Origin of the sequence: Pustulibacterium marinum (assembly GCF_900116665.1) — a bacterium.
GTDB lineage: Bacteria > Bacteroidota > Bacteroidia > Flavobacteriales > Flavobacteriaceae > Pustulibacterium > Pustulibacterium marinum.
The window spans coordinates 1-45,049 of the sequence record NZ_FPBK01000021.1 but is presented as its reverse complement, the minus strand read 5'-3'; the positions used below and the strand labels follow the sequence as shown (position 1 = coordinate 45,049).

41 protein-coding genes are annotated in these 45,049 nt (G+C 36.2%); 13 read left to right on the top strand and 28 right to left on the bottom strand.

Annotated elements, in window-relative coordinates:
• Nucleotides 1-106 precede the first annotated feature (106 nt).
• The 3 genes from BM383_RS17795 to BM383_RS17785 form a co-directional block, all read right to left on the bottom strand.
• Entirely contained in the window at nucleotides 107-1,012 is a 906-nt protein-coding gene (locus BM383_RS17795) for a PorP/SprF family type IX secretion system membrane protein (protein ID WP_093026507.1), read from the bottom strand.
• A gap of 18 nt (nucleotides 1,013-1,030) precedes the next feature.
• Nucleotides 1,031-4,567: a choice-of-anchor L domain-containing protein gene (locus BM383_RS17790; protein WP_093026506.1), complete on the bottom strand. Its 3,537-nt coding sequence runs from the start codon at nucleotides 4,565-4,567 to the stop codon at nucleotides 1,031-1,033.
• Between the two features lie 174 nt (nucleotides 4,568-4,741).
• Nucleotides 4,742-6,535: a tetratricopeptide repeat protein gene (locus BM383_RS17785; protein ID WP_093026505.1), complete on the bottom strand. Its 1,794-nt coding sequence runs from the start codon at nucleotides 6,533-6,535 to the stop codon at nucleotides 4,742-4,744.
• Between the two features lie 228 nt (nucleotides 6,536-6,763).
• Here BM383_RS17785 and BM383_RS17780 point away from each other — a divergent pair, with 228 nt between their 5' ends.
• Entirely contained in the window at nucleotides 6,764-9,409 is a 2,646-nt protein-coding gene (locus tag BM383_RS17780; protein WP_093026504.1) for a T9SS type A sorting domain-containing protein, read from the top strand.
• A gap of 78 nt (nucleotides 9,410-9,487) precedes the next feature.
• Here the strand turns inward: BM383_RS17780 and BM383_RS17775 are convergent, their stop codons facing one another.
• Genes BM383_RS17775 through BM383_RS17765 form a run of 3 tightly spaced genes read right to left on the bottom strand, consistent with a single transcriptional unit; the run spans nucleotide 9,488 to nucleotide 15,254 of the window.
• On the bottom strand, nucleotides 9,488-10,909 hold the full coding sequence (locus BM383_RS17775) for an efflux transporter outer membrane subunit (RefSeq protein WP_093026511.1): 1,422 nt from the start codon (nucleotides 10,907-10,909) through the stop codon (nucleotides 9,488-9,490).
• 16 nt (nucleotides 10,910-10,925) lie between these two features.
• On the bottom strand, nucleotides 10,926-14,060 hold the full coding sequence (locus BM383_RS17770) for an efflux RND transporter permease subunit (protein WP_093026503.1): 3,135 nt from the start codon (nucleotides 14,058-14,060) through the stop codon (nucleotides 10,926-10,928).
• A gap of 6 nt (nucleotides 14,061-14,066) precedes the next feature.
• Complete coding sequence (locus BM383_RS17765; protein WP_093026502.1) at nucleotides 14,067-15,254, bottom strand: efflux RND transporter periplasmic adaptor subunit; 1,188 nt, start codon at nucleotides 15,252-15,254, stop codon at nucleotides 14,067-14,069.
• Nucleotides 15,255-15,534: 280 nt separating this feature from the next.
• Here BM383_RS17765 and BM383_RS17760 point away from each other — a divergent pair, with 280 nt between their 5' ends.
• On the top strand, nucleotides 15,535-16,437 hold the full coding sequence (locus BM383_RS17760; protein ID WP_093026501.1) for an NAD(P)/FAD-dependent oxidoreductase: 903 nt from the start codon (nucleotides 15,535-15,537) through the stop codon (nucleotides 16,435-16,437).
• A gap of 15 nt (nucleotides 16,438-16,452) precedes the next feature.
• Here BM383_RS17760 and BM383_RS17755 read toward each other — a convergent pair whose 3' ends face one another.
• The 4 genes from BM383_RS17755 to BM383_RS17740 are packed head-to-tail and all read right to left on the bottom strand — an operon-like array spanning nucleotide 16,453 to nucleotide 19,996.
• A complete protein-coding gene (locus BM383_RS17755; protein WP_093026500.1) occupies nucleotides 16,453-16,899 on the bottom strand; it encodes a hypothetical protein in 447 nt (148 codons plus the stop codon).
• Nucleotides 16,886-18,139, bottom strand: a complete 1,254-nt coding sequence (locus BM383_RS17750; protein ID WP_245766617.1) for an ABC transporter permease — start codon at nucleotides 18,137-18,139, stop codon at nucleotides 16,886-16,888. The genes BM383_RS17755 and BM383_RS17750 overlap by 14 nt, the downstream gene beginning before the upstream one ends.
• Complete coding sequence (locus tag BM383_RS17745) at nucleotides 18,136-18,765, bottom strand: ABC transporter ATP-binding protein (RefSeq protein ID WP_093026499.1); 630 nt, start codon at nucleotides 18,763-18,765, stop codon at nucleotides 18,136-18,138. Before BM383_RS17745 ends, BM383_RS17750 begins: the two co-directional genes overlap by 4 nt.
• 25 nt (nucleotides 18,766-18,790) lie before the next feature.
• Nucleotides 18,791-19,996 (bottom strand): GTP-binding protein, encoded by a 1,206-nt coding sequence (locus BM383_RS17740; RefSeq protein WP_093026498.1) that lies wholly within the window; start codon nucleotides 19,994-19,996, stop codon nucleotides 18,791-18,793.
• A 137-nt stretch (nucleotides 19,997-20,133) separates the two neighbouring features.
• On the opposite strand from BM383_RS17740, the gene BM383_RS17735 reads away from it, so the two are divergent.
• A complete protein-coding gene (locus BM383_RS17735) occupies nucleotides 20,134-20,511 on the top strand; it encodes a Fur family transcriptional regulator (protein ID WP_093026497.1) in 378 nt (125 codons plus the stop codon).
• A gap of 2 nt (nucleotides 20,512-20,513) precedes the next feature.
• Here the strand turns inward: BM383_RS17735 and BM383_RS17730 are convergent, their stop codons facing one another.
• The gene (locus tag BM383_RS17730) at nucleotides 20,514-21,299 is read right to left on the bottom strand and encodes a siderophore-interacting protein (protein WP_093026496.1); all 786 of its coding nucleotides are present in this window, start codon (nucleotides 21,297-21,299) and stop codon (nucleotides 20,514-20,516) included.
• 101 nt (nucleotides 21,300-21,400) lie between these two features.
• Here BM383_RS17730 and BM383_RS17725 point away from each other — a divergent pair, with 101 nt between their 5' ends.
• Entirely contained in the window at nucleotides 21,401-22,240 is an 840-nt protein-coding gene (locus BM383_RS17725; RefSeq protein ID WP_093026495.1) for an AraC family transcriptional regulator, read from the top strand.
• Between the two features lie 55 nt (nucleotides 22,241-22,295).
• Nucleotides 22,296-23,516: an MFS transporter gene (locus BM383_RS17720; RefSeq protein ID WP_093026494.1), complete on the top strand. Its 1,221-nt coding sequence runs from the start codon at nucleotides 22,296-22,298 to the stop codon at nucleotides 23,514-23,516.
• A gap of 47 nt (nucleotides 23,517-23,563) precedes the next feature.
• Here BM383_RS17720 and meaB read toward each other — a convergent pair whose 3' ends face one another.
• Nucleotides 23,564-24,577, bottom strand: coding sequence for a methylmalonyl Co-A mutase-associated GTPase MeaB (meaB, locus tag BM383_RS17715; RefSeq protein ID WP_093026493.1), 1,014 nt, complete (start codon nucleotides 24,575-24,577; stop codon nucleotides 23,564-23,566).
• Nucleotides 24,578-24,728: 151 nt separating this feature from the next.
• Here meaB and mce point away from each other — a divergent pair, with 151 nt between their 5' ends.
• From mce to scpA, 8 genes are read left to right on the top strand one after another with little or no spacing between them, the layout of a single operon-like run.
• The gene (gene mce / locus BM383_RS17710; RefSeq protein ID WP_093026492.1) at nucleotides 24,729-25,139 is read left to right on the top strand and encodes a methylmalonyl-CoA epimerase; all 411 of its coding nucleotides are present in this window, start codon (nucleotides 24,729-24,731) and stop codon (nucleotides 25,137-25,139) included.
• A 44-nt stretch (nucleotides 25,140-25,183) separates the two neighbouring features.
• Nucleotides 25,184-26,746: an acyl-CoA carboxylase subunit beta gene (locus tag BM383_RS17705; RefSeq protein WP_093026491.1), complete on the top strand. Its 1,563-nt coding sequence runs from the start codon at nucleotides 25,184-25,186 to the stop codon at nucleotides 26,744-26,746.
• A 12-nt stretch (nucleotides 26,747-26,758) separates the two neighbouring features.
• Nucleotides 26,759-27,109: an OadG family protein gene (locus BM383_RS17700; RefSeq protein ID WP_093026490.1), complete on the top strand. Its 351-nt coding sequence runs from the start codon at nucleotides 26,759-26,761 to the stop codon at nucleotides 27,107-27,109.
• 1 nt (nucleotide 27,110) lies between these two features.
• A complete protein-coding gene (locus tag BM383_RS17695) occupies nucleotides 27,111-27,530 on the top strand; it encodes a biotin/lipoyl-containing protein (protein WP_093026489.1) in 420 nt (139 codons plus the stop codon).
• Between the two features lie 47 nt (nucleotides 27,531-27,577).
• On the top strand, nucleotides 27,578-28,867 hold the full coding sequence (locus BM383_RS17690; RefSeq protein ID WP_218157964.1) for a sodium ion-translocating decarboxylase subunit beta: 1,290 nt from the start codon (nucleotides 27,578-27,580) through the stop codon (nucleotides 28,865-28,867).
• A 13-nt stretch (nucleotides 28,868-28,880) separates the two neighbouring features.
• A complete protein-coding gene (locus BM383_RS17685; RefSeq protein ID WP_093026488.1) occupies nucleotides 28,881-30,188 on the top strand; it encodes an acetyl-CoA hydrolase/transferase family protein in 1,308 nt (435 codons plus the stop codon).
• A gap of 37 nt (nucleotides 30,189-30,225) precedes the next feature.
• Nucleotides 30,226-32,052: a methylmalonyl-CoA mutase family protein gene (locus BM383_RS17680; protein WP_093026487.1), complete on the top strand. Its 1,827-nt coding sequence runs from the start codon at nucleotides 30,226-30,228 to the stop codon at nucleotides 32,050-32,052.
• A 1-nt stretch (nucleotide 32,053) separates the two neighbouring features.
• On the top strand, nucleotides 32,054-34,195 hold the full coding sequence (scpA, locus tag BM383_RS17675; protein ID WP_093026486.1) for a methylmalonyl-CoA mutase: 2,142 nt from the start codon (nucleotides 32,054-32,056) through the stop codon (nucleotides 34,193-34,195).
• A 133-nt stretch (nucleotides 34,196-34,328) separates the two neighbouring features.
• On the opposite strand, the gene BM383_RS17670 is transcribed toward scpA, so the two are convergent.
• The 16 genes from BM383_RS17670 to tnpA all read right to left on the bottom strand — a co-directional run.
• Nucleotides 34,329-34,862: an RDD family protein gene (locus tag BM383_RS17670; protein ID WP_093026485.1), complete on the bottom strand. Its 534-nt coding sequence runs from the start codon at nucleotides 34,860-34,862 to the stop codon at nucleotides 34,329-34,331.
• Nucleotides 34,863-34,900: 38 nt separating this feature from the next.
• The gene (locus tag BM383_RS17665) at nucleotides 34,901-35,578 is read right to left on the bottom strand and encodes a hypothetical protein (RefSeq protein WP_093026484.1); all 678 of its coding nucleotides are present in this window, start codon (nucleotides 35,576-35,578) and stop codon (nucleotides 34,901-34,903) included.
• A gap of 9 nt (nucleotides 35,579-35,587) precedes the next feature.
• Nucleotides 35,588-36,247: a DUF4349 domain-containing protein gene (locus BM383_RS17660; RefSeq protein WP_093026483.1), complete on the bottom strand. Its 660-nt coding sequence runs from the start codon at nucleotides 36,245-36,247 to the stop codon at nucleotides 35,588-35,590.
• 81 nt (nucleotides 36,248-36,328) lie between these two features.
• A complete protein-coding gene (locus BM383_RS17655) occupies nucleotides 36,329-36,691 on the bottom strand; it encodes a DUF2200 domain-containing protein (RefSeq protein WP_093026482.1) in 363 nt (120 codons plus the stop codon).
• Between the two features lie 152 nt (nucleotides 36,692-36,843).
• Nucleotides 36,844-37,311 (bottom strand): META domain-containing protein, encoded by a 468-nt coding sequence (locus BM383_RS17650; RefSeq protein ID WP_093026481.1) that lies wholly within the window; start codon nucleotides 37,309-37,311, stop codon nucleotides 36,844-36,846.
• An 84-nt stretch (nucleotides 37,312-37,395) separates the two neighbouring features.
• Complete coding sequence (locus tag BM383_RS17645; protein WP_093026480.1) at nucleotides 37,396-37,866, bottom strand: SRPBCC family protein; 471 nt, start codon at nucleotides 37,864-37,866, stop codon at nucleotides 37,396-37,398.
• A 213-nt stretch (nucleotides 37,867-38,079) separates the two neighbouring features.
• Nucleotides 38,080-38,670 carry a hypothetical protein gene (locus BM383_RS17640; protein ID WP_143106464.1) on the bottom strand — a complete coding sequence of 197 codons (591 nt, stop codon included), beginning with the start codon at nucleotides 38,668-38,670 and terminating at the stop codon, nucleotides 38,080-38,082.
• Between the two features lie 104 nt (nucleotides 38,671-38,774).
• Nucleotides 38,775-39,563, bottom strand: a complete 789-nt coding sequence (locus BM383_RS17635) for a hypothetical protein (protein WP_093026478.1) — start codon at nucleotides 39,561-39,563, stop codon at nucleotides 38,775-38,777.
• Between the two features lie 39 nt (nucleotides 39,564-39,602).
• A complete protein-coding gene (locus tag BM383_RS17630) occupies nucleotides 39,603-40,316 on the bottom strand; it encodes a hypothetical protein (RefSeq protein ID WP_093026477.1) in 714 nt (237 codons plus the stop codon).
• 77 nt (nucleotides 40,317-40,393) lie between these two features.
• Nucleotides 40,394-41,083, bottom strand: coding sequence for a cyclase family protein (locus BM383_RS17625; protein ID WP_093026476.1), 690 nt, complete (start codon nucleotides 41,081-41,083; stop codon nucleotides 40,394-40,396).
• A complete protein-coding gene (locus BM383_RS17620) occupies nucleotides 41,083-41,907 on the bottom strand; it encodes an alpha/beta hydrolase (protein ID WP_093026508.1) in 825 nt (274 codons plus the stop codon). Before BM383_RS17620 ends, BM383_RS17625 begins: the two co-directional genes overlap by 1 nt.
• Before the next feature lie 80 nt (nucleotides 41,908-41,987).
• The gene (locus BM383_RS17615) at nucleotides 41,988-42,968 is read right to left on the bottom strand and encodes a DUF6624 domain-containing protein (RefSeq protein WP_093026475.1); all 981 of its coding nucleotides are present in this window, start codon (nucleotides 42,966-42,968) and stop codon (nucleotides 41,988-41,990) included.
• Nucleotides 42,969-43,130: 162 nt separating this feature from the next.
• A complete protein-coding gene (locus BM383_RS17610) occupies nucleotides 43,131-43,322 on the bottom strand; it encodes a hypothetical protein (protein ID WP_093026474.1) in 192 nt (63 codons plus the stop codon).
• Nucleotides 43,319-43,543 carry a hypothetical protein gene (locus BM383_RS17605; protein WP_093026473.1) on the bottom strand — a complete coding sequence of 75 codons (225 nt, stop codon included), beginning with the start codon at nucleotides 43,541-43,543 and terminating at the stop codon, nucleotides 43,319-43,321. The genes BM383_RS17610 and BM383_RS17605 overlap by 4 nt, the downstream gene beginning before the upstream one ends.
• A gap of 531 nt (nucleotides 43,544-44,074) precedes the next feature.
• A complete protein-coding gene (locus BM383_RS17600; RefSeq protein WP_093026472.1) occupies nucleotides 44,075-44,587 on the bottom strand; it encodes a MepB family protein in 513 nt (170 codons plus the stop codon).
• Nucleotides 44,588-44,727: 140 nt separating this feature from the next.
• The coding region (gene tnpA, locus BM383_RS17595; protein ID WP_093026471.1) for an IS200/IS605 family transposase at nucleotides 44,728-45,049 on the bottom strand (322 nt) is incomplete at its 5' end.

The following is a 45,049-nucleotide window of genomic DNA, read 5'->3' as shown; positions in this document are numbered from 1 at the left end:
AAAGCTTGTCCGCTTTCTTGGTCTTATCTGATTGCGAAAAGGCAACCTGAGCCACTAATAATAAAAAGAGTATATGTATTTTTTTCATGTCTAACAGCTTATAGGATTAAAAGAATCGTGGAGATTTGGATACTTTCTGTGGTAAGTTCAAATCAAATAGCAACATGATCTCGTGAGAAGAATTGGTTACTACATTTAAATCTGACGTTACGGCATCGTAGGCATATCCTACACGAATCGATGGGCTCACTGCAAAGTTTACCAAACCACTAAACGAATCGTCTAAACGATACGATCCACCGATCTCAAAACGATCGTAGAACAAGAAGTTTGCATTCACATCAAAAGACGTTGGCGCTTCAAACGCTGATTTTACAAGTACAGATGGTTTGAATTTTACAGCGTCTGACACCTGAAATACATATCCTGCGGTTGCAAAATAGTGGGCTGTCTCTGAACCTATCTTAGTTCCGTTCTCATCAATATGGGTAGCGCTTAGTACGTTAGGTACCGAAAAGGCTACATAGTAGTTATCGGTATAGTAAAAAGCTCCGGCTCCTACATTGGGAGTAACCGAATTGATGTTTTGTGCAAAGAATGGATCGTTTGGATCTATCAAATCTAAATTCACCAAGCCGATATCATGGAAAGTAGCCCCGGCTTTTAAACCTAAAGATAGGGTATGGCCTTTACCAAGGTTTAACTTGTATGCAAAGTCTGCATACAAGTTTTGTTCTTTTACAGGCCCTATCTTATCTGAAATTGCAGATAATCCTAAACCTACTTTTTCGCCAACTGCGGTGTTCGCAAAAAAGGTGAAGGTCTCTGGTGCTCCGTCTAAACCTCTCCATTGTTGACGAAACAACAATCCTCCGGAGATGTTCTCGCGTGTTCCTGCATATGCAGGGTTTACTACGCTCATGTTGTACATGTACTGCGTGTATTGTGGGTCTTGTTGGGCGAAACTATGAGCCGTAACAAGTAGAAATAATACGATATATAATTTTTTCATTGTAAGCTATTAAAGTGGTTAATAGTTAATATAAATGTATCCTGACATCGTTTTTTGACTTCCATTAGGGAAGGTAATCACGTAAAAATAGGTTCCCACAGGTAGTTGATTTCCATCTTGATCAGTACCACACCATTCATTTACATAATTATTACGTTGATAGACTTCTTTACCATATCTATTAAAAATTTGAATATTAATGGTATTTCCTTGATTGCTAAAGAAGTCTAAATTCAAGCAGTTATTGTAAGCATCATCATTAGGAGAAATCCCTTGTGGCACAATACAGTTGGCATTGGTAGAATACAAAACATCTACCGTAGCACTCGCTTCACATCCGTACAATTCATCAGTAACCACTACAGTAAAGAGTCCGTTTTCTCCTGAATTTGGAGCAATATGATAGGTATCTGAATAGCTTGATTGAACTTCTGTTCCTTCTTCATTATACCAAGTATATACTATGTTATTGTCGAAATCACTTTCGTTTTCGAGTGTCACCGTCAAATCGATTCCTTCATTTACACACACATACATTTCAGTTTGCGGGAAACTAATATACGGCTGTGGATAAAATTCAATTCTTTTTGTATCAGAGTTGATACAATCCGTATTAGGGAATACAATTTCTACACTATAATCACCCGTTGAAGTTGTTTCTAAAATCGTATCTGTTGCACCTTCTATAACTTCACCGTCTTTGTACCAAGTGATTTGAGTACCTTCTGCTAAGTTTCCAAGATCTATATAAACAGGCTGACCTTCACAAACTGCTTCTTCGTCACCCAATAAAATATCTTCTCCAATACTTAGATTATTAGTCATTTGAAAACTTCCGCCTTCAATAAAAACTCCTGAATCCCAGTTTCCGTCTCCTTCATCTGCGATTACTAATTTTAAATGGTATTGATGACCAAAAACTAAATCTGCTTCTGCAACCATGGGCACCGTCATTCCATAGAAATTATTAGCACTTGCATAGCGAGAAGCTCCTAGCATTCCGTCAAAAAGATTATCAAAATAAGCTTCATTTTCTGAAGGACAGCCCGCGTTATAAGCATTATCCTTGATAGTACGAACAGAAACCGGAGTATCTGTTCCAGGAATAACTGCTAAATTGGTAGTAACTCCCTGGTCATCTGTTAACAAGAATGCAAAACCATCACCGTACTGACATTGCGGTACACCATAGTCTTCCGAAGCAAACAAGAAATTGAAATTCATATGATCTCCATAGGCAATAAAATCGAACTCTAAAATTGTAGCATCGTACAAAGTTATGGCTGCATCATCTGGATATATTTCTGATAAATACGATTGTAAATCGGCATCTCCTAACCATAAATCAGTACCTGTTTGATCGTAAAAAGAAGCTGTCTGCATACTTAATTTTGGTCCGGTTGCCTGCGTTGCATTTCCAGTGGTTAACAGAATACCATTTGCAAAAGGGAAAGAACTGTCTGCTGCTTCAAAATAAGCAATACCATTGTGTTCTGCTCCAAAATCGATTCCTGTAGTTGTACTAAAATTACTGATAGAAATACAGTCGTCATTCATTAAAACACTACCAACCAAACCTTCGGAAGTGTATGTATCTTGATCTATACTCATTGCATTTTCAGGGGTAGCCACACAAATATCAAACGTATAGTTTTTCTGTTCTTCATAATTTGAATAAACTCTAATGGTATAGGTTTCTCCAATGGTTAAATCATCTAACAAAATATCATCGTCATTGGTGTTTGGTGCAGTGTAAAATCCGCCGTAATAATTAAACTCATCTGAATTATCATCCTCTACACAAGCCACTTGAGTTAAGTTATCACAAGTACCTGTATAAATCACTTTGTTTAAGTTATGAGAAGTGTTTTGACCTTCGGGAGTTCCGTTTTCTAAAATGTTTTTGATATACAAAATGTGTGAAGTGGATGTCGCTGTAAATTCAAACCACACATCATCGTTAGCAAAAGTTACATCGCCACAAAGATCTCCTTGATTAGAAGCTGTAGCCATGTTTAAAGTTGCTGCATAAGAATCTGAACAGAAAGGAGAATCGCTTACCGTTAAAGTAATAGCATTGGCACAATCATCATTTTCAATTAAAGTTCCAAATTGCTCAACCTGTGTCCAAGAACTGTTACCATCTTCATCACCACAAAGTGAACGCACATATATGTCATACTCTTGCCCAGAAATTAAATCATTAATTTGATATGGATGCTCGGTTGCGGTTTCACCTATAAGTCCGCTATCAGCATCAGGAGCCTCAGAACCAAAAGGCACTACATACACTTCCCATGAAGTTGCGCTACCTTGCTCTTCCCAATCTATAGTAATGCTATTTTGATCTTGAGAAACCAAAGATACTTCCGTTGGTAATGGGCAAGCTTCTTGCTCACAACTAGCGGTACCTTGATAAAATGGCGTTGAAATGGAGTCTCCATTATTCCATTGAAATACAATTTCGTCATAAGCATCTGTAATGGTTACCGAAGTAGTATAGTCATCCCAATAAGTAGTATTCCAACTCAATTGAAAATCTTCATTAGAACACAACGGAACACTAATTACATCAGTTGACGATGTAGAAACCAATGTTCCTACAGTAATTGTCCCTTGTTGAATGGTAAGTTGAGAAAAGTTTCCACCAACATAACTTGCTTCTAAAGTAACTGTATAATTACATTGATTTTCTGCAGCACAAACCGCTGTATTAAAAGTGTAAGCCCCTACCCATTCACTTTGAGCAGTATCTGAACAATATGCTCTTACATAATACTCATAAAAAGTAGAGGCTTCTAAATTTTCTGCAACAAACGTATTATCATTTGCTAAAGTTCCATTTCCGGTAGGAATGCCACTATTTACAGGTTGCACAAAAACTTCCCATTGAGTTTCCTGATAACCTTGCTCCCAAGCTAATGTTGCACTTGTATTGGTAGTTTCTAAAACTGTTAAATCAGTAGGTGTGGCGCATTCTGGAATGTCTTCAACAATTACTTCATCTAAATACAGTGTCCAGTTATTGGCATCTATCTGTGGAGTATGAAATGCAATATTTACATCTCCTGTATAATCATCTAAATACAAAATACGCTCTTCATAAGTACCATTAGAAATGGTTTCTTGAGGCATAATCACATCTGTAAAATTGGCAATATCTGTTCCAGTAGTTGAAACTAATACTTCCAAATCTGTTGGACTGGATGCCGAAACAACACGATAGTGAAATTTCAAACGTTGAGTTCCCGTTAATTGAATTGTTGGAGAAATTAAATAATCATCATTTGTGGTAGAATTCCAATATTTTGTAATTGAAGCTGCTTGATCGCCTTCATATACAAAATAAGCGAAATTATAATTAAGATCCCATGTGAGGTTGTCTCCATCTTGGTTTATAACTGTCCAACAATCTTCGGTTGTTGAATTGCTATTAAATGTTTCTGTAAACGGAGTTGTAAGTGGTGCGCAAGTGGTTGTCTGCGCAAAACTAACCTTTACAAAAACAATCATCAAAACAAGAAGTTTTACCAACTTTGCTTTTGTTTGTCCCATCTTTTAGTTTTTGAAATTGAAATGAATTATGAAACTTCAAAAGTACATTTCAACTTTAAAAAAACTTCTAAACTACTACTAGACAAATACTGTACAAGTATTTACCATGCAAATCATAAATAAATAAAAATCAAACAATTAACCTATAACAACCTAAATTTTAACACCTAATCATTACTGAACTACTTCTATTTCATGTATAAAATCATCTAGCGAAATTTCGGAAGGTAAATTGAGTTTTTTTCGAATTCTATAGCGAGATGTATGCAGACTTTGAAGCGTAATATTTAAAAGATTAGCCGTTTCGTTTAAAGACATTCTTATTTTAATGTAAGCACAAATTCTAAGATCTGTAGCAGATAATTGTGGATACTTTAATTTGATGGTATCAAAAAAACCAGGGTGAATTTTTTCAAAAACTTCTTTAAATTGCTCCCATTCTTTTTCCTGATTCTGATTTTGAAAAACTATAGATTTCAAGTCTTTTTCAATAGCGCTAACCGATTTATTTTTTCTGTCTACAACCTTACTAATATCGGTCATGATTTTATTTTTCGCCAATAATTGAAGATTAATAGACGTTATTTCTCTATTCTTAGCATCGAGTTCTGTAGTTTGTTGAACTGCTTTAAGTTTTAAAATTTCATTTTCAGCACGTTCATTTTCAATGGTAAGTTGTTCTGTTTTTACCTGTTCTTGAAGCTTCTCGTTTGAAATTTTACTTATTTTTAAATTGTTTCTAATATTCTTATACAGCACCCATACCAAACTTATAATAACAAGAGAAAGTAAAATAACCAACACTATGGTATAAGATAAATAAGTTCCTCTTTCCTTTTCAATTTGATATTTACTTTGAAGCAATTCACTTTCTAAGCGAGACTTATCAAACTCATTTTGCCACTTTAACTCTTCAATTTTTTGTTTGGTTTGGGCACCATATACACTATCCTTCAATTGGTAAAATGCTATTGTATAAGCTGCTACATCTTCAAAATCTTTTTCTGCATTTGCAATATCTATCCTTACATCTATAGCATCTAATTTGCCACTTATATATTCTAAACTATCAGTTACTATATCGTGCTCTCTAAGAATTTTCTTTGCCTTATCATACTTTTTCAGACTTAAATAGAGTAAAGCATAATTGAGTAAAATTCGTTCTTTTAACCTTAAAGTACTTTTATTAGCTTCTGAAAGTTCAAAAGCAGTATCCAATTGCTCAATTGCTTCATCAATCTTTCCAGTCTGCGCTTTGATGTTGCTTAAATTGATCATAGAACTGATCATATTAGTGGTATCGTGTATTGATTTAAATACGTAATACGATTTTTGCTGATATGTTAAAGCTTCATCATACATTGCATTGATATTATACACATTTCCCATGTTGGCATAGAAAATTCCTTCGCCTCTTTTATCTCCAATTTGCACGTACAAATGATATGCTTTATTAAAATATTGTTTTGATTTCTCATACTCTTTCAAATCAAAATATAAAATTCCCAGACCATTGTAGATTGATGATAAATTGTGGTTATCCTTTAGTGTTTCAAAATAATTCTCGGCTAAAAGATAATATTCCAAAGCCTTTGGATACTCATTATGTTGTGTATAATACCTACCTAAAAGTTCATGGATTTTATTCTTAAAAAAAGGAGATTGCAAAGAATCAGACAATTGCAACGTTGCATCGCCATATTTCATAAAGTTTTCAAAATCGCCCAGTTGTATGCTTATTCGTGCATTAAAATATAACGCTTTTAGGCGAAGCGAATCTACTCCGGTACTTGTAGCCAAAGCTTCTTTAGCTTTTATCTGAGCACTATGAATATCTAATGAAACTAAGGAATCAAATGTCTCAATTTCATCTTTATCAAAAGTAACAGGAACCTCTTTCAAAGCATCTGAACAAGAGAGCAAAAAAAGTAAAAAACTAAATATACTGAGGTATTTTCCTTTGTGCATAACCTAAAATAAGAATTACAAACTTACTCAGAATTTTAATTTTTCAAAATCACCTTTTTTGATAGCATGTTCAGTTACTGAAAAAACAAAAAACACTAATAATCAAACATATAATTCATTTTTATTTTAAGAATGTTCATGATGTTCAGTATTTGTCTAGTACTAAAATTACCAAAAAAGGACCGTTTCAGATTACATTAGAGCCCTTTACGAATCAATTTACTATTTATGAAAAAAATTACCCTTTTAATGTTTGGTCTATTTCTAGGCTGTATTGGAGCTTTTGCTCAGGTAAGCATAGGAAATGAATCAAATGTTTCACAACCTATTCCATTTGAACCTTATTACGGTTATAGTTACACACAGTCTATTTATTTGGCTTCGCAGATCAATACACCAGCTGGTGACATAACAGCATTGCAATGGTATTATAACGGATCCGATGCGCTTACCAATTCACAAGAGTTGGTGATTTACATGGCAAATACCGACAAAAACAATTATAGTGACGGTAATGATTGGATAAGTTCAGAAAATCTTACACAAGTATATAGTGGTGGTATTACTGTAAACGGTAGCGGATGGGTTACCATTACCCTTGATACTGCTTTTGAATACAACGGTACTGATAATCTAGTAATTGCGGTAGAAGAAAATATGCCTGGGTATGATACCAATAACAACTTCTATTCATCAAGCGTAAATAATAATCAAAGTATTTTCTATTACAACGATTCTGAAAATCCAGATCCAAACACACCTCCACAAGGAAGTACAATAACTTATATTCCAAATATTATTATTGAAGGAATATCACCTACCTGTCCTGCGCCTACAAACCTAGGAGTTAGTGAGATAACCGTAAACTCGGCTACACTTACATGGCAAGAAAATGAAGATGCTGGCAATTATACAGTTGCTTACGGTTATCCAGGATTTTCACTAGAAGAAGGTTCTACAACAACAGCAACTGGTACTATTTTTGAACTAGAAAATCTTTCTTCAGGAACTGATTATGAATATTATGTAAGAGCTGATTGTTCTACAGATGATTTAAGTACCTGGAGTGGTCCTTTTCCTTTTGTAACGCAATGTGACGCTGTAGATAGTTTTTACCAAGATCTTGAAAATGCAACTCCATATGACATTCCAAATTGTTGGAATACCATTACTGATGGAGCTTCTTTATATAGTTATGTACAAACGGTAAATTATGGAGCCTATTCTGGTAATAACTCCATCCTAATGTACAATGCTACTTCTGATGTTACCGCCAACATGATGCTAGTTTCACCTATTGTTTCAAGTTTAACTTCCGGCACACATTGGTTGACTTTCAATGCGCAATCAAGTAGCGAAATGGAAGTACTACAAATAGGTACATTATCTGATCCAAACGACGCTAGTACTTTTAATATACTATACACACAAGCATTAACAGCTACATACCAACTATATACCTTTGACCTTACTACCTATGAAGGAACAGATGAATATTTGGCTATAAAAAGAACTACCAATACAGATTATAACAGTATCTATTTGGACGATATCAATTATGAAACCATGCCAACATGTATCTATCCAATTAACATCACTGCAAATTCCATAACAAGTTCTGAGGCGAGTTTAAGTTGGACAAGCGACGCTTCGAGCTTCGAATATGTACTAAATACTTCAGAAGATACACCATCAGAAACACCAGAAACAGTTTCAGATAACACAATAGACTTTGAAGGGTTAGATGCATTTACTACCTACTATTTCCATGTAAGAAGCCTATGTGAGGAAACTTCAATTAGTGAATGGGTTACTTATGAATTTACCACAAGTATCTCAAATAATACTTGTGAAAACGCAATTACTATTACGGCTAGCAACTATCCAACTTGTGATGCACCGATAGCTGGTACTACAGAAGAATCTACACATACAGCAAATGCAAGCTGTGGAATTTATTATACCGATGTATGGTATTCTTTTACTCCAGAAACGGACGGTAATTATTATTTCTCAACGGATAACGCATCTACCGGTGTAGTTGTGTGGACTGGCGATTGTGAAAACCTTACTGAACTAGCAAGCAACTGTAGCAACATGATTTCTGCAACATTAACATCAGAAACTATGTACTACGTGAGTGTTCTAAGTTATGAAGGAAATCCTCAAAACTTTAATTTATGTGCAAGATTACTGCCAGATGCTCCGGCTAATGATAGCTGCGAAGATGCAGTAGTAGTAAACGATTTTCCATTCACAGAAACGATGGATGCATCCGGCGCTAGTAATAATGATGGATTTATAAATATATGTACCAGCAGTTATGGTGTTAATGATGGGGTTTGGTATACGTTTACACCGTATACTTCTGGAGAAGTTTCTATTAACATCACAAACGTAGATGCGTGGCAACCCGAAGTAGGAGTGTTTAGTGGGACTTGTGGCGAGTTTGTATGTGAAAACTTTTCTAGTACCTATTACGACGGAGAAGATATTTCTGTTAATGTCACTGTAACTGCCGGTACTCAATATTTTATAAATGTAGGGTACAACAGCGGTTACACCGATTATCTAGAAGGCAATTTCACCATTAGTATTGATAGTGAAGATGCGAGTTTAGCTTCGGAAAGTTTTAAAAACGAAACAAACTTTACCTACTATCCAAATCCGGTAAATCAACAATTACTTACTATAAACACCACCAAAACCATTCAGCAGATCAATGTTTACAATCTACTCGGTCAAAATGTATTAGCCGTTACACCAAATATGGCTAACTATACGTTGAACATGTCTGATTTAACAGCCGGAAGTTACCTGCTTCAGGTTACTGTTGATGGAACAACTGAAACCGTTAAAATTATAAAACAATAAGATTAACCTTCAGTTTAAAAAAATCCCATTTGTAGTTGATTGCAAATGGGATTTTTAATTTTTGATACTTTCTATTTTTTATTCTTCCGCTAGTACATCATTCCAGCCGCCACCTAAAGCACGATACAGCTGAATTACGGCTTGAAGTTCCTGCAATTTATCACTGATTGAATTTACTTGTGCAGACAACAAACTTTGTTTGGTAGTCAATACATCGGTATAATTGGTAGAAGAAGTATATTCTAGTAAACTCTCTGTAAAATCAACCGACTTTTCTAATGCGGTTAATTGTTTTTCTCTTGCCTCATGTTTCTGTACTGCTTTTTGATACATATACAAATTATTTGAAACCTCTTCTGCCGCCGTTAACCAAGCTGTTCGATAATTGTAAAAAGCATGTCGTTGTAACGATTCATTGGTTTTCAAACGGGCTTTGTTTTCTCCATTGGCAAAAATGGGTTGCGTTAATCCACCTACGATGGTATAAAAGATAGATTTATTGAAAAAGTCTTCTATCGTTAAAGACGATAATCCTCCATTTGCTGTAATGGTTAAACTTGGATAAAAATAAGCTTTTGCCATTTTTACATCTTCAAAAGCACTTCGGAAAGCGAATTCTGCTTCTTGAATATCCGGTCTATTTCTCAATAAATCAGACTGAAAACCAACCTTCAAATCGGTATAAGGAATTTGTTCTTCCAAGGTAGAACGCTCGATAGTTCCTGGTGATCTTCCTAACAAAATACTCAATGCGTTTTCTTGTTCACGAATGCTCAACTCAATATCCGGAATAGAGGCTTCAATCTCATATCTACTCGCTTCACTTTGTACCACAGCAGCACCATCTACCACAGCAGATTCTTTTAAAAGCTTCATGGTTTCCTGATCGTCCTTTCTGTTTGCGAGCGTCTCTTTATTGATTCTTAAATCTTCATCATATGCCAACAAAGTGTAGTATGACACTGCAATATCACTTATCAATTGCGTTTTTACTGCTCTTGCAGCGGCCTCGGTTTCTAAAAAAGCAGCCAATGCAGACCGTTTGCTACTACGCAATTTCCCCCAAACATCAATTTCCCAGCTACTTGCCAATTGGGCTTTAAAGGTTTTTGTTTTTAGGTTTACGTTAGCACCTCCAAAATTTAAAGCGGCTTGTGATGTTCTGGTAAACGTAACCGATGGTTCTGCACTCAAACTTGGCAATAAAGACAATCTTGCTTGTTGTAAAGTAGCTTCGGCTTGATTGATGTTTTCTACGGCTACTTTCAAATCTAAATTATGCGCTAAACCTTCTTCTATTAATTGCTGAAGAATGGTATCGGAAATCATTTCCTTCCAAGGAATATCTGCCAACGTGGTAGAATCTGTTACCAAAGTATCTCGGTATTGTGTACCCACTTCTGCATCGGGTGTTTCATATTTTTTTGTAATTCCGCACGAATGCAATAAAAGCATACATCCTATTACGGCAAGACTATAGCTGATTCTTATTTTTTTCATTCTGAATTTCTTTTCGTTATGCTTCATCACCCCAATCATCATTACGTTCGCCAACAATTTTCTCATGCAAACTCTGGAAAATAACATACAATACCGGGATAACTACAATTCCGATTACAGTACCTATCAGCATTCCGCCAATAGCTCCCGTACCAATAGAATTATTTCCCTGAGCTCCTGCTCCACTTGCAATCATTAATGGAAATAATCCAAAAATAAAAGCGAACGACGTCATTAGAATAGGTCTGAAACGTGCTACAGCGCCGTCCAAAGCAGATTGAACAATCGTTTCTCCATGTCGCCTTCTTTGTAATGCAAATTCCACAATCAGAATGGCATTTTTGGCTAACAATCCAATCAGCATGATCAAGGTAATTTGAATGTAAATGTTGTTGCTAATTCCAAAGAGATTTGCAAAAAGTAATACGCCGGCTAAACCAATAGGTAACGAAAGCAGTACTGCAAAAGGAAGAATGTAACTTTCGTACTGACCACTTAATAAGAAGTACACAAAAATAAGACACAACATAAAAATGATCACTGTTTGGCTACCTGCAGAAAGTTCTTCACGCGTCATTCCGGAAAATTCATAACCATACCCAGTAGGTAAAGTTTCTGAAGCTACTTCTTTAATAGCGTTAATAGCATCACCAGAAGAATAACCATCATTTGGCGCACCCGTGATACTCACCGAAGTAAACAGATTGAAACGATTAATGGTTTGTGGACCATAAACTTTTTTCAGCGTGATGAATTCACTTAGAGGAGCCATCACATCGTTATCATTTTTAATTTTGATGGCATTCAGACTTTGCTCATTAGCTCTAAACTTAGGTTCTGCCTGATAAATTACACGAAATTGCTTTCCGAACTTATTAAAGTTGGAAGCATATACGCCACCAAAATAACCTTGCATAGTTGTAAGAATATCTGAAACTCCAAAGCCTGCGCGCTTTGCTTTGGCTACGTCTACACTAATTTGGTATTGTGGAAAGGTAGGATCAAAATTTGTAGATGCATATTGAATTTCGGGACGCTCGGAAAGTTTAGCTAAAAACTCCTGACTCACTTCATACAACTGATTTACGGTTCCACCTTTTTGATCTTGTAACTGAAATGAAAATCCGTTACTAGTACCAAAACCACGAATGGTTGGTGGCGAAAAGAAAATCACTTTCGCATCTTTAATTCCGGCTGTTTTAGCAAATAATTTATTGATAATAGACGCTACATCTTGACCATCTCCTGTACGCTCATTCCAACTATTAAGCTCCATAATTAGCATTCCGTAGTTAGAACCGGTTCCGCTAATCATTCCACGACCAACTGATTTCATAACCGCTTTCACCTCGGGAATTTCCATAACAATTCCTTTGATTTCTTCCATCACCTCATCGGTTCTTTCCAAAGAAGATGCTGCCGGTAAACTTACATCACACATAATAGTTCCTTGATCTTCCTCGGGAACAAAAGCTGTTGGTGTTACGTTCATCAATACCACAAAACCAGCAATAAATCCAGCTAAAATCAGCATAGCTAATCCTTTACGTTTGATAAAGAAATAAACTCCTTTTTGATACTTATATGTGGTTTTGTTAAACGCTACGTTGAAGCCGGTGTAGAATCGCTGTACAAAGTTCTTTTTCGCGTGTTCGCCGTGTGGTTTTAACAATAACGCACACAAAGCCGGGCTCAATGTTAACGCATTAATGGCAGAAAGTACAATAGCAACGGCTAGCGTTAATCCAAACTGTTGATAAAAAACTCCCGAAGATCCACTAATAAAACTCACCGGAATAAACACAGCTGCCATCACCAATGTAATGGAAATAATAGCGCCAGAAATTTCATCCATCGCATCTAAACTCGCTTTCCTAGCGGAAGTATAGCCATCGTCTAATTTAGCGTGAATTGCTTCCACCACCACAATGGCATCATCTACTACAATACCAATGGCCAATACCAATGCAAAAAGCGTGAGTAAGTTAATAGTAAATCCAAATACGTTCAAAAAGAAAAATGTACCTACAATAGCCACAGGAACGGAAACTGCCGGAACCAACGTTGAACGCCAATCTTGTAGAAAAATGAAAACTACAATGAATACCAAAATAAAGGCTTCTACTAAGGTATGAATTACTTTATCTATGGAAGCTTCCAGAAAATCATTGGCATTAGACATTTCAACATACGTCATTCCTTTTGGGAAATTCTGGGCTAGTTCTTCCAGCACTTTTGTAGAGTTCTCTACAACTTCTTGCGCATTTGAACCTGCTGTTTGGGCAATGGCAATACCCATACCTGGATATCCATTCAGCGAGGTAATTGTATTATAGGTTTGAGCTCCTAATTCTACACGAGCAACATCTTTTACACGTAGAATATGTCCGTCTTCGGTGGTTCTAATAATAATGTTTTCAAACTCGGAAACATCTTTTAATTTTCCGGTATATTTTAATGTATACTGATAGGATTGATTTCCTTGTAAACCCAATTGCCCAGGAGCTGCTTCAAAGTTTTGATCGTCTATCGCATCGGCAATATCACTTGGAATTAAACCATAATTTGCCATGGCATCGGCTTTTAACCAAAGTCGCATACTGTAATCTTTGGTACCAAAAGCACTTGCGTCTCCAACTCCATTCACCCTTTTGATTACCGGAATTAAATTGATGTTGGCATAATTCTGAACAAATTTCGCATCATGATCTGGATTGGTACTATACAAACCGATAATCAATACATTACTACTTTGTTTTTTTTCAGTAGTTACTCCGGCTTGCGTAACCTCTTGTGGCAACAAGCTAGAAGCTCTAGAAACTCTATTCTGAACGTTTACTGCGGCAATATCAGGATCTGTTCCTAATTCAAAATACACAGTGATACTTGCCGAACCGTCATTGGTTGCAGTAGAAGTCATGTACGTCATGCCCTCTACTCCATTAATTTCTTCTTCTAGCGGAATTAATACACTATTCAAAACTGCTTCTGCATTGGCTCCTTGATATGAAGCTGAAACCGAAACTGTTGGCGGTGCAATATCTGGATATTGTGACATTGGCAGTGTTAGCATTCCTATAATTCCCAAGATCAAAATGATCACAGAAATTACGGACGACAACACTGGTCTTTTTATAAATTTCTTAAACATAATAGGCTAGTTTTCTGTAGTGATTTCAGAACTGTTTGAAACTTCTTGAAGAGCTTTAACTTCGGAAGCTTTTACCATTTCTGCTTTAACTTCTTTTCCGTCTGACAAAGAATTGATTCCTTCTACAATTACCTTATCACCTTTCTTAAGTCCATCTGTCACCACATAGGCTTTTCCGTTTGGTGTGGCGGTTACGGTAATTTTTACAGCTTTCGCTTTGGAATTTTCATCCACTACATAGACATAGACATTTCCTTGAATCTCGTACGTTGCTGCTTGCGGAATTAGAAAGATATTTTTCATGGTATTTGGAATGCGTACAGTAGCGCTGTTTCCCGTACGCAACATTCCGTAAGGATTATCAAAAATGGCTCGCACATTGAAAGAACCCGTTTCTTCATCCACTTGACCGCTTATGGTTTGTACTTTTCCAGTTTCATCAAACGTAGATCCGTCTGAAAGTAAAAGTTGTACTTCTGGAAGACTTTTGATTTTATCGGTTGTATAGGTTCCTTTGGTATTTCTGAAGAAATTCAGCAATGTCTTTTCATTAATAGAAAAGTAGGCGTAAATACTATCAATATTAGAAACTTTGGTCAGTGGATCGGTTGTAGAACTACTCACCAAACTTCCTAATTTATAAGGAAGCGTACCAATGACACCAGAAACTGGTGAAGTTACACGTGTATAATTGTTATTAATTTTGGCGTTTACCAAATCAGCTTCGGCTTGTTCTAATGCTGCTTCGGCAGATTTTAAGGTATTCTCAGCAGAGGTTAATTCAAACTTGCTAATGATTTCTCTTGCTACCAAAGGTTTTGCTTTTTCTACATCGACTTTGGCCGTGCTCACAGCTGCTTTGTTGCTTTCTATAGCCGCTTGTGCATTTCTTACATCTTGTTCATACGTTGGTGCGTCTAAAATAAAAAGTAACTCACCTTTGGTCACATATTCACCTTCATCTACAAGTACTTTTTCGATAAAGCCTTCGATCTTGGGTCTAATTTCTATATTTTCAACACCTTCTAAAGTTGCCGGAAAATCTGAATATAATAAAACACTATCCGGTGACATGGATATGGTTTTATAGGAAGTTACTGTGGCGGTTTGATTGTTTTTTTCGGTACTCGAATTACAACCTACCAATCCTAAAAGTAGTGCAAAAGCCGCACTAAAATTTTTAATTCTCATCATGGAAATATCTGCTAATTAATAGATGCTATAAATGAATATGATCTGGTTATTGGTGAACTATTGATTCTATAAGAATCAAAGTTAGTTTGGAGAATTCCCATGAAGAAATGAACTATATAAACAACCGTATTATACCCCTGAAAAGTAGTATTCTATCGAGGATAAAACGTTCATAAAAAGAAATTACTTAGAAATGAAGAACATTATTCTATTTAAACAATCGCAACATTGTTGCGTTTAAGTTTAATTGATTACATTTGAATCTACAAATTGATATGATATGAAAACAGTAGATTACGAAGTGATTATTATAGGAGGAAGTTATGCAGGACTCTCGTCAGCTATGGCTTTAGGAAGATCTTTACGAAAAACCTTGATTATAGATAGCGGTAAACCATGCAATGAACAGACACCACATTCTCATAACTTTGTTACGCACGACGGCAAAAAGCCATCGGAAATTGCGCAACAAGCAAAAGAACAAGTTTTACAATACTCTTCAGTAACTTTCACGAAAGCAAAGGCAATGTCTGGAACCAAAATGGAAGATTATTTCATAATTAACACAGACACCAATGAAACTTTTAGTGCTAAAAAACTCATCTTTGCAACGGGTATTAAAGATATAATGCCAGAGATTACAGGATTTTCCGAGTGCTGGGGAATTTCAGTAATTCATTGTCCGTATTGCCATGGATATGAATACAAAAAACAGCCAACCGGATTGTTTGCCAGTGGCGATAAAGCTATGCACATGGCAGGTTTGATACGAAATCTTACAGATAAGCTTACAATCTTTGCTTCAGAAAATAGTTTTACAGAAGAACAACTCCAAAAACTTGCTAAAAACGAAATCGAAGTTAAACATAGCGCTTTAAAAGAAATTGTTCATACAGATGGTTATCTACATCAGATTATCCTTGAAAATGGTGAATCTATAGCTTTAAATGCATTGTATGCTCCAAGACCTTTTACACAACATTGCAGTATTCCTGAAAAACTTGGATGTAAGCTCAACGAGCAAGGATATTTGGAAACAGATGCTACGATGAAAACTGTGATTCCCGGAGTGTACGCATGCGGAGATAATGTTTTTCCAATGCGATCCGTAGCGAGTGCCATTGCACAAGGAAACTTAGCCGGAGCCATGGTTAACATGGAATTGGTTCAGGAAAGTTTTTAAGCAATAACGCCTTGGTCAATTAACTTTTTCCGCTTTACAATTCTTAAGAATGAAAATAAAATGTTCAACACCATCAGAATTCAGTTCTAAAGTCCCTGTTACAGATACTATTGCATCTGTTTTAAAACTTGGTGTTTGATTAAATTGGAGTTCTACGGTAGTTTCCGGACCTCCAACGCCACAGAAAAAACAAGCAGACATGGGAGTTTTTGAAAGTATATACACGTTCTCCTCCGGAAAAATATTCAAAAAATGACCTTCTACAGTGATTGTTTTACCCGCTAGCTTTTTTACAGATTCTTTAAAGTGTGGTTTTAAAAAATAATCTCCATACGATTGAAAATATTCTTCAGTAAAAGTGACCTTAGACAGATCTGTCCAGGTCACTTTTTGTTGTGCATAACTAGATGCAAAACCACAAACTAAGAAATATATGATGAAAATAATCTTACAATGCTTCATGACTTATGATTTTAGAAATATTCATTCGAATTAATGGAATCAATGCTACAATGACAGCAGCCAAAAACATGACTAGAAAAAGGAATAGCGTGATGCTAAATTGTTGATACGGAATTGAGCTAGAAATACCTTCCACATAGTTTTCATTAAGTACTATTTCGATATATTTTATGCCTAGTTGTGAAAATCCGGACCCTATCAGCATGGAAAAAAATAAAACCAAACTTCCTTCTAAAAAAATCATTCGAAGCAATTGAAAAGTACTCGCGCCGTAGGTTCGCAATAAAGCTAATTCAAAGGATTTTTCCTTTACCATTTTATAGAGATTTACAAAAAATGTAAGGCAGGAAATTGCCAGTAAAATATAAGCTATCCAAGTAATAGTCTGAACTCCTATACCTGTATAACTTTTCAATTTTTCAAGTTCAACCTTTGGAAGTGCGGCTTGCAAATTGGTATTACTATTGATGTTTCTAGGCATACGTAACAGCGCCATAGGGCTCTTAAATTTCACTAATAAAGACGTAATTTCTTTTGCTTCATCTTCCTCATGATGATGTGCTGCTTTATGTTCTTTATGGTGATGTACTGCCTCTTCATGATTTTCCTCCTCTTCCTGATGATGATGGTGTATATCCCAAATGCTCTCTAGTGGTGTTACCATTAATTTGTCTAATACCGTATGTGTTTCAGATAAAATACCCACAACCTTCATTAATTGTTCGTGTTGATGACCTCCTTCTGATGCCAATCCATGAGAACTCTTAAACGTATCTCCTACTTTTAGTTGTGAATTTTTAGCTACACTTGATCCCAAAACCACTTCAAAAGGATGCTCCATCATTCTTCCTTTTTTAAATGTGGCATTGTAAATATCAAAAAAATGAGCGTTGCTACCTACAATTCGATATCCACGATAATTATCTCCGTACGAAATAGGCACCGCAGACGCTACCATAGGATTTTGAGCTATTTGATCTGCTTCTTTTAATGGAATATTTCCGGTAGGATTATCAATATGTAAAACAGAAGCCATTACCAATTGCAATGGACTTCCCTTTGCTCCAACTACCATATCTATTCCATTTAAACTGCCTTCAAATTGATTTTTGAAAGACCAATCCAATTCCTGAACCGCAAGCAATAATCCAATGCTCACACTCAATACCAAAACCGTTAAACATGCTTCTACTGGTTTATACAATGTATTGCGAAAACTCAGTTTGGTAAGATTCATCATAGCTTCAATACATTTGAAAAATAAGGCATAATACGATGATCGTGAGTTATTACAATAAGATTAGATTGTTTTTCTTCCGCTTGCTTTAGTAATAACTCCATCACCATTTTACAGTTTTCATCATCAAGACTAGAAGTGGGTTCGTCTGCCAAAATTAACTTTGGATGATGAACCAATGCCATAGCAATTCCCAAGCGCTGTAATTGTCCTAAACTTAAGCTATGTGGCTTTTGATGCTGAACATGGGTAAGTTGAAGCGTTTGTAACAACGCAGTTATTTGTTTTTCTGGAGCCATGGGATTGGCCAACCGCAACCTTAATTGTAAATTTTCTAAAACTGTCAATGTTTTTAAAGCATGATTTCTTTGAAAAACAAAACCTATTTTATCACCTCTAAATCTATCTAAATCTTTTTGTGATAATTTTTCCAAATTAGTAGTTCCTACTTTTATAGAACCACTTTTAGGAGAAAGCAATCCGGCAAGGAGATGCAGAAAGGTTGTTTTTCCTATACCGGATTGCCCAATAATTAACAGGTGTTCACTAGAACTAAGGGAAATATTAGGAAATGTAAACACTGGTGCTTTCTTTGAATATTGAAAGGTAAGTGCTTGCGTTTGTATCATTGGTGTAGCTAAATTTAACGTTCAATTAGTTATAAACCGGGATGGGCCATTGATCTAAAACTTCTAATTGGTTATGCTGAAATTCTTTAATTTCAAGGTCTGTGAGTAAACAATCTTTCAATTGTGCTATCATTTTTTCTTTATTCAAATGTTGACCAATAAAAACTAATTCGTTTTTACGATCTCCAAAAACAGCATCCCAATCTGCTTCTATCTGCTTTTGATTTTGAAGAAAAACTGCATAATTTATACGACTATCAAAAGGCATAGATGCCCACCAAACTCCCGCAGTATCTGCTTTACAGGATCCACCTGCAGAACTCCAAAGTAAAGCCTGATCTTTTCTGGATGCCAACCAAAAGAGTCCTTTACTACGTATTACGTTACGAGGAAATTCTTGATTAATGAAATTCATAAAACGCTCTGGATGAAAAGGTCTCTTATCATAAAAAACAAAAGAACTTATACCATATTCTTCTGTTTCTGGGGTATGTTCTCCTTCCAATTCCTTGATCCATCCGGCTGAATTTTGTGCTTTTTCAAAATCAAATAATCCGGTATTTACAATGCGGTTAAATGGCACTACAGAATTCTTAGCAGGAATAATTTCTGCTTCAGGATTTAATGATTGTAAAATAGCATACAATTCTTTTAACTGATCTTCAGATACCAGATCTACTTTATTTAAAATAATTACATTGGCAAATTCAACCTGATCTGTAAGTAGGTTTACAATAGTTCTGTCATCATTGGGTATATCAGTTAAATCACGGGTTGCCAAATAATCTGAACTGGAAAAATCCTTAAGAAAATTAAAGGCGTCTACAACGGTTACCATGGTATCTATGTAACTAAATTTACTAAGATCAATACTGCCATCTTCACTTTCAAAAGTAAAAGTTTGAGCCACTGGCACAGGTTCACTAATCCCAGTACTCTCTATCAACAAATAATCAAATCTATCTTGTAGTGCTAATTTTTCAACCTCTATCATAAGATCTTCACGAAGTGTGCAACATATACAACCATTACTCATTTCTACCAATTTCTCTTCGGTTCTTGAAAGGGTTTGCTCATTTTCTACCAGCTGTGCATCAATATTTACTTCGCTCATATCATTCACAATAACAGCCACCTTCAACCCTTGTTTGTTATGAAGTATATGATTTAATAAAGTTGTTTTTCCAGCTCCTAAGAAACCACTTAAAACGGTTACGGGAAGTTTATTCATTTGCTTATATTCTTTATTATTTTAATAAAAGGTTATTCTCTTGTTTTAAAAATCTTTTTACCTTTACTGCAACACTGTTGCAAATGTAAAATAATTCAATAAACGCAACAGTATTGCATTTATAAAAATATGTTAAAATGAGAAACACGATAGCAAAAACTGAAATTCAAAAGCTACTAAATCACTCAGATGTAGCGCTGTCTCCTTCTGAAATAGAAACTCAACTTCATGGACTATGCAATAGAGTAACTGTTTATAGAGTTTTAGAAAGACTTGAAAAAGAAGGATTTGTTCACAAATTCACCAATGTAGATGGAGTTTTAAAATATGCCGTTTGTCAAGATTGTGATACAAATCATATACACCACCACAACCATGCGCACTTTAATTGCACAAAATGTGGTGATGTTACTTGTTTAGAAACTGTAGAACCCAAGTTTGAGGTTCCAGTGAATTATGAAGTTGCGGAGATCAATTTTACACTTTCTGGAATTTGCCCAAAATGTGCAAAATAATGTTACTTGGAAATTGCTCTGCGTTCCATAGCAGAAGCATCTTCGGCAATACCGTATTTCCAATAAGAAAAGGCATACCAATCTTTTCGTTCTAGTTTAGGGTTTGAACGCAATGATTCCTGAATTTCTTTAATGGTGTGGTATTCTGCAGCTGCGTAGACAAATTTGCTTTCCATATCTGGAATTTCTTCAGTTTGAAAAGCCTCTAAAAGCGGAGCTGTTTCACCAGGGTTCGAATTGAAAATCCACTTAATTTCAACCCCAGCAGGTTTTTGAAGTAGAATTACATCTTCTGAACTATGAACCTCCAATAAAACTTTTCCTTTTGTTGTTGCCGGTAAGTTTTCTAAAATGGTGGAAATAACAGGTAACGCTGTATGATCGCCTATTAATAAATACCAATCTGCTGGTTGTACAATAGGTTTTCTTTTTGCTTTCATAAGCACACCCAATTCGTCTCCTTTTTCTGCATGAATTGCCCAGGAAGAAGCCGGCCCTGTTTCGCCGTGCATCACAAAATCAATAGCCATTTCGTTCTTGTTTACATCCAAATAACGCATGGTATACGTTCGGATATAGAAATCAGAAGCTCCTTTTGGCGGACCATCAGGAAGTTGAATTTTTTGTAATTTATCTTTGGGAATAACTATTTTATTATTGTCTCCTACATTGGCTGCTTCATAAATAGAAAGATCTTCGCCTTCCAAAATTACACGTATGTAATGCGGAGTGAGATATATTTTTTCTTTCACTGTAAGTACAGCTTTCATCATTTGTGGCTTTTCCATTTTCGTTATTTTTTGAATTACAAATTTCCAAAGTTTGTTTGCCTAATTTTGGTATATTCACACATTAAATTGGTAATTTTACATTCGTAATTATTTATAATTTGGAATTTTCATCATCACTTCAACAGCCTGTAGCTGCGTTAGAATTAAATTTAGATTCTACATCTGTAAAAAGCATCAAACGAGATTTTTATGAATTGCTTGTATGTTTAGAAGGAAATGGAATTTTGATAAAAAATGATGAAGAGCTTTCCTTTGCTGCTTCTGATTCTTTTTTCATTAACAAAGGTGATTCCGTTGAGTTAAAAACTTTCAACAATGCTACATTTATGTGTTGCCGATTTTCTGAAGACACCAAATTTATATTGAAAGATCTGGTTTCAAAATCCAAAGGAAAAGCAGTGGCTCCTATTAGAGCAAAATCAGTATTAAATCCTAAAATTTCATGTTCTGAAAAAGATGTAAAATTGCTGATGCAATTGCACAAAACATTACTGGTATTACAATCAGATTTCTTTCTTAATGCCAACTTAATGTACTATCAATTGCTCTGCTTTTTAACTATTATGGAACGTAATATTCCATTACAACCGGGACAACCAACCAAGGGAATTCCAGAATTAAGTATTCAACCCATCATCAAACATATTCATAAAAATCTACGAACACCCGAGTTACTTTCCTTATCATATATTGCAAAAACCTTCAATTTGAGTACCAATAGTTTGGGGATATTTTTCAAGAAGGAAATGAATATTTCTGTCAAACAATACATTTTGCAAAGTAGAATGGCGGCTATTTCAAAAAGAATTGAACAAAAAAAACAGTCTTTCTCTGAAATAGCATTTGAATTTGGTTTTACCGATGAAAGTCATTTTTATAAAAGTTTCAAAAAACATTTTGGTGTTTCTCCTTCCAATTTTAAGAAGAACTTAATGTAATCAAAACCTATTGCAGCTATAAGATTATGTATTTTTACAATTACTAATTTAGTCAATGAAATTAAGTAATATACCTGCGCTTAGAGCTTTTAGAAGTACCAATTATACGCTTTACTTTAGTGGTCGTGCTTTTTCACAATTTGGAACAGCCATGCAAAGAACCGCAGTGGTTTGGGTAGTTTATGCAATTACAAATTCAGAATTTTACTTGGGGCTTACCATCTTTGCAGAACAATTTCCTTCTTTTGTATTTTCTGTTCTTGGCGGAGTTTATGCAGATAGATATAACAAATATACCATAGTAAAGATCACTCAGATACTGGGAACCTTACAAGCAGGTTTGTTGGCTTTGTACATCTTTTGGGGTTATGAGGCCGTTTGGGTAATTTTGATTTTGAGTGCTCTTTTAGGAATTATCAATGCTTTTGATGTACCGGCTCGTCAAGCTTTGATACATGATATTGTGGAAGATGCTTCAGATTTGCAAAGTGCTATTTCCCTCAACTCAGCAATGGCCAATACCGCGAAATTATTGGGACCAGTTCTTTCAGGATTGTTAATTCATTGGACCAATGCAGCCATCTGTTTTTTTATAAATTCACTGAGCTTTGGAGCGGTTTATATTTCGGTTTTACTGATGAAAGTACCAGAATGGCAACCTCCTCAAATAAAGAGAAAAGCCATTGAAGAGCTGAAAGATGGAATTTCATATCTGAAAAAATCTCCCAAAATATTGTTGGTAATTTTAACGGTGGCATCCATGGGATTATGTTTATTACCCTACATTTCTTTGATACCTGTTTTTGCAAAAGAAGTCTTTAAAGGAAATGCCGCAACCTATGGGTATATTTCTGGTTTTATAGGTTTTGGAGCCGTAAGCGGTACAATGCTTTTAGCTTCACTAGACAAAAAAACATCGTTACGAAAATTTCTATTAATCAGTAGTTTTATACTTGCCGTAAGTTTGGTTTTCTTTTCACAAATTACCTCCTTCTATATTGCTATGCTTTTTGCCATATTTTTAGGTTTGGGGCAAGTTGCGCAATTCGCTGTTTCTATGCTCATAATCCAAACGGAAACGGCTTCTGAAATGCGTGGTAGAGTCATCAGTATTTTATTGATGGCGTTTTATGGAATGGGACCTATTGGAAGTTTATTAGTAGGAAGTATTTCTGAATACATTGGTGCTCCAAACATGCTATTCATTATGGGAATCATTGGTATTGGTTTAACTTTTCTGTTCTATTATTTATTGAAAAAAAGAAAAGATATATAAAGTCATTTCTCTATGATTTTCTCACAAAGAAATGACTTTATAAAATGTTATGATTCATTGCTATTTTCATGATACAATGCCAATAATCTTTTCGCTACCGTAATGGCAGGCGATTTTTCATTTATCACCAATTCTTTCATTGGTTCCATTGCTTTTTTCACTTCAGGATGATTGTAAAAATCGGTTTCTAAATGATATTTGATGGTTTCCTGCATCCAATCTAAATTCTGTTGCTTTCGGTTTCCTTCAAAAAATCCATTTTGTTTCATGGCTGTTTCAAAATCAGCAATCATTTTCCAGATAGCTTCTACCCCATCATTTTGAATTGCTGAACATGTAGACACTTTTGGAACCCACCCATTTGGGTTTGGTGGAAACATGTGTAATGCATTTTGATATTGGCGTTTTGCTAATTGTCCTTTTTGTAAGTTATCGCCATCAACTTTGTTTATGGCAATCGCATCAGCCATCTCCATAATTCCCCGTTTGATTCCTTGCAATTCGTCACCGGCATTGGACAACATGAGTAGTAAAAAGAAGTCTACCAACCCTTTTACCGAGGTTTCACTTTGGCCTACACCCACGGTTTCTATCAAAATAACATCAAAACCTGCGGCTTCGCACAATAAAATGGTTTCTCTGGTTTTGGAATGAATTCCTCCCAAAGTGGTGCCGCTGGCAGATGGCCTAACGTATGCATTGGGGTCATTGGACAATTCTTCCATTCTGGTTTTGTCTCCTAAAATACTTCCTTTGGAACGTTGACTAGATGGATCTATGGTAAGCACAGCCAACTTTTTTCCTTTACTGGTAAGATACTTTCCAAAAGATTCTATAAACGTGCTTTTCCCAACTCCAGGAACTCCGGTAATACCAATGCGTAAAGAGTTTCCTGTATGTGGTATAATATTGTTAATCACTTCTTCGGCTAAGTTATTATCACTAGCTAACTTACTCTCTACCAAAGTAATCGCTTGACTTAGAATAACTCTATCTTTCTTTAAAATTCCTGTTGTGTAGGCCTCTGCTGTGAGTCTTCGACTCTTGAACTTAACTTTCATAAGAATAAAATTCTGAAATAAAACATGATATAAAGCAGGCGCTATTAAATAAATTCACCCCAACTTTGAGTAGTTATTTAAAGAAATAAGAATTTCACAACGTTCTCTAAATCTTCCGAAACTTAGTAATAAATTTTCTAATAATCGAATTATGGATTTAAATTATATTGAACACATTGGTATTGCAGTAGAAAATCTTGAAGCAGCTACTGCCTATTACGAAAACGTTCTAGGACTAAAATGCTACTCTGTAGAAGAGGTAACCGATCAAAAAGTTAAAACAGCATTTTTTAAAATTGGTCAAACCAAAATAGAACTACTGGAAAGTACCGCTCCTGATGGACCTATAGGCAAGTTCATTGAGAAAAAAGGAGAAGGTATTCATCACATTGCCTTTGCAGTAAACAATCTTGAAAAACAATTGGAAGATGCTGCAACCAAAGATGTAAGACTCATCGATAAAACTCCCAGAAAAGGAGCGGAAGGTTTACACATCGCGTTTCTTCACCCAAAATCTACGCACGGTGTCCTAACCGAATTGTGTGAAAACAAAGAAGCATAAACTAAAAGAAAACTAACATAACATTTTTAAAATCACCCCATACTATGTCTATAACTAGTATTAAAATTAAAGAACTTGTTGACAAACGGGAAGAAGCAAGATTAGGTGGTGGACAAAACAGAATTGATGCCCAGCACAACAAAGGCAAACTAACGGCTCGCGAGCGTATCGAAGTTTTATTAGATGAAGATAGCTTTGAAGAGTACGATATGTTTGTAACCCACAGATCGCACTCCTTTGGTCTTGAAAACGAAAAATACTACTCCGATGGTGTTGTAACCGGTCGAGGAACTATCGACGGACGTATTGTTTTTGTGTTTAGTCAAGATTTTACGGTTTTCGGTGGATCACTTTCGGAAACGTTTGCGAACAAGGTTTGCAAGATCTTAGACCAGGCCATGAAAATTGGGGCACCTGTAATTGGACTCAACGATTCTGGTGGTGCACGTATTCAGGAAGGTGTTCGATCACTTGCTGGTTATGCCGAAATTTTTCAACGTAACATTATGGCATCGGGCGTTATCCCACAAATTTCAGCCATTTTTGGTCCTTGTGCCGGTGGTGCGGTGTATTCTCCTGCCCTAACCGACTTTATTATGATGACCGAAGCAACATCGTACATGTTTGTTACGGGGCCTAAAGTAGTAAAATCAGTAACTGGTGAAGTGATTTCTACCGATGATTTGGGGGGTGCCAATGTACACGCTACCAAATCGGGTGTTTCTCATTTCTTAACAGGAAGCGAAGAAGAAGGTTTACTCCTTATTCGTAAACTAATGAGTTATTTGCCACAAAACAATTTAGAAGATCCTCCGGTTATTGATTGCTCAGATCCTATTGATCGTTTAGAAAATGTGCTCAATGAAATTATTCCTGAGAATGCCAATAAACCCTACGACATCAAAGATGTCATCTCTGCAACCACCGATTATGGTGAATTTTTAGAAGTTCAAGCCAATTATGCTAAAAACATTGTAGTAGGTTTTGCTCGATACAACGGTAGACCTGTTGGTATTGTAGCCAATCAACCTAAATTTTTAGCGGGTGTGTTAGACATCAACGCTTCTAGAAAAGCAGCAAGATTTGTACGTTTCTGTGATGCTTTCAACATTCCATTAGTAACCTTGGTAGATGTACCTGGATTTTTACCGGGAAGTTCTCAAGAATACGGCGGAATTATTATTCACGGAGCCAAACTATTATATGCTTATGGCGAAGCAACAGTGCCAAAAGTTACCATCACACTTCGTAAATCGTACGGTGGTGCACACGATGTAATGAGCTGTAAACAATTACGAGGCGATTTAAATTACGCTTGGCCAACAGCCGAAATTGCAGTAATGGGTGCCAAAGGCGCTATTGAAGTGTTAGAAGGAAAAACACTAAGATCTATTCCAGATGCAGAAGAAAGAGCTGAGTTTATTGAGAAAAAAGAAAATGAATACTCTCAAAAATTCGCTACGCCTTACTTAGCTGCTAAATACGGATTTATTGATGATATCATAGAGCCTAGAAATACGCGCTTTAGAATTATTAGAGCTTTAGAATCTCTGGCTACCAAGAAAGAGGTAAACCCTCCTAAGAAACACGATAATCTACCACTTTAAAATTTAATCATTATGCTATTCTTAAATGCAAATTTAGAAGAAGGGTTCGTGATTTTACTGGTAGGTATGCTCATTGTTTTTATGGCGTTAGTTTTACTGTTCTGTTTTTTCACACTACTACCGAAAGTTTTGAATCTATTTGTGAAAAAGCCAAAACCAGCTCCGAAACCAACTACGTCCGAAACATCAACCAAAAGTTATGTTTCGGGAGAGCAAATGGCAGCCGTTTCTGCTGCAGTGTATCTTTTTCTTGAAGAAGCACACGATCAGGAAAACGCTATTGTAACTATCAATTCCGTAGCAAAAAACTATTCACCTTGGAGCAGTAAAATCTATGTGACCCATCAATTTAACAATCGATAAAATGAAAAAATATAAATTAAATATCAACGGGAATACATACAACGTTCATATCAAAGAAGCAGAAAGCAACCTGATAAAAATGGAGGTGAACGGTACTGCTTATGAAGTGGAAATGGAACAAGAACTGCGCACCACCAAAACACCTAGATTGGTACGTGCAGAACCTAAACAAACAACCAATGTTGGTGCTTTAAAAACAGATAAATCTGTGAAAAAGATCATTGCACCACTACCGGGAACCGTTCTTAAAATGTGTGTAAATGTTGGTGATACCATAAAAACAGGAGACGACCTGATTATACTGGAAGCCATGAAAATGGAAAATACCATTCAAGCAGAAAGCTCTGGTGTGGTAAAATCCATTTTAGTACAAAATGGTAGCAGTGTGCTACAAGGAGATGTCTTACTGGAAATCGGCTAGCGAAAAGAACCTAGTTTCATTAGAAGTCGAACAAAAAATATAGTATCATGAGTAATACAAAAAAAAGAACATACAATAAACTGGTGCTTGCCATGCTTGCCTTTTTTATCACAGGGTTTGCACTAGCGCAGTTTGTTGGTACAGGAAGTTCAGAAATAAGCACAGACAGTTCTTTATTCCAAAGAGCTATTGACGGTATTGGAGTATTTCTGAGCTATACCGGTTTTGCGAACGTAACACCGGCACACTTGATCATGATTGTGGTAGGATTGTTTTTTATATTCCTAGCCGTTAATTATGATTACGAACCCTTACTGCTCATTCCTATCGGAACAGGGATTCTCATTGGGAATATTCCGTTTGTAGCAGGCAACCAAATTGGAATTTACGAAACCGGATCGGTATTAAACTATCTGTATTTCGGAGTGTTGAAGGGAGTCTACCCTCCCATCATCTTTCTGGGTATCGGAGCCATGACCGACTTCTCTTCGCTGCTTTCCAATCCTAAACTGATGTTGTTAGGAGCTGCCGCGCAAATTGGTGTGTTCCTTACCTTTTTTGGTGCCATCTATCTTGGTTTCTCTTTGCAAGAAGCCGGAGCCATTGGTATCATTGGTGGTGCAGATGGCCCAACGGCTATCTTCCTTTCTTCAAAACTTGCTAACGGTTTAAATGGATCTCAAAACCTCATCGGCCCTATTGCCATTGCGGCTTATAGTTATATGGCATTGGTTCCGGTAATTCAACCTCCCATTATGCGATTGTTGACCACCAAAAAGGAAAGAGTCATCAAAATGAAACCACCAAGAGCGGTTTCCAAAAGAGAAAAACTAATTTTCCCTATCGCAGGTTTGTTGCTTACCACCTTTATTTCGCCTTCTGCCCTTCCACTATTAGGAATGCTTTTCTTCGGAAATATTTTGAAAGAATCCGGACATACAGAGCGTTTGGCAGAAACTGCAAGAACCAAATTGATAGACATCATCACTATTCTATTAGGAGTTACCGTAGGTGCTTCTACACAAGCCGATGTTTTCTTAACCTTTGATTCTATGAAAATCTTCGGATTAGGAGCTATCTCTTTTGTGATTGCTACTATGGGCGGATTGTTGTTTGCCAAATTCATGAACCTTTTCTTAAAAGGAGACAACAAAATCAATCCTTTAATTGGTGCAGCCGGAGTTTCAGCAGTACCAGACAGTGCGCGTGTTGTGCATATAGAAGGATTGAAATATGATAAAACCAATTACTTGCTCATGCATGCCATGGCACCCAACGTAGCCGGAGTAATAGGAAGTGCAGTTGCAGCAGGTATCTTATTAAGCTTTTTAGGATAAAAAATGAACTATTATGAGAAATTATGTAACACCCCAGGAAGCCGTTAAATTAATAAAATCTGGCGACCGTATTCTAGTACAAGCTGCTGCAGCCACACCCCAAACGCTTTTAAAAGCAATGGTTGGCAGAGCTTCGGAATTAAGAGATGTAGAAATTGTGCATTTGCACACAGAAGGTTATATAGACTATACCCTACCCGAATATGCAGACAGCTTTAAAACGAGTTGTTTCTTTATGGGAGCCAACATTCGTAAAGCTGTGCAACAAGGATATGCGCAGTACAATCCGGTATTTTTAAGTGATATTCCACATTTATTCAGAAGTGGTATCATGCCTATTGATGTTGCGTTTGTCAACGTTTCACCTCCAGACAAACACGGTTATTGCTCGTTAGGTGTTTCGGTAGATATTATGATTGGCGGACTTGAATCTGCGAAAACAGTGATTGCACAAATCAACCCAAATGTTCCCAGAACCATGGGAGACGGTATTATTCACATCGATCGTTTTGATGCTTGTGTGGAAGTAGACGATCCTTTACACGAATTGATTCCGGGAGCTCCTTCAGAAGAAGAACAGCTAATTGGTACACACGTAGCTAATATGATTGAAGATGGTTCTACCCTGCAAATGGGTATCGGCGGTATTCCAAACGCAGTGCTTTCTTGCTTAACCAACCACAAAGACCTTGGAATTCATACCGAAATGTTTTCCGAAGGTATTCTTCCTTTAATTGAAAAAGGTGTGGTTAATGGTTCTAAAAAGGCTGTTTTACCAAACAAAATTGTTTCTGGTTTTGCTATGGGATCTCGCAAATTATATGACTTTATGGATGACAATCCAGAAGTGTGGATGATGGACATTGCTTTTGTAAACGACACTGCAGTGATTCGCCAAAATCCAAAAGCCATCGCCATCAATTCCGCAATAGAAATAGATATTACCGGACAAATTTGTGCCGATAGTATTGGTACACGCTTATACTCTGGTGTGGGCGGACAAATGGACTTTATGCGTGGAGCGGCTTTGTCTCCAGGCGGAAAAGCCATTTGCGCAGTGCCTTCTACCACTCAAAAAGGCGTTTCTAAAATTGTTCCGGTGCTTAAAACCGGTGCCGGAGTAGTAACTACCAGAGCACACGTTCAATATGTGGTAACCGAATTCGGAGTAGCAGAATTAAAAGGTAAAAACTTAGCACAACGTGCCAAAGCTTTGATAGATGTAGCGCATCCTAACTCAAGAGAATCTTTAGACAGAGCTGCTTTTGAACGCTTTGGAAACAGTTTCGTTTCATTTAACAATTCAGCAGTAAACGTGTAAACGCACTGCTTTTCAATATAATTAATTCATATCCATCATGGAAAAGGAACTTAATTTACAACAAACCTTCTCCCCTCTTTCTAAGGAAGAATGGAAACAAAAAGTCATTGAAGACCTCAAAGGTGCTGATTTTGACCGAAAATTGGTTTGGAAAACCTACGAAGGTATTCCGGTACAACCATTTTACACACAAGAAGATACTGAAGGCAAAGCTTTGCCCTCCGATAAACTGAATCTACCTGAAAGCACTACTCGTACTTGGGTAAATTATTTAGAAATTACAGTAGAAGATGCTTCGGAAGCGAATCGTTTAGCTGTTAAAATGTTAGATTTTGATACGAGCGGAATTCTATTCTATTTGAAAAATCCGGAAAGTACAAACCTCAACACGTTGTTACAAAACTTACCATTGGCTAGTTTGCAAGTATCGTTTAAAACCGCTACTCCTAATGCTGATGTATTACAACAATATGTTGCCTATTGTCAAAAAAACGGCGTGGCGCTTGATGATATTAAAGGGTTTTACCAGGCTGATGTGTTAGAAAACTATGCATTGACCGGAGCTATTCCAGATTTCACTCCCTATGCTGACGTTATTAAAGTAACACAAACGCTTCCTAACTTTTTTGGTATCACCTTACCATCACATGCATTTGCAGACAGCGGTGCTAACAATGTGCAGGAAGTTGCTTTCTTAGCCAATAAACTAGTTGATTATCTAACGGAATTGACAGCGCTTACGGAGTTTGATGCGAAAACATTATTAAATGAAGTACTTTTCAATACCGCTATTGGTGGCGATTATTTCTTTGAAATAAGCAAACTAAGAGCCTTACGATTGGTATACCAAACGGTTGCACAAACTTACGGACTAACAGAAGCAAAAGCAACCATCTTAGCTTCCAGCGGTTTGTGGACCAAATCATTGTTCGATCCAAATGTAAACTTATTGCGCAACACTACAGAAGCGATGGCTGCGTTGTTGGGCGGTTGTGACGCCTTGTTGATTCAACCGCACAACAGCAGCTTTGAAAAACCATCGGACTTTAGTCATCGTATTGCGTTGAATTTATCGAACCTACTTAAAGGAGAATCACATTTTGATAAAGTGATCGATCCGGCTGCGGGTTCGTATTACATCGAAAACTTAACGGAAGACATTGCCCAAAAAGCATGGGAGTTATTTCAGCAAGTAGAAAACAAAGGTGGTTTTGCAGCTGCTTTTGAAGCAGGATTCATTACAGAAAGCATTCAAGCTACGGCATCTCAAAAGTTAAAAGACATTTCAGCTCGTAAAAAAGTATTTGTGGGTACCAATAAATATCCGAATGCTACTGAAAACATTAGTGTAACCGAAATTGAACATCTGAACAACGATGCAACAGTTTTGAGTCCGCAAAGAGCTACACAGGCTTTTGATGCTTTACGTTTACGAACCTTACAACATCAAACCGCTACCGGTTACATTCCTAAAGTGTACATGGCTTGTTTTGGTAATTTAGCCATGCGTAAAGCACGAGCCACATTTGCAGCCGAATTCTTTGGCGTTGCAGGTTTCCAAATGCTTGGTGAGTTTACTGCTCCAGACCTTCAACAACTTGCCAGCAACGCTGCTAAAAGTGAAGCAGACATCGTAGTGATGTGTGCAGCCGATCCTGATTATGAAACCGACGCGGCTACTTTTGCGGCCGCTTTCAAAGCCAAAGCACCCAACAAACAATTGGTATTGGCAGGCTATCCTGCGGCTATTGTAGACGAATTAACAACTGTTGGAGTAGATTCTTTTATTCACATCAAAGTAAACGCTATTGATGCGTTGACAGAATATCAGAATCTGCTTTTTGAAACTTCTAAAACTTTGTAAGATGAAAAGACCAGATTTCACCAACATACAAATGCCAGCTACTGCCCATACGAAAAAGGCAGCAAAAGGCGACATTCCCTGGCAAACTGCTGAACATATCCCTGTAAAAGAAGCGTTTGACAGAGCCGATATTAAAAATGCACAACATTTAGGTTACGGAGCAGGATTACCACCTTTTTTACGGGGGCCTTACTCCACCATGTACGCCAATCGTCCTTGGACTATTCGCCAATATGCAGGGTTTTCTACTGCCGAAGAATCCAATGCGTTTTATAAAAGAAACTTAGCAGCCGGACAAAAAGGATTGTCGGTTGCGTTTGACCTTCCTACCCACCGTGGATACGATTCTGACCACCCACGTGTAGAGGGAGACGTAGGAAAAGCAGGGGTTGCCATTGATTCTATTCTAGACATGAAAGTCTTGTTCGATGATATTCCGTTAGATAAAATGTCGGTTTCCATGACTATGAATGGTGCCGTAATTCCAGTCATGGCGTTCTATATTTTAGCTGCGGAAGAACAAGGAGTTGCTATGGATCAGTTGAGCGGAACCATTCAAAATGATATTCTAAAAGAGTTCATGGTGCGTAATACTTACATTTATCCACCCAAACCTTCCATGAAGATCATTGGAGATATTTTCAAGTTCACCAGTCAAAACATGCCTCGTTTCAATTCTATATCCATCTCTGGTTATCACATGCAAGAAGCCGGAGCTACCGCTGACATTGAATTAGCTTATACCCTAGCGGATGGTTTAGAATACCTGAGAACAGGAACAGAAGCCGGATTAACCATAGACCAGTTTGCGCCTCGTTTATCGTTCTTCTGGGCTGTGGGAATGAATCACTTTATGGAAATTGCAAAAATGCGAGCCGCTCGTGTATTGTGGGCGCGTATTGTAAAACAATTCAATCCTAAAAACCCTAAATCCATGGCGCTACGTACCCACTCACAAACCAGTGGTTACAGTTTAAGCGAAGCCGATCCGTATAACAATGTGGGTAGAACTTGTATAGAAGCCATGGCTGCAGCTTGCGGGCACACCCAAAGTTTGCACACCAACGCGCTAGACGAAGCCATTGCCTTGCCAACCGATTTCTCGGCGCGTATTGCTCGTAATACGCAGTTGTATATTCAAGATGAAACCAACATGACCAAAGTGGTAGACCCTTGGGCTGGTAGTTACTATGTAGAATATTTAACGCAGGAATTGATTGATAAAGCCTGGAAGCATATTCAAGAAATTGAAGCGCTTGGCGGAATGGCAAAAGCGATTGAAACCGGATTGCCTAAGATGCGAATTGAAGAAGCTTCGGCCAGAAAACAAGCACGTATCGACTCTGGAAAAGATGTTTTGGTAGGCGTAAATAAATACAAAGTAGACGAAGAATCTCAAATTGAAGTATTAGAGGTAGATAACACTGCCGTACGTGATAGTCAGATTGCGCGTTTACAGAAACTACGTGCCGAACGCAATACCGAAGCGGTTGAGAAAGCATTGGAAGCACTCTCTGAATGTGCACGCACAGGAGAAGGCAACTTGTTAGAATTAGCCATCAATGCCGCTCGCGAACGTGCTAGTTTAGGAGAAATCTCTGATGCTATGGAGAAACATTTTGGTAGACACAAAGCCATTGTAAAAACTATTTCGGGAGTGTATTCTCAAGAAACTGGTGATGACGATGAGTTTTTAAAAGTTCGTCAATTGACTGACATCTTTTCTGAAGAAGTAGGGCGTCAACCACGTGTGATGATTGCTAAAATGGGACAAGATGGGCACGACCGTGGTGCGAAAGTGATTGCTTCTTCTTTTGCCGATATGGGATTTGATGTAGATATGGGGCCACTTTTCCAAACTCCGGAAGAAGTTGCCAGACAAGCAGCTGAAAATGATGTGGACTTTGTTGGTGCATCATCTTTAGCAGGCGGACACAAAACACTCATTCCGAAACTAGTAGAAGAATTGAAAAAACTAGGAAGGGAAGACATCTTAGTTTTTGCAGGTGGCGTTATTCCACGACAAGATTACCAATACCTGTATGACAGAGGTATCTTTGAAGTATTTGGTCCGGGATCTGTGATTCCAAAATGTGCTCAGATTATGATGAAAAAATTAATGGTTACCGAAGAAGAAAAGTAATCATAAGTCCTTAAAAAATGAGTCTTTCAACTTTCAACCCCTTGTGGCGATGCTGCGAGGGGTTACTTTTTAGTGTGCTTCCTATGTTCAGAATTCGTGATGTAAAAGATTAAAGTTGGTGAATTTATCAAACTTATTCAGCCATACGCATCATCTCTTGAATATTTTTAAATTGATTTCGCTTCAACACATGAAATTTTCTTTTTTCTTGCCAGTTTTCATAACTATCAATACCTGTACTACCCAATGATACAATGGTATAGAAAACAGCATAAACAAAAGCCATGATATTCTTGTAAATGGTAAAACCAAGTGGCAACTTATTTCCGTAATCATCTACAACCATAAGCCCTAAAAGTGCTTTCCCAGGAGATGTTTTTAGTATGGATTCTACACATCCAACAAATACAATAGTGCCAAAAAATAAAATACTGAAAAGTAAAAAAACATCATCGCTGTTTAGGAGGTTCATGGTATGTAGGCCGAACATTAACAGTGTAATGATTCCCATGTCTATCAATTTGGCAAAAACTCTTTTGTAAAGTACCGATACATTTACATCAAGCGGTACTTGAAAGGGACGTTCTTCTGTCAAATGTCTTTCTCCTTCAAGATGCTTTCTTCTGGTTACTTGTTGAATTGTATATAATTCTGAAATTCTCTCCATTACTGCTTAATTGTTTTTTAAGATCTAAAATGTACTAGTTACCACAGCCAATGAATGCGATGCCCCAAACTAATAACCAGAGCCGAAGCGCATAAACCATACACCACCATAAGTATAAAATATTTGTTTTTGCCATAAAGTGCTGTTATAGCAAACAAGATAACAAAAAGTGTGGGTAAATATGTTAATGGCGAAGCACCAACAAAATCTATCCACCAATAATTAAATACATTGTAACACTCATCATTGGGTATTAATAATAAAAACCCTGTGAGTAATAATATAAAAATACCGCTCTCTTTCTTTTTGGTTATATATACGATCGCAGCCAAAACAGGTACGATAAGCAAACCTTGTCTAATGATGGTACTAATCCAATAAGGTGATCTAAAAATAGTACCCCAATAACACACAAAACTGGTACAAACTACTGAAATGGGGATTGAAAGCCAAATCATTAATAGTTGCCAAGACCATTCAACAGGTGTAATCTGATTACCCTTTTTCCAAACACTTTTTAAACAAAAAATTGACAAGAAAGTAGTTACTAACGCTCCTAAAATAAAAAGTACAATGAACACCTTCGGAAAATGAAAATGAGGCCGAATTTCCTGATATTTATAAATATCATAAAGAGCTTTAAACCAAAGTATATTTGCTATACCAAAAGCAATACTAAGTAAAACTCGATTCGTGTATTGTAGTTTACTGCTCATAGCCAATACTTAATTTCTAACAAATAGCCACTTAATAGGTTTGTACAGCCCAATACCTACATACCCCAGAATTCCCGGTTTTTTTCGTTCAGTAAAATAAATAGTAATCGATGAAAATTCTTCAAAATGATCTATACGATTGATGTTTCCTTTAAGCAATTCTATGGTTTCATTCAAGCGTTCTAGTTCCTTTTCTATAAGTACCATTTCAGAAACATTCGTTGCTTTGTCCAAAAGTTGCAAATAGCGCTCTCTAGACTTTTCAGCATTTTCCAAACGAATTTTATAATCAAAATATGAAGTAGTCACATCATTTCCTGACACATTCTTACTTTTAAGTTTCCCCAAAGATTCAATAGCCGTTAGTGCGGCGTCTAATTCTTCACTCTTTACATGAATTACCATTTGGTTGCTACTTGATTTTTGTACGTACCCTTTGTAGGTTTTAGCGATTGCTTTAATTGCCGATTGGGTACTATCTGGTATTTCTACAGCTAGAGAAATATAGGCGGAATACAAGATTTTGCGCTCCATCTCCTGCGAAGTATCATCTAATCCGTAATTTATTGTACTTCGAGATCCGGTTTCACTATATGCTGATTGCTGAGTAGCCGTACAACTTACCAAAGCCATAAAACATAAAGCTAGTATTCCTATCTGTTTTTTCATAAAATAGTCTTTTGGGAAAGATACCACTTTATGTCATAAAAACACAGACCTATTTTCTATTAATAAAAAAGAACATTTATGTTACCTTAAAATCTTTTCCATTTTTCGGCCTTTGGCTAATTCATCTACCAACTTATCTAAATAACGGGTTTGTTGCGTGAGCGGTGTGGTAATATCTTCGATTCTATACCCGCAGATAACACCTTTGATCAAATGTGCATTTGGGTTGAGCGTTGCTTTTGCAAAAAACGTTTCAAAAGTAACTTTGGTGTCAATCAATTCTTGTATCATCGCGTCATCAAAACCTGTTAACCAAGTAATCACCTGGTGCAGTTCTTCTTTGGTACGGCCCTTTTTTTCTACTTTGTTTACGTAGTGTGGATATACCGATGCAAAAGTTATCTTGGCTATTTTGGCATCATGTTCTGGTGTGGTAATACTCATAACATATTCTCTTTAAATCGAAACCAAAATAGTAAATTTTAAAGAAAGGCAAGAACCTTTTTACTCAATAATCGAGATGAAATATTCGTAGAACTATCTTATTTTTTAAATGAATGGTCCTATCTAAATACTTTATAATGCTATTCCAAAAACTAGTATTTATTGAACACAATAGTAGTTTCAGTAGTTCCATTACTACAGAAAATAAACAATTGTTCCCCATCAATTACAAAATGTGTCGCATAAGTCAGTTCATGAAAAAGCGTAGTCCATTCGGGTTCAGCGGCGTAGGTAGACACCAAGTTGGTAAACGTAATGTTGTTATGATCTGTGATGGTGTAAGTACCATTGTACATATTAGAAACAGCAATTCCTTGAATACCTCCAGATGCATTGGTGGCTGGTTCTGAAAAACTAGCAGTAATTTCACCATCATTCACTGTAGGCCATGTAGGTTGTTGTTCTTTTGTGATCTGCATATCATCTTGCATATAATAACTTACCTTCCAATCACCTGCCAACTGCTCATCATAATATAGAGGATCATTGTGATTACCGCAGGCCATTGTAATTAGTACCAATGCTACTAATAAGCTTACCATTTTAATTGTAGTTTTCATCTGCTTTTTCTATTTGTTTTAAAAAAGATACTCAAACTAGCAATAGGTTGCGTGCCTGTATGTTATAAAATAGTTAAGTAGCTATTATAACACCTCTTTCCACCTACCGGATTCTGCAAATTCCTTGATAATGGCATTCCGCTTTTGCAATAATTGTGTCATGTACTTTTCTAAGAAAAGTTTGTCCGCTAACCTACCCAAAAAACCTAGAGGAGATTGGTATTCAAACCGATCGATCATCAATGTGTCATCGTCTTGAATTTCAAAAAAATGTCCATGTATAAAATACGAGAAAATACCTTTTTCTTGTTGATCTTCAAAAAATTGAGGTTTTTCCATGGCTGTAATCTTTGACGTTAACGTTTGGTATACGCCTAAATGTTTAGCCTTCCAGGTCACTGATTCATGCAACTCAATCAGTCCTGTAATTTTTCCGGCAATAGCCTCTTCATGAGTATGTTGCGTAGAAATTTTATGTAAATCGATACTCCTTGACAGGTCAAAAACAATAGCTCTGTTTGCTTTGATATAGGTTTGCAGTTCTATTACAGGCATAAAATCTAAAAGTTTTGATGGTTTTGGGAAGATACCATTTTTAACTTGCTATAAAAATACTGCTGAATTAAAATAAATATTCTACTCCTATTTACAGGCCAAACGGTGTGAGCCGCTTTTGATAGGTTTTTTTTCAAAAGGAATCACAGCGTAGTACTTGTAGAAGGTTGCTTAGAAAGAGGATAAAAACAAATGAATAAGTCAGTTATAGGGTTACAAAACTCCTAAAAAATCTTTTTGATCTTGCGTCATATTCCATGCTTCTTGCAAGTCTAAGTTCAACAACAATACCTTTACTTTTAAAGTATCGGAATGATGCAAACTGTTGAACCAATTAAAAGACACTTCACTTTGTTCACTCAAAAACTTAGCCCAATTGATCACTACATACAGCGTGGTTCCATCCTCCATAAAAGTACGCTGGTCCAATATATGAACATCTTTTAAGAAGTCTTCTAAAGTTTGGGTAGGGTCTGTTTTCATGTGGGCTACCTTGGCAAGTTTTTTTATAGTAGCACCACAACTTACCCCTTTGTTCCTGTTTTTAATCAATTCCCCTTGAGCATTGAAAAAATAAGCTTCTGGTACGGCAAGTTTACCAACTTTACTAAAGGCAACAAAATTTTCAAATCCTTTTAACGTGGCAAGTTCTCCTTCAAAAAAGCTGACTTGTTGAGCTTCCAAATAAGTTTCTATACTAGCATGGTTTTCTAGCATGAAAGTAACTTCTACATCCTGTTGGGCCATCGAAAGTTGCATGAAGAATAGTAATCCTAGAAAGCATTTTAGCAATTGTTTGTTCATAGCCAATGGTATTAGGTATCGATTATTAAAGATACTTTTTTCATATAAAACATACCCCAAATTTGTTGCCTATTTATAACTGATTGCCTTGCTATAGGTATGCATTATTCCAATTCTTTAGTCAGTGCTATTTGAAATTTTGTCATATCGTAGGCCGATTTCCAACCTCTTAAATCCATAGAGGTTTCATTACTTTCAAATAGTTTATCAAGGTGTTTTACTTGCATTTCTATACCTTCTGAATCATCTCTAAAAATTTCATATTTCAAAAGCAGTAATCTCGCATAAATTTCATCTGCAACGCTTACTCCTTCTTCTTCCAAAACATTGGTTATTTGTGGTTCTATTTGAGCATCATTATCTGCAAGCTCATCAAACAAATATGCATTTGCTAAATCTAACGGAGTCATTGAAGTATAATCATTTTCGGTAGACATATCTTTTCGGTACGTCATTTTACTACCATTTAAAAAATACCAACGTGTGTAGGAGTTATTTTCAAATTTTATTTCTTTCTCAAATTTCTTTTTCTCTGTAGTCCAATTGGTAAAAGCGATCAATAACTCTTTACCATCTTTCTGTAACAGTACAAAACGTATGATATATTTTTGCTTACCAGGTTTTTTTATTTCTATATCCAATTTGTTATCAGGAGAAACATACGTTTTAATGGCCTTTATAACAGCGGAAACATCTTCAACCGTAGCTTCGAGATACAAATTTTCACGTATGAAAAGATCTAGATATAAATAGTGCGTTAAATAAAAATCATTCATTTTTAAATAATTAGCTTCCTGTAAGCCCTCTGTTTTTATCGCTATATTATCAGATTGAGCATTACCTGTTTGAATACTACTTATTAAAACGAATAGTATGATGATTGCCTTTTTCATTGATATGTATTTTAAAATTATTTTTATTAAATCATTAAACTAATTTACTCCCGATACCGAACGAACCACAATACTATCTGAAACAGTTGTATGTATTTGAGAACGCTTGTATGATTTCTGGTTCTGTACATCAATAAGTTCATCTGGTCTTATCAAATACTTAAATTCCTTGCTTTTTTCGTTCAAAAAATAAGCTACTGAACCATCGGGAGCTATTCTTTGAATACACTTCACCTTTAGCGTGTCTTGATGTGGTTCAAAAACTCCTAGAACTTCAGCATTTTGATATCGATCCTTTTTAAAACTTTTTAAAGAAAATATTTCATTCTTAAAACTAATGTACTCTTTCATTTCCTTACCGCTATACGCATAAACAAGTGTATTCCAGTCTGGATATTTTTTTCCTGATGATACTTGTACAACATCCACCACTTCTGTTGTCTTTTTAGATACTTTCAACAGTGCACTATCACCAACAGCCAGCGTTTTATTAGGACTTTTAAAAACATAAGTACCTATATAACTACTATCTCGCAACGTAAACAGAACTTTTATTTCCTGATCATGTACAAAACCAAACCTTACCAGAGCAGATGGTTTCAATGCTACCTGAACTATTTTGCCAGTCACCAATTCCGTTGGGTCATTGAAAAATACTGGCAATTTTACCCCACTCCAATGCAATGTAAAAACTGTGAAAATGGAAATAGCCAGCACTATCATCAAATACTTTATGGTTTTGCTATTCTTCATAAAATAGTGAATTTACGTTCCTTCGTTAATTCTAAATCCTAATTATTACAAGCATTTATCACTATTGAAAATGTTCATCATTCAAATACCGCTACAGCTCTTACGGGTGATCCTGTACCTCCTCTTATTTTTAAAGGTAGTCCAATAAATCTAAAACGTCCTTTACCAATTAACAAATGAAGATTGATTAAGTTTTCATAATGGGTAAAATTCATTTCACCACAAATATGATGCACTTGTTTGTTAGATATTCCCGGCACTCCCGGTGACATGGTTTCTACGCCAAATGCCGAAATGCCTTTTTCTCCAAGCCATTGTGCAGCAGCAATGGTTAATCCGGGACCATTCCCCCAGTGTTCACTGGCAAAATGCTTTCTGTAATGATCTGTATAAAACAATACGGTATCGCCCCTTTTTATAGTGTGTGCTGCTGCTTCACAAGCTGCTATTATCTCATGAGTGTCTATAAGTTCTTTGAGTCCTTTATGTGAAAAATCTAAACAAATACCTTCTGTATAAAACATAGACAACGGCATGGTATCTATAGATTTTCCTTTATGCTGAATAGCCATATGATTTATAGCATCTACATGGGTTCCTGTATGCTCGCCAAGTTCCAACTTATGAACAGCGGGAGTTTTTACTGTAGGATTTTCAATGCCGCTCCACTCTTCGTGAGAATTGTGAATACTCATTTTTACTTGTGGAAGATCTTTATAAACAGGCATCCCCTCATAAATTTCCTGACTCAAATCTATAATTTCCATTACTTCGTTTTAAAAATGGTTTCAAACGCATGATACACTGCCATATGCAAAGCATCGCCATGAGTTTTATCTTCTAAAAATTCATAATATACCTGCGTATTTGGAGACCGATGTTTTTGCAAAAGCGTATAGAGTTCCTTGGCTGTACGTTCCATCACTTCACCTTCTTTTCCTCCAGCAATGTATATTGATGTTACGTTTTCAGATATCTTGGGTGTGCTATCTAAAAGTTTTTCATCATCCCACCATAAACTGGGACTCACAATAATGTAATGATCAAAAAGAATGGGCTTTTCAAACAAAATTTCCGTAGCTAACAGTCCGCCTAAAGATTGTCCTATCAAAGTCTTGGTGTCAGTAGCTCTATAGGTAGCGTTTATAAAAGGTTGAACTTCATTTTCCAAAAACTCGATAAAGTTTTCAGAACCTCCTGAGGTTGGAAATTCTTCCTGATCTAAGCTATTATTGGACGGATAAGTAAAATCTCGTTTCCTGTCTACATTCGCTATGCCCACTACAATAGATTCCGGTAGCATGTTTATCCATGAAAAAGAACCAAACTGCACAAGGCCCGAAATATGTATAAAATCTTCGTCTTTACCACCGTCTAACAGGTAAATAACAGGATACTTTTGAATACTGTCCGTCGTATAACTTTGCGGAAGGTAAATGTTCAACGTTCTAGTTTCGTTTAATACCGTTGATGCAATAGAAACTGATTTCCCTATTGTAAAATCATGTTCCTGAACCTTTTCAGGTAATGCTTGACCCAAAGAAAGCTGAACTATACAGCACAATAATATACTCAGCAATTGATGTTTCATCACTTTTGAATTTAACGATGGTTATGAATATGTGCTAGCAAGATACAACTTTTATACACCAAACTATCTTCTAATAAAAATTAATTCTCCGATGGAGCTTCTCTCTCCAACAGGCTCTTTTTATAGGCTTGTACATCCCAAGTTATATTAAACATAGCAACATACGCTTCTATAGTTCCTAGCCCCATAGCCGATCGTCTTTCATTCACATGATCTGGATCTATCATGGGATACACATAGTTAATACCTGTTATAGGATTTGTTTTTAGCTGACTCCCATAAATTTGTTTCTCGCCATTAGCTAAGGCAACCCTATCTTCTAACAAGGCTAAATTGGATGCTATGGCATTTCCCTTAGCTACAGCATCTCGCATCATTGGCAAATACTTTTCCTGTGTTTCATGATCGGAATGTTGAATCACTAAAAATAATGTCATATTACCATCTAGGCCAATAACATCCGGCCCCAACCAACCTCGCTCATCTAATATTTTTGTTACTTTTTTCAGATTCAAAGCGTCTTGCTCCTCTAACTTATTGACAAGTGCTTTTGATTCATCAGAATCCCAGCCATATTTTTCTATAATGACATCCAATTCCTCCCGGTACTTTTGATCGTCATTGGAAATAGTAGCCAGCATAGCCATCAAAGGCTTGTCATACAAAGCCTCTTTCCTTTTCTTAGTTATTTTAATAAGTTCACCAAGCTTGTTCCAACGTTCATCCTGATGGAGTATTTCTAAATCTGCATTGGTCATAATATCTTCAGGATGTTCAAAATAAGGATCTTTTACAATTTTGAATAATTGTTGAAAAGCAGTATCCGGGTTTTGGGCCAATGCATTGGAACACGCCGCAACATAGTAGTATAGTATGTTAATTTTATCTCCAGATATCAAAAAAGCTTTTTCAAATTTTTCGGCAGATGTTACATAGTCTTTACTATTATAAAACTGCATGGCTTCTTCAATCAATTTATTACTTGTTTGCTTTTCTTGTCCAAAAGCAATTGTAAGCCCAAAACATATCAAAAGCGTCAGTAATCTTAGGTGTTTTTTCATGGCGTATGGTATACTCGCTATTAATAATTGTTTAAATAAAACGTCTGCATCATAGAATAGCTAAGATACTATTTTATACGTTTTTTCTTCTGTCAATTGAAAAAGCTACTAGAAAATTATTAAGAAAAACGCTATACAAACCAAACTATCTTCTAATAAAAATTACTTCGTTTTGAAATTTTCAGTTCTACTTAAGACTAGCACTAAGAAAAAAGCAGCAATGAGAAACCCTGTTAAAGATGCGTAGAAGCGCCAACTTTCAGGACCACTTTGCATTCCTTTTCCAAAAAATACCGATGCTGTAAATACATTGAACACAACAAGCGGAATTATAACTGGTAATTTCTTTCTCATTTTATAAATAATTGATGGTGATTATAAGTTACATCTTTTCTAACCATCAAATAAATTACAGTGATGGAAGTAAACAACAAACCTACATATCCATAACCAATAAGGGAAGTTTCTGCATCGTTTTCGCCAACTAAAAATGGAAACATTAACAAAGAAAACATTCCAAGAACGCCAAATACTGCAATAGTTAAAGATTTTACAGCAAGATATTTTTTTTTCATGATATTGATATTTAATTATTCAAGGCTATCTACTGACAAAGTACGCATAAATACTTTTTATTTACAGCAATATACAACTTTTACACTCCAAGCCCTCCACCAATAAAAATAAATATCTACCATCACTAGTGTTCTAAATCTACTCAACAAACAAGTACTTAAATCATCAATCCTCTCTATACTACTAATTCCCATAAAAATTTTATTTTTATGGGTAAATGTAATACCTTCACAATTCGATTTATATCATAAACAACATGACCAACAGAAACCTACTCACCTTAGTCCTTAGAATAAGCGGTATCTTTTTATTTACAAAAGTATTTGATCATATCGGAGCAAATTTCTTAATGGTTTATAGTGGTGCTATGCCTATCCCATATGTGCAATAGCAAAATGATTTGGTAACGTATATACTCTAAAAGATCTAATGTTCTACGAACCGATTTCATATAGAATTACAACTCTTTAATCTTATAAAGATATAACTTTCAAATACCAAACTCTTTATTTATAAAAACAAAACCACCTTTATTCCAAAGTATACAACGTGCGTACTACATTCAAATCTAATTGTGGGCATACTTCATAAAAATATTGTAATTGCCATTGCTGAGTTTTTACAGCCTGCTTATTCACTGCTGTATCCCAAGCGGGATATACTCTAAAGCCCCTTTTACCAGGTTTCATTGCTGATGTAATATAACCTTGTGCTATCAATACGGATTTTGGAAACACAAATTGCCCTAAACGATCGCCCAATCTTGTATTCACCACCAAAAAATCAAAAAATTCATCATTTGAATACGGAGTTGTGGCACCTTGTTCATTTCGTTTCCAAAAAGTCACAAATTGACCTAGTTTAGTAGGAGTTATTTTAGCACTTCTCGAATGTATTTTCAAACCATTTAATACAAATTCACAAGCCTCATATTCAGTTCCTTCTTTTAGAGGACGCATGCTTGTTATTTTTAAAGATAGTTTGGTATAAATCTGTGTATCCACTGCTAGAAGATTTGTATGTAATACTTCAGATGCCGACATATAAATTGCATTTTGGTTAGCTTTTCAAAATTACAAACCTTGGCTAAACCAACCATCTTCTTTATTCTTTTTTAAACTAAACCACTCTGGACTCAAAGTCCAGAGGTTTGATAACACGAGGGACTAAAAGTCCCTCATTTCTATTCTAATATAAAATTAGAATTATCTGAAGAATCTTTACGGTGATGCTCTAGGTACTCATTTACCATTTCGTCTGTTACATTTCCTGTACTCCACACTCCATAACCTACTGCCCAAAAATGTTTTCCCCAGTAAGTATGACCCAGTGAACTAAACTCTTGTTGAAGTTTCCTTGATGTTCTTCCCTTCATTTGTTTCACTATTGAGCTTATACTATATTTAGGAGCATATTCTATATGCATGTGCACATGGTCTTGACTTACAACTCCTTTTAAGATTTCAATCCCCTCTGCATCACATATTTGTATCAGTAGTTCGCGA

Bases quoted from the DNA above. Each gene is read 5' to 3' on its own strand.
- BM383_RS17795 (WP_093026507.1), bottom strand. From the start codon at position 1,012: ATGAAAAAATTATATATCGTATTATTTCTACTTGTTACGGCTCATAGT.
- BM383_RS17790 (WP_093026506.1), bottom strand. From the start codon at position 4,567: ATGGGACAAACAAAAGCAAAGTTGGTAAAACTTCTTGTTTTGATGATT.
- BM383_RS17785 (WP_093026505.1), bottom strand. From the start codon at position 6,535: ATGCACAAAGGAAAATACCTCAGTATATTTAGTTTTTTACTTTTTTTG.
- BM383_RS17780 (WP_093026504.1), top strand. From the start codon at position 6,764: ATGAAAAAAATTACCCTTTTAATGTTTGGTCTATTTCTAGGCTGTATT.
- BM383_RS17775 (WP_093026511.1), bottom strand. From the start codon at position 10,909: ATGAAAAAAATAAGAATCAGCTATAGTCTTGCCGTAATAGGATGTATG.
- BM383_RS17770 (WP_093026503.1), bottom strand. From the start codon at position 14,060: ATGTTTAAGAAATTTATAAAAAGACCAGTGTTGTCGTCCGTAATTTCT.
- BM383_RS17765 (WP_093026502.1), bottom strand. From the start codon at position 15,254: ATGATGAGAATTAAAAATTTTAGTGCGGCTTTTGCACTACTTTTAGGA.
- BM383_RS17760 (WP_093026501.1), top strand. From the start codon at position 15,535: ATGAAAACAGTAGATTACGAAGTGATTATTATAGGAGGAAGTTATGCA.
- BM383_RS17755 (WP_093026500.1), bottom strand. From the start codon at position 16,899: ATGAAGCATTGTAAGATTATTTTCATCATATATTTCTTAGTTTGTGGT.
- BM383_RS17750 (WP_245766617.1), bottom strand. From the start codon at position 18,139: ATGATGAATCTTACCAAACTGAGTTTTCGCAATACATTGTATAAACCA.
- BM383_RS17745 (WP_093026499.1), bottom strand. From the start codon at position 18,765: ATGATACAAACGCAAGCACTTACCTTTCAATATTCAAAGAAAGCACCA.
- BM383_RS17740 (WP_093026498.1), bottom strand. From the start codon at position 19,996: ATGAATAAACTTCCCGTAACCGTTTTAAGTGGTTTCTTAGGAGCTGGA.
- BM383_RS17735 (WP_093026497.1), top strand. From the start codon at position 20,134: ATGAGAAACACGATAGCAAAAACTGAAATTCAAAAGCTACTAAATCAC.
- BM383_RS17730 (WP_093026496.1), bottom strand. From the start codon at position 21,299: ATGGAAAAGCCACAAATGATGAAAGCTGTACTTACAGTGAAAGAAAAA.
- BM383_RS17720 (WP_093026494.1), top strand. From the start codon at position 22,296: ATGAAATTAAGTAATATACCTGCGCTTAGAGCTTTTAGAAGTACCAAT.
- meaB (WP_093026493.1), bottom strand. From the start codon at position 24,577: ATGAAAGTTAAGTTCAAGAGTCGAAGACTCACAGCAGAGGCCTACACA.
- mce (WP_093026492.1), top strand. From the start codon at position 24,729: ATGGATTTAAATTATATTGAACACATTGGTATTGCAGTAGAAAATCTT.
- BM383_RS17705 (WP_093026491.1), top strand. From the start codon at position 25,184: ATGTCTATAACTAGTATTAAAATTAAAGAACTTGTTGACAAACGGGAA.
- BM383_RS17700 (WP_093026490.1), top strand. From the start codon at position 26,759: ATGCTATTCTTAAATGCAAATTTAGAAGAAGGGTTCGTGATTTTACTG.
- BM383_RS17695 (WP_093026489.1), top strand. From the start codon at position 27,111: ATGAAAAAATATAAATTAAATATCAACGGGAATACATACAACGTTCAT.
- BM383_RS17690 (WP_218157964.1), top strand. From the start codon at position 27,578: ATGAGTAATACAAAAAAAAGAACATACAATAAACTGGTGCTTGCCATG.
- BM383_RS17685 (WP_093026488.1), top strand. From the start codon at position 28,881: ATGAGAAATTATGTAACACCCCAGGAAGCCGTTAAATTAATAAAATCT.
- BM383_RS17680 (WP_093026487.1), top strand. From the start codon at position 30,226: ATGGAAAAGGAACTTAATTTACAACAAACCTTCTCCCCTCTTTCTAAG.
- scpA (WP_093026486.1), top strand. From the start codon at position 32,054: ATGAAAAGACCAGATTTCACCAACATACAAATGCCAGCTACTGCCCAT.
- BM383_RS17670 (WP_093026485.1), bottom strand. From the start codon at position 34,862: ATGGAGAGAATTTCAGAATTATATACAATTCAACAAGTAACCAGAAGA.
- BM383_RS17665 (WP_093026484.1), bottom strand. From the start codon at position 35,578: ATGAGCAGTAAACTACAATACACGAATCGAGTTTTACTTAGTATTGCT.
- BM383_RS17660 (WP_093026483.1), bottom strand. From the start codon at position 36,247: ATGAAAAAACAGATAGGAATACTAGCTTTATGTTTTATGGCTTTGGTA.
- BM383_RS17655 (WP_093026482.1), bottom strand. From the start codon at position 36,691: ATGAGTATTACCACACCAGAACATGATGCCAAAATAGCCAAGATAACT.
- BM383_RS17650 (WP_093026481.1), bottom strand. From the start codon at position 37,311: ATGAAAACTACAATTAAAATGGTAAGCTTATTAGTAGCATTGGTACTA.
- BM383_RS17645 (WP_093026480.1), bottom strand. From the start codon at position 37,866: ATGCCTGTAATAGAACTGCAAACCTATATCAAAGCAAACAGAGCTATT.
- BM383_RS17640 (WP_143106464.1), bottom strand. From the start codon at position 38,670: ATGAACAAACAATTGCTAAAATGCTTTCTAGGATTACTATTCTTCATG.
- BM383_RS17635 (WP_093026478.1), bottom strand. From the start codon at position 39,563: ATGAAAAAGGCAATCATCATACTATTCGTTTTAATAAGTAGTATTCAA.
- BM383_RS17630 (WP_093026477.1), bottom strand. From the start codon at position 40,316: ATGAAGAATAGCAAAACCATAAAGTATTTGATGATAGTGCTGGCTATT.
- BM383_RS17625 (WP_093026476.1), bottom strand. From the start codon at position 41,083: ATGGAAATTATAGATTTGAGTCAGGAAATTTATGAGGGGATGCCTGTT.
- BM383_RS17620 (WP_093026508.1), bottom strand. From the start codon at position 41,907: ATGAAACATCAATTGCTGAGTATATTATTGTGCTGTATAGTTCAGCTT.
- BM383_RS17615 (WP_093026475.1), bottom strand. From the start codon at position 42,968: ATGAAAAAACACCTAAGATTACTGACGCTTTTGATATGTTTTGGGCTT.
- BM383_RS17610 (WP_093026474.1), bottom strand. From the start codon at position 43,322: ATGAGAAAGAAATTACCAGTTATAATTCCGCTTGTTGTGTTCAATGTA.
- BM383_RS17605 (WP_093026473.1), bottom strand. From the start codon at position 43,543: ATGAAAAAAAAATATCTTGCTGTAAAATCTTTAACTATTGCAGTATTT.
- BM383_RS17600 (WP_093026472.1), bottom strand. From the start codon at position 44,587: ATGTCGGCATCTGAAGTATTACATACAAATCTTCTAGCAGTGGATACA.